Annotated in this window: 53 protein-coding genes and 1 pseudogene (1 of these 54 running past the window's edge); 12 read left to right on the forward strand and 42 right to left on the reverse strand. The window is 60.7% G+C overall.

Translation table 11 applies throughout. The annotated features are described in order from the left end of the window. Positions 1 to 172 precede the first annotated feature (172 nt). The 25 genes and pseudogenes from rplX to AAAX35_RS07715 all read right to left on the reverse strand — a co-directional run bounded on the left by rplX (position 173) and on the right by AAAX35_RS07715 (position 18,810). Entirely contained in the window at positions 173 to 478 is a 306-nt protein-coding gene (gene rplX / locus AAAX35_RS07595) for a 50S ribosomal protein L24 (RefSeq protein ID WP_349117242.1), read from the reverse strand. A gap of 13 nt (positions 479 to 491) precedes the next feature. Further along, positions 492 to 860 carry a 50S ribosomal protein L14 gene (gene rplN / locus AAAX35_RS07600; protein ID WP_006235041.1) on the reverse strand — a complete coding sequence of 123 codons (369 nt, stop codon included), beginning with the start codon at positions 858 to 860 and terminating at the stop codon, positions 492 to 494. Positions 861 to 978: 118 nt separating this feature from the next. Continuing rightward, a complete protein-coding gene (gene rpsQ, locus AAAX35_RS07605) occupies positions 979 to 1,239 on the reverse strand; it encodes a 30S ribosomal protein S17 (RefSeq protein WP_006235040.1) in 261 nt (86 codons plus the stop codon). Between the two features lie 16 nt (positions 1,240 to 1,255). Continuing rightward, positions 1,256 to 1,471, reverse strand: a complete 216-nt coding sequence (gene rpmC / locus AAAX35_RS07610; RefSeq protein WP_006235039.1) for a 50S ribosomal protein L29 — start codon at positions 1,469 to 1,471, stop codon at positions 1,256 to 1,258. A 107-nt stretch (positions 1,472 to 1,578) separates the two neighbouring features. Further along, positions 1,579 to 1,974, reverse strand: a pseudogene (rplP, locus tag AAAX35_RS07615) (50S ribosomal protein L16); the annotation flags it as partial. Next, on the reverse strand, positions 1,974 to 2,684 hold the full coding sequence (rpsC, locus tag AAAX35_RS07620) for a 30S ribosomal protein S3 (RefSeq protein WP_006235037.1): 711 nt from the start codon (positions 2,682 to 2,684) through the stop codon (positions 1,974 to 1,976). The gene rpsC and the pseudogene rplP, both read right to left, overlap by 1 nt. A 6-nt stretch (positions 2,685 to 2,690) precedes the next feature. After that, entirely contained in the window at positions 2,691 to 3,062 is a 372-nt protein-coding gene (gene rplV / locus AAAX35_RS07625; RefSeq protein ID WP_006235036.1) for a 50S ribosomal protein L22, read from the reverse strand. A gap of 14 nt (positions 3,063 to 3,076) precedes the next feature. Then, entirely contained in the window at positions 3,077 to 3,337 is a 261-nt protein-coding gene (rpsS, locus tag AAAX35_RS07630; RefSeq protein WP_006235035.1) for a 30S ribosomal protein S19, read from the reverse strand. A 32-nt stretch (positions 3,338 to 3,369) separates the two neighbouring features. Next, the gene (rplB, locus tag AAAX35_RS07635; protein WP_022094198.1) at positions 3,370 to 4,200 is read right to left on the reverse strand and encodes a 50S ribosomal protein L2; all 831 of its coding nucleotides are present in this window, start codon (positions 4,198 to 4,200) and stop codon (positions 3,370 to 3,372) included. Positions 4,201 to 4,379: 179 nt separating this feature from the next. Beyond that, positions 4,380 to 4,667, reverse strand: a complete 288-nt coding sequence (rplW, locus tag AAAX35_RS07640; RefSeq protein ID WP_022094197.1) for a 50S ribosomal protein L23 — start codon at positions 4,665 to 4,667, stop codon at positions 4,380 to 4,382. Beyond that, positions 4,668 to 5,294, reverse strand: coding sequence for a 50S ribosomal protein L4 (gene rplD, locus AAAX35_RS07645; RefSeq protein ID WP_006235032.1), 627 nt, complete (start codon positions 5,292 to 5,294; stop codon positions 4,668 to 4,670). A gap of 46 nt (positions 5,295 to 5,340) precedes the next feature. Beyond that, positions 5,341 to 5,961, reverse strand: a complete 621-nt coding sequence (rplC, locus tag AAAX35_RS07650) for a 50S ribosomal protein L3 (protein WP_035137484.1) — start codon at positions 5,959 to 5,961, stop codon at positions 5,341 to 5,343. Between the two features lie 448 nt (positions 5,962 to 6,409). After that, positions 6,410 to 7,036, reverse strand: a complete 627-nt coding sequence (locus AAAX35_RS07655; protein WP_349117243.1) for a histidine phosphatase family protein — start codon at positions 7,034 to 7,036, stop codon at positions 6,410 to 6,412. Positions 7,037 to 7,075: 39 nt separating this feature from the next. After that, a complete protein-coding gene (locus tag AAAX35_RS07660; RefSeq protein ID WP_349117244.1) occupies positions 7,076 to 8,230 on the reverse strand; it encodes a cation diffusion facilitator family transporter in 1,155 nt (384 codons plus the stop codon). Between the two features lie 151 nt (positions 8,231 to 8,381). Further along, complete coding sequence (locus AAAX35_RS07665; protein WP_349117245.1) at positions 8,382 to 9,596, reverse strand: hypothetical protein; 1,215 nt, start codon at positions 9,594 to 9,596, stop codon at positions 8,382 to 8,384. Positions 9,597 to 9,636: 40 nt separating this feature from the next. Continuing rightward, on the reverse strand, positions 9,637 to 11,361 hold the full coding sequence (gene accD, locus AAAX35_RS07670; RefSeq protein WP_349117246.1) for an acetyl-CoA carboxylase, carboxyltransferase subunit beta: 1,725 nt from the start codon (positions 11,359 to 11,361) through the stop codon (positions 9,637 to 9,639). Continuing rightward, positions 11,348 to 12,691 (reverse strand): acetyl-CoA carboxylase biotin carboxylase subunit, encoded by a 1,344-nt coding sequence (locus tag AAAX35_RS07675; protein WP_271761067.1) that lies wholly within the window; start codon positions 12,689 to 12,691, stop codon positions 11,348 to 11,350. Before AAAX35_RS07675 ends, accD begins: the two co-directional genes overlap by 14 nt. A 10-nt stretch (positions 12,692 to 12,701) precedes the next feature. After that, positions 12,702 to 13,124 (reverse strand): 3-hydroxyacyl-ACP dehydratase FabZ, encoded by a 423-nt coding sequence (fabZ, locus tag AAAX35_RS07680; RefSeq protein ID WP_117563763.1) that lies wholly within the window; start codon positions 13,122 to 13,124, stop codon positions 12,702 to 12,704. Positions 13,125 to 13,133: 9 nt separating this feature from the next. Continuing rightward, positions 13,134 to 13,607 carry an acetyl-CoA carboxylase biotin carboxyl carrier protein gene (gene accB / locus AAAX35_RS07685; protein ID WP_022094191.1) on the reverse strand — a complete coding sequence of 158 codons (474 nt, stop codon included), beginning with the start codon at positions 13,605 to 13,607 and terminating at the stop codon, positions 13,134 to 13,136. Between the two features lie 3 nt (positions 13,608 to 13,610). Beyond that, entirely contained in the window at positions 13,611 to 14,858 is a 1,248-nt protein-coding gene (fabF, locus tag AAAX35_RS07690; RefSeq protein WP_195239348.1) for a beta-ketoacyl-ACP synthase II, read from the reverse strand. 39 nt (positions 14,859 to 14,897) lie between these two features. After that, positions 14,898 to 15,671: a 3-oxoacyl-[acyl-carrier-protein] reductase gene (gene fabG, locus AAAX35_RS07695; RefSeq protein ID WP_138374774.1), complete on the reverse strand. Its 774-nt coding sequence runs from the start codon at positions 15,669 to 15,671 to the stop codon at positions 14,898 to 14,900. A 30-nt stretch (positions 15,672 to 15,701) separates the two neighbouring features. Beyond that, complete coding sequence (locus AAAX35_RS07700) at positions 15,702 to 16,628, reverse strand: ACP S-malonyltransferase (RefSeq protein WP_138113093.1); 927 nt, start codon at positions 16,626 to 16,628, stop codon at positions 15,702 to 15,704. Continuing rightward, positions 16,616 to 17,560 carry an enoyl-[acyl-carrier-protein] reductase FabK gene (gene fabK, locus AAAX35_RS07705; protein ID WP_349117247.1) on the reverse strand — a complete coding sequence of 315 codons (945 nt, stop codon included), beginning with the start codon at positions 17,558 to 17,560 and terminating at the stop codon, positions 16,616 to 16,618. Before fabK ends, AAAX35_RS07700 begins: the two co-directional genes overlap by 13 nt. Positions 17,561 to 17,562: 2 nt before the next feature. Further along, a complete protein-coding gene (locus AAAX35_RS07710; RefSeq protein WP_006235019.1) occupies positions 17,563 to 17,799 on the reverse strand; it encodes an acyl carrier protein in 237 nt (78 codons plus the stop codon). Positions 17,800 to 17,850: 51 nt separating this feature from the next. Beyond that, positions 17,851 to 18,810, reverse strand: coding sequence for a beta-ketoacyl-ACP synthase III (locus AAAX35_RS07715; protein ID WP_349117248.1), 960 nt, complete (start codon positions 18,808 to 18,810; stop codon positions 17,851 to 17,853). Between the two features lie 176 nt (positions 18,811 to 18,986). Between AAAX35_RS07715 and AAAX35_RS07720 the strand changes: the two genes are divergently transcribed. After that, positions 18,987 to 19,763: a biotin--[acetyl-CoA-carboxylase] ligase gene (locus tag AAAX35_RS07720; protein ID WP_349117249.1), complete on the forward strand. Its 777-nt coding sequence runs from the start codon at positions 18,987 to 18,989 to the stop codon at positions 19,761 to 19,763. A 116-nt stretch (positions 19,764 to 19,879) separates the two neighbouring features. On the opposite strand, the gene rpsJ is transcribed toward AAAX35_RS07720, so the two are convergent. The 12 genes from rpsJ to AAAX35_RS07780 all read right to left on the reverse strand — a co-directional run bounded on the left by rpsJ (position 19,880) and on the right by AAAX35_RS07780 (position 37,689). Continuing rightward, a complete protein-coding gene (gene rpsJ / locus AAAX35_RS07725; RefSeq protein ID WP_022094184.1) occupies positions 19,880 to 20,188 on the reverse strand; it encodes a 30S ribosomal protein S10 in 309 nt (102 codons plus the stop codon). A 61-nt stretch (positions 20,189 to 20,249) separates the two neighbouring features. Further along, positions 20,250 to 22,349, reverse strand: a complete 2,100-nt coding sequence (gene fusA, locus AAAX35_RS07730) for an elongation factor G (protein ID WP_022094183.1) — start codon at positions 22,347 to 22,349, stop codon at positions 20,250 to 20,252. Between the two features lie 19 nt (positions 22,350 to 22,368). Then, complete coding sequence (gene rpsG / locus AAAX35_RS07735) at positions 22,369 to 22,842, reverse strand: 30S ribosomal protein S7 (RefSeq protein ID WP_006235013.1); 474 nt, start codon at positions 22,840 to 22,842, stop codon at positions 22,369 to 22,371. Positions 22,843 to 22,915: 73 nt separating this feature from the next. Continuing rightward, positions 22,916 to 23,293 carry a 30S ribosomal protein S12 gene (gene rpsL, locus AAAX35_RS07740; RefSeq protein WP_006235012.1) on the reverse strand — a complete coding sequence of 126 codons (378 nt, stop codon included), beginning with the start codon at positions 23,291 to 23,293 and terminating at the stop codon, positions 22,916 to 22,918. 523 nt (positions 23,294 to 23,816) lie between these two features. Next, on the reverse strand, positions 23,817 to 24,893 hold the full coding sequence (locus tag AAAX35_RS07745) for a DUF4179 domain-containing protein (protein ID WP_346979529.1): 1,077 nt from the start codon (positions 24,891 to 24,893) through the stop codon (positions 23,817 to 23,819). Continuing rightward, positions 24,844 to 25,362, reverse strand: coding sequence for an RNA polymerase sigma factor (locus AAAX35_RS07750; RefSeq protein ID WP_346979530.1), 519 nt, complete (start codon positions 25,360 to 25,362; stop codon positions 24,844 to 24,846). The genes AAAX35_RS07745 and AAAX35_RS07750 overlap by 50 nt, the downstream gene beginning before the upstream one ends. Before the next feature lie 199 nt (positions 25,363 to 25,561). Continuing rightward, positions 25,562 to 30,037 carry a DNA-directed RNA polymerase subunit beta' gene (locus AAAX35_RS07755; protein ID WP_349117250.1) on the reverse strand — a complete coding sequence of 1,492 codons (4,476 nt, stop codon included), beginning with the start codon at positions 30,035 to 30,037 and terminating at the stop codon, positions 25,562 to 25,564. Positions 30,038 to 30,043: 6 nt separating this feature from the next. Continuing rightward, positions 30,044 to 33,535 carry a DNA-directed RNA polymerase subunit beta gene (locus AAAX35_RS07760; RefSeq protein ID WP_199410622.1) on the reverse strand — a complete coding sequence of 1,164 codons (3,492 nt, stop codon included), beginning with the start codon at positions 33,533 to 33,535 and terminating at the stop codon, positions 30,044 to 30,046. A gap of 287 nt (positions 33,536 to 33,822) precedes the next feature. Further along, on the reverse strand, positions 33,823 to 34,731 hold the full coding sequence (locus AAAX35_RS07765) for a UTP--glucose-1-phosphate uridylyltransferase (protein ID WP_055250255.1): 909 nt from the start codon (positions 34,729 to 34,731) through the stop codon (positions 33,823 to 33,825). Between the two features lie 314 nt (positions 34,732 to 35,045). Continuing rightward, positions 35,046 to 35,423, reverse strand: a complete 378-nt coding sequence (gene rplL, locus AAAX35_RS07770) for a 50S ribosomal protein L7/L12 (protein WP_006235005.1) — start codon at positions 35,421 to 35,423, stop codon at positions 35,046 to 35,048. Between the two features lie 102 nt (positions 35,424 to 35,525). Further along, a complete protein-coding gene (gene rplJ / locus AAAX35_RS07775) occupies positions 35,526 to 36,047 on the reverse strand; it encodes a 50S ribosomal protein L10 (RefSeq protein ID WP_099432079.1) in 522 nt (173 codons plus the stop codon). Positions 36,048 to 36,552: 505 nt separating this feature from the next. After that, positions 36,553 to 37,689, reverse strand: a complete 1,137-nt coding sequence (locus tag AAAX35_RS07780) for an aminotransferase class I/II-fold pyridoxal phosphate-dependent enzyme (RefSeq protein ID WP_349117251.1) — start codon at positions 37,687 to 37,689, stop codon at positions 36,553 to 36,555. A 93-nt stretch (positions 37,690 to 37,782) separates the two neighbouring features. Here AAAX35_RS07780 and AAAX35_RS07785 point away from each other — a divergent pair, with 93 nt between their 5' ends. After that, a complete protein-coding gene (locus AAAX35_RS07785; protein WP_099432081.1) occupies positions 37,783 to 38,445 on the forward strand; it encodes a hypothetical protein in 663 nt (220 codons plus the stop codon). A gap of 1 nt (position 38,446) precedes the next feature. Here AAAX35_RS07785 and AAAX35_RS07790 read toward each other — a convergent pair whose 3' ends face one another. The 5 genes from AAAX35_RS07790 to AAAX35_RS07810 form a co-directional block, all read right to left on the reverse strand. Beyond that, entirely contained in the window at positions 38,447 to 39,010 is a 564-nt protein-coding gene (locus tag AAAX35_RS07790) for a uracil-DNA glycosylase family protein (protein ID WP_349117252.1), read from the reverse strand. Between the two features lie 3 nt (positions 39,011 to 39,013). Then, positions 39,014 to 40,390, reverse strand: a complete 1,377-nt coding sequence (locus AAAX35_RS07795; RefSeq protein ID WP_349117253.1) for an alpha-amylase family glycosyl hydrolase — start codon at positions 40,388 to 40,390, stop codon at positions 39,014 to 39,016. Positions 40,391 to 40,543: 153 nt separating this feature from the next. Next, positions 40,544 to 41,740 carry an MFS transporter gene (locus AAAX35_RS07800; RefSeq protein ID WP_099432084.1) on the reverse strand — a complete coding sequence of 399 codons (1,197 nt, stop codon included), beginning with the start codon at positions 41,738 to 41,740 and terminating at the stop codon, positions 40,544 to 40,546. Positions 41,741 to 41,860: 120 nt separating this feature from the next. After that, positions 41,861 to 44,221: a ferrous iron transport protein B gene (gene feoB / locus AAAX35_RS07805; RefSeq protein ID WP_349117254.1), complete on the reverse strand. Its 2,361-nt coding sequence runs from the start codon at positions 44,219 to 44,221 to the stop codon at positions 41,861 to 41,863. 472 nt (positions 44,222 to 44,693) lie between these two features. Continuing rightward, positions 44,694 to 45,593: an alpha/beta hydrolase gene (locus AAAX35_RS07810; protein ID WP_349117255.1), complete on the reverse strand. Its 900-nt coding sequence runs from the start codon at positions 45,591 to 45,593 to the stop codon at positions 44,694 to 44,696. Between the two features lie 243 nt (positions 45,594 to 45,836). Between AAAX35_RS07810 and AAAX35_RS07815 the strand changes: the two genes are divergently transcribed. From AAAX35_RS07815 to AAAX35_RS07860, 10 genes are all read left to right on the forward strand, one after another. Further along, a complete protein-coding gene (locus tag AAAX35_RS07815) occupies positions 45,837 to 46,400 on the forward strand; it encodes a PTS glucose transporter subunit IIA (RefSeq protein WP_022093882.1) in 564 nt (187 codons plus the stop codon). A gap of 181 nt (positions 46,401 to 46,581) precedes the next feature. Beyond that, positions 46,582 to 47,985 carry an asparagine--tRNA ligase gene (gene asnS / locus AAAX35_RS07820; protein WP_349117256.1) on the forward strand — a complete coding sequence of 468 codons (1,404 nt, stop codon included), beginning with the start codon at positions 46,582 to 46,584 and terminating at the stop codon, positions 47,983 to 47,985. A 258-nt stretch (positions 47,986 to 48,243) separates the two neighbouring features. After that, positions 48,244 to 49,029 (forward strand): hypothetical protein, encoded by a 786-nt coding sequence (locus AAAX35_RS07825; RefSeq protein WP_349117257.1) that lies wholly within the window; start codon positions 48,244 to 48,246, stop codon positions 49,027 to 49,029. A 160-nt stretch (positions 49,030 to 49,189) separates the two neighbouring features. After that, the gene (locus AAAX35_RS07830; protein ID WP_349117258.1) at positions 49,190 to 50,170 is read left to right on the forward strand and encodes an ABC transporter substrate-binding protein; all 981 of its coding nucleotides are present in this window, start codon (positions 49,190 to 49,192) and stop codon (positions 50,168 to 50,170) included. Between the two features lie 204 nt (positions 50,171 to 50,374). Next, the gene (locus tag AAAX35_RS07835) at positions 50,375 to 51,298 is read left to right on the forward strand and encodes an ABC transporter permease (protein ID WP_349117259.1); all 924 of its coding nucleotides are present in this window, start codon (positions 50,375 to 50,377) and stop codon (positions 51,296 to 51,298) included. Beyond that, complete coding sequence (locus AAAX35_RS07840; protein ID WP_215694685.1) at positions 51,291 to 52,085, forward strand: ATP-binding cassette domain-containing protein; 795 nt, start codon at positions 51,291 to 51,293, stop codon at positions 52,083 to 52,085. The genes AAAX35_RS07835 and AAAX35_RS07840 overlap by 8 nt, the downstream gene beginning before the upstream one ends. Positions 52,086 to 52,242: 157 nt before the next feature. Further along, positions 52,243 to 54,267: a 5'-nucleotidase C-terminal domain-containing protein gene (locus AAAX35_RS07845; protein WP_349117260.1), complete on the forward strand. Its 2,025-nt coding sequence runs from the start codon at positions 52,243 to 52,245 to the stop codon at positions 54,265 to 54,267. Between the two features lie 129 nt (positions 54,268 to 54,396). After that, the gene (locus AAAX35_RS07850) at positions 54,397 to 55,164 is read left to right on the forward strand and encodes a mechanosensitive ion channel domain-containing protein (protein WP_195239368.1); all 768 of its coding nucleotides are present in this window, start codon (positions 54,397 to 54,399) and stop codon (positions 55,162 to 55,164) included. Between the two features lie 93 nt (positions 55,165 to 55,257). After that, positions 55,258 to 57,174, forward strand: coding sequence for a BMP family ABC transporter substrate-binding protein (locus AAAX35_RS07855; protein ID WP_349117261.1), 1,917 nt, complete (start codon positions 55,258 to 55,260; stop codon positions 57,172 to 57,174). Continuing rightward, positions 57,171 to 57,671: the 5' portion of a metallophosphoesterase gene (locus tag AAAX35_RS07860; protein ID WP_117799696.1), read on the forward strand. 210 nt of this gene lie beyond the right edge of the window; the window shows 501 of its 711 coding nt (coding positions 1-501); the start codon lies at positions 57,171 to 57,173; the stop codon falls past the right edge of the window. Before AAAX35_RS07855 ends, AAAX35_RS07860 begins: the two co-directional genes overlap by 4 nt.

Below are 57,671 nucleotides of genomic sequence, written 5' to 3' on the forward strand. Positions count from 1 at the left end.
ACCCGTGCCCGAGCTCGAAGAGCCCTATGGCCGCCTTCCTGGCCTCGGCATCATGCTTCACCCTCAAATCAACGCGCATAAAGAAAGCCTCCCATTTCTCATGTCCAAGAAATGGGAGGCAGTTCACTTGGGGCATCCGGGCCTTTGCTAGCAACTTGATGTTGCGGGCAGCTTAGAACTTGTGGCCGCACTTCTTGCAGACGCGCAGCTTGTTCTTGCCGTCCTTCTCGTGACCGACGCGGGTAACCTTACCGCACTCGGGGCAAACGAGATTGACGTTGGAGGCGTCGATGGGAGCCTCCTGCGAAACGATGCCGCCCTGCTGGTTGGCAGCGTTGGGCTTGACGGCCTTCTTGACGACCGAAACGCCCTCGACAACGACCTTGTTCTCGGCGGGGAGAGCACGCAGGACAACGCCCTGCTTGCCGCGATCCTTACCAGAGAGAATCTGGACCTTATCGCCCTTCTTGATATACATATATCTCCCCTAACTACAGGGTCTCGGGAGCGAGCGAGACGATCTTCATATACTTCTTGTCACGAAGCTCGCGAGCGACGGGCCCGAAGATACGGGTGCCGACGGGCGAACCATCGTTGTTGATGACAACGCAGGCGTTCTCATCAAAGCGAATGTAGGAGCCATCCTTGCGGCGGATCTCCTTAACGGTGCGAACGACGACGCAACGGACAACGTCCTTCTTCTTGACGTTGGCGCCAGGGGTAGCCTCCTGGACAGCACCGATGAACACATCGCCGATGCCTGCATAACGACGCTTGGAACCGCCAAGCACCTTGATGCAGCGAATCTTGCGAGCGCCGGAGTTGTCGGCGACGTTCAGCATGGTTTGCATCTGAATCATGGTAGATGTTCCTCCGAACTAAGAACCGAAGAGAGGTGCGCAGCCTTTATACGGCCCGTGGTATGCAAGCCAGGCATACGCACATCTTCGGAAACGTACAAGTCGTAAGAGCGACTGCTTATTTAGCGCGCTCGACGACCTCGATGAGGCGCCAACGCTTCATCTTGGACATAGGACGGGTCTCCATAACGCGGACGGTATCGCCCACGCCAGCCGTGCACTCCTCGTCGTGAGCGTGCAGCTTCTTGGAGCTGGTCATCATCTTGCCGTACTTGGGGTGACGCTTGCGCTCGGTGATGGTGACAACAATGGTCTTGGCACCGGAGACGGAGGTAACGACACCCGTACGGACCTTACGCGAGTTACGCGAATCAGTCATGTTCTCTCCTTAGGTCCTACTCGGCGACAGCGGACTTCTCCGCTGCGATCTCGCGGGCGCGCTGCTCCGTGAGGACGCGAGCGATGTCCTTCTTCACGGTGTTGACGCGAGCGGTGTTGTCCAGCTGGCTGGTGGCCATCTGGAAACGAAGGTTAAAGAGCTCGGCGCGCATTTCCTTCAGCTTCTCAACGAGCTGAGCGTCCGAGAGCTCACGAATCTCTGCGGGCTTCATTAGTTCTCCTCCTTGGCGGCGGCGGCGTCCTCAGCAGCCCACTTGGCCTCGAGAGCGGCCTCCTCAGCCATCTCCTTCTCGATGCGCTGCTCAGCGTTCTTGGCAGCAACAATCTTGGTCTTGATGGGGAGCTTGTGCTGCGCAAGACGCAGAGCCTCGCGAGCGACCTCCTCGGGAACACCCTTGACCTCGAACATGATGCGGCCGGGCTTGACGACGGCCACCCACTCCTCGGGGTTACCCTTACCAGAACCCATGCGAGTCTCGGCAGGCTTCTTGGTGATGGGCTTATCGGGGAAGATCGTGATGTAGACACGACCGCCACGCTTCATGTAGCGGGTCATGGCAATACGAGCGGCCTCGATCTGACGGTTGGTGATCCAATGGGCCTCGAGAGCCTGGATACCAAACTCGCCGAAATGCAGCTCGGTATTACCCTTGGCCTGGCCCTTCATGGAGCCACGCTGCACCTTGCGGTGAAGAATACGCTTAGGGGCAAGCACTACTGACCCCTCCTCTCGGAGTTACGACGACGAGGACGGGAAGAGCCCTCGAGTGCAGGGTTGGGAACAGGCTGGCCCGGGAGCTTCTCGCCCAGGTAAATCCAGACCTTCACGCCGCAAGCGCCCATGGTGGTGCTGGCGACAGCCGTGCCGTAGTCGATCTTGGCACGGAGGGTGTGCAGAGGCACGCGACCCTCGCGGTACCACTCACGACGGCCCATCTCGGCACCGCCGAGACGACCGGAGCACTGGATACGGATGCCCTTAGCGCCGGCCTTGCGGGCGGACTGGACAGCCTTGCGCATAGCGCGACGGAAGGCAACGCGGCCCTCGAGCTGCTCGGCGATAGACTGAGCAACGAGGTTGGCGTCGAGCTCGGGGCGCTTGATCTCGACAACGTCGACGGAGAGCTGGCCCTTGGAGACGCCAGCGACCTTCTCGAGCTCGGTGCGGAGAGTATCGATCTCGGCACCCTTCTTACCGATGACAACGCCGGGGCGAGCGGTGAGGATGATGACCTTCACCTTGTCGCCAGCGCGCTCGATCTCGACGCGGGAGACAGCTGCGCGGGAAAGACGCTTCTCGAGGTACTTGCGGATCTCGAGATCGTTACCGAGGGTCTTAGCGTAATCCTTCTCTGCGAACCAGCGGGAGCGCCAGTTCTCGGTGATGCCAAGACGGAAGCCGGTGGGGTAGACTTTCTGACCCATACAGCTTTACGCCTCCTTTCGAGGAGCAACGACGACGGTGATGTGGGAAGTACGCTTCAGAATGCGAGAAGCGGAACCCTTGGCGCGGGGACGGATGCGCTTAAGCGTCGGACCCTCGTCAACATAGGCAGCGGCGACAACCAGGTTGTCGGCACGCAGACCGTTGTTGTTCTCGGCGTTCGCAACGGCGGAACGGAGAACCTTCTCGACATCCACGGCGACGGCGCGGTCGCAGAAGTGGAGGATGTCGAAGGCCTGAGCGACAGGCTTGCGGCGGATCAGATCGACCACCAGGCGGGCCTTGCTGGGGGAAACACGCACGTACTTAGCGACAGCGCGAACCTCGGTGGCCTCAGTTTCAATAGACTTAGTTGCCATTTACGGTTAACCCCCTATTTGGCCTTGTGGCCACGGAACGTACGAGTCGGCGCGAACTCGCCGAGCTTGTGACCAACCATGGACTCGGTAACATACACGGGCACATGCTTGCGGCCGTCGTGGACGGCGATGGTGTGACCAACCATCTCGGGGAAGATGGTGGACGCGCGGGACCAGGTCTTCACGACGTCCTTCTTGCCAGCCTCGTTCATCGCGGTGATACGCGAGAGAAGGCGAGTCTCCACGAACGGGCCCTTTTTGAGACTTCTGCTCATAAGTGCTTTCTCCTAAAACTCGGTATCCGAAATTACTTCTTACGGCGACGAATGATGTGCTGGTTCGAGACCTTCTTCTTCTTGCGCGTACGAAGGCCCTTCGTCGGCTTACCCCAGGGGGTAACAGAGGGACGACCAGAGGTGTGGTTCTTGCCCTCGCCACCGCCGTGCGGGTGGTCGACAGGGTTCATGACGGTACCGCGGACGGTCGGGCGCACGTTCATGTGACGCTTACGGCCGGCCTTGCCGATGACGATGTTGGAGTGATCGGCGTTGCCGACCTCACCGACGGTGGCGCGGCAGGTAACGAGGATGCGGCGCATCTCGGAGGAAGGCATACGGACGATAGCGTACTTGCCCTCCTTACCCATCAGCTGGCAGGAGTTACCGGCGGAACGGGCGATAGCAGCGCCCTTGCCCGGCTGGAACTCGACGGCGTGGATGAGCGTACCGACGGGGATGTCGGCGAGGGGCAGAGCGTTGCCCGGCTTGATGTCGGCGTCAGAGCCGGACATGATGGTCTGACCGACCTCGAGGCCCTTGGGGGCCAGGATGTAGCGCTTCTCACCGTCAGCGTAGTGCAGCAGAGCGATGCGAGCGGAACGGTTCGGATCGTACTCGATCGTGGCAACCTTGGCGGGCACGCCGTCCTTGTTGCGCTTGAAGTCGATCACGCGGTAACGACGCTTCACGCCGCCGCCCTGGTGGCGGGTGGTGATGCGGCCGTTGTTGTTACGACCGGCCTTCTTGGGCAGGGGCTCGAGAAGAGACTTCTCGGGCTTGGTGCAGGTGATCTCGGAGAAGTCGGAGATCGTCTGCCAACGCCTACCAGCGGAGGTCGGCTTAAGGTGCTTTACAGCCATTACAATCCCTTTCAATAGGAATCCGTTAGCCATCGCAGACAGGGATTCGAGGTTCTGCCTCGGGTGCGATGACACCGGACGTATACACGGTTCCGGGCGTGTCCATTTTATACGCCCAAAACCTTGAGCCCCCGCCTCCCCTATTTGGGAGGCATGAGCTCACTCAACAGCAGCGAGTCTTAGGCCTGGTTGCCAAAGACCTCGATGGTGTCGCCCTCGGCCAGCGTGACGATGGCCTTCTTCCAAGAACGGGTCTTGCCGGCGACATAGCGCACGCGCTTGGTCTTGGGCTTGACCGTCAGGGTGTTCACGCGAACGACCTTGACGCCGAAGATCTCCTCGACAGCGTCCTTGATCTGATACTTGTTAGCATCCTTGGCGACCTCGAACGTGTACTTGTTCAGCTCCATGCCGGAGAAGGAACGCTCGGACACGATCGGACGGATGATGATCTCGTGGGCGGTCATTTATGCAAGCACCTCCCCGAAGTGAGCGGCGATGTCGGCGGGCATCAGCACAGCGTTGTTGTTGACGAGATCGTAGGTGTTGGCCTCATCAGCGGTGATGATGAACGTCTTGGGAATGTTGCGGAACGACAGGTAGGCGTTGACGTCCTCATCGCGAACGATGATGGTCAGACGCTTGCCCTCAAGGCCGAGAGCCTTGAGCATGGCGACAGCAGCCTTGGTGGAAGGCTTCTCGAAGCCGTAGTCGTCGACGAGCACGAGCTCGCCATCGGCCAGCTTGGCGGACAGCGCGGAGCGCATAGCCAGCTTGACCTCCTTGTTGTTCATACGCTTAGCGTAGGAACGGGGCTTGGGGGCGAAGACAACGCCACCGTGACGCCACTGGGCAGCACGGATGGAACCCTGGCGGGCACGGCCGGTGCCCTTCTGACGCCAAGGCTTCTTGCCGCCACCGGAAACCTCAGAGCGACCCTTAGCAGACTGGGTGCCCTGACGCCAAGAGGCCATCTGGCACTTGACGATGTGGTGCATAACGTGGATGTTCGGCTCGATGCCGTACACCTCAGCGGCGAGCTCGGCCTCGGCGACCTTCTTGCCCTCGCTGTTCTTTACTTCAAACTTTGCCATTTAAGTGTTCTCCTTGGTATGACGCTGGGCTAAATGGGCTGGGCCCTTAGGCCATACGGATGGCGACGAGACCATTCTTGGCACCCGGGACAGCGCCCTTGACCAAGATGAGGTTCTGCTCGGCATCGATGCGGACAACGGAAAGGTTCTTGACGGTAACGCGCTCGTTACCCATGTGACCGGCCATCTTGACGCCCTTGAGGACGCGCGCAGGATAGGCGCACTGACCGATAGAACCGGGGTGACGCTGGAAGTGAGAACCATGCGTCATAGGACCGCGGCGCTGACCCCAGCGCTTGATGCGACCCTGGAAGCCCTTACCCTTGGAGGTACCGATGACGTCGACCTTCTCGACATCAGCGAAATCAGCGACGGTAACGACCTCGCCGACCTTGTGCTCCTCGCCGTTCTCGACGCGGACCTCACGAAGGAAGCGGACAGGCTCGACGCCAGCCTTAGCGAAGTGACCAGCCATGGGCTTGTTCACGTTCTTGGCCTTGATGTCGCCGAAACCGATCTGGACGGCGTCATAGCCGTCGGTTGCCTGAGTTTTAACCTGCGAGACAGCGCAGGGGCCAGCCTGGATGACCGTGACGGGAACGACGTTATCGTCCTCGTCCCAAACCTGGGTCATGCCAATCTTGCGGCCGAGAATCATGCTGATCAAGATATGATCCCAACTCTCGCGTGGTCTTGGGACAATGCGTACACCACCGAGCGTACGCCCCTAGAGGACCACTACTTACACGACGCGCTCCCCAGCCTTGTATTTCGCCCGGACTACCTGACAACCCTATTAAGCAGGCATTTTGTCCAGCCAGAATACTCCCCTGGTTACACACAGCTGTTTAGTATACACGGCTGCGGGCGTATCCATCGAGATTCATATTTCACTCACATTGTTTACGCAGGTAAAGTGCGTGGAGTCGCCTGGGCTTGGCAGAGGGGCGGCGAAATATATTAAGTTTGCTGCTCTACAGTCCTGCGCAAGACGGAAAGCACATTAAGTGCTTTCCTTTGCGTGCGGAACTCGCGACAAACTTAATATATTTCGCCGCCCCTCTGCCAAGCTCGGGAGACGACACGTTGATGTCTGCTTAACTCTGCTCGCTCAGCTAATTACTTTGTTGGGGGTCCACTATTTGCTGGAGGGTGAACTTGCATTGCATTGGCTCGCCTTCTACTTGTGACTTTGCCTCATCGAAATCGAAGATCATGATGGCGCAGTTGGGGAGTTTTGTTGGGAGCTCGAAGCCCTCTGGGGCTGCGGCCTTGATAAATTGGCGGCTGGCGCTGCCGTGGCTTACTGCTAGAAGGGTTTCGATGCCCTCGGAGCCCATGATATTGGTAAGCGCATCCACCATACGTTCTTGCAGCGCCTGGCTTCCTTCTCCTCCGAAGGGGACCAGGTCCTCGCCCGGATCCCAGACGTCGGTGGGCAGCGCGCCGTGCGGGCCTTCTTCGAAGGAGCCGTAGCAGCGCTCGATAATGCCTTCGCAGGGCTCGGCTGCTGCGTCCGGGCCGAGGAGCTCGCATGCGACGAGACTTGCCGTGTCCATGGCTCGGCCTAAGGGTGATGAGACCACTTTGTCGGGGACGACGCCGTGGGCTTTGAGCCATGCGGCTGCCATCCCGGCTTGCTGACGGCCTAAGTCGGTGAGCGGTGAATCGCAGCGGCCCTGGACCAGCTTTTTGACGTTGAACTCCGTCTGACCGTGGCGGAGTAGATACAGCTTCTTCATGCTCTCCCCTTCTGCATAACCTGCTTTGCCGGCATAGCCTTACTCGTGGGTATGCCCTACGTAGTCTTCGTCGATCGTAATCTTGGCAATCGACTTGGGATATTCCGATTCGACCCGTTGTGTCAGCGCGTGCTTTACGTCTTCGGCACTCATCTGCAGATCCGAGGGACGCACGCAGTCAAAGATCACGTTGGTGTGCGTAGGACCCGGCACGCAGCGCAGGTCATGAATCGAGAGGCGGCTATCGATCTCCTGGGCCATGGCGTGAATGCGCAAGCGCATGCTCGCCAGCTTGGGGTCATCGGTCACGATGGGATCGTAGTGAAGCGTAACGATCATGCCGTCTTCGTCCCTAAACGACTGCTCGATGTTATCGAGCGTGTCGTGACTTTCCAACGGGCTGTCCTCGGCCGCCATCTCGGCATGCGCACTTGCAAACTTCCTGCCCGGGCCGTAGTCGTGAACCATCAAATCGTGAACGCCCAAAACGCCGGGATAGCTCATGATCTTGTCTCGAATGTGCTTGACCAGCTTAGGATCGGGCGACTGGCCCAAAAGCGGGCTCACCGTATCCTGGATGAGCTCAAAACCGCTCCAGCCAATATAGGCGCCAACGGCAAGGCCGACCCATGCGTCAAGATTGATGTGCGTCACCTGCGAAACAATTGCGCACGCCAACACGGCGCCTGTGGCAAGGACATCGTTCTTGGAATCATGCGCGGTCGCATGCAGCGTCTCGGACTCAATGCGATCGCCGAGCTTTTGGTTGAGGGCCGCCATCCACAGCTTTACAACCATCGAAAGTGCCAGGACTGCCACCAGGGCAAGCGAGAACTCGACAGGCTCCGGGTTGACAATACGCTCCACCGAGGACTTCACCAGTTCGATGCCAATAAGCAGCACGAGCGCCGCCACGACCAAACCCGAGAGATACTCGTAGCGACCGTGGCCGTAAGGATGCTCGGGGTCGGCCGGCTTGCTCGCCAGCTTAAAGCCCAGCACGCTCACGATATTCGAGCTTGCATCGGACAGGTTGTTCATGGCATCCGCCACAATCGAAACCGATCCCGACAGCACGCCAATTACGCCCTTCGCAGCGCATAGTGCCACATTGGCGAGAATACACACCACGCCCGTCAACGTGCCCACGCGCGCACGGTCGCCCTGCGCACGCTTAACAATCCACTCGACCATCTACATCCGCCCCCACGGTACTACCTATATATCTATTGCTCAAACGGATTGTAGTGTAGTCACTTTGTCCCCCAGATACAAAAAAGGCCGCAACCCACACGGGCCACGGCCTTGGAATATGGCAAAGGAATCGTCCTTGTGTCGCACAGGTTTACGCGCTTACTTCGGCCACGCTCTTCGAGGTTTCGGGTGAATCGGCTCCGTCCCCCGTCGTCTGTCCCTTCGCCGGCACCACGCCAAAGCAGTAGCTCAGCGCCGCAGACACCGCAAATGCCACACCGCCGGCAGCGCAGCACCACAGCAGGTTCGAGATGCCGCCCGTGGCAAAGCCAATGACCATAAGGACATTCGTCATGCCGATGGTATAGGCCGTAACGTGGCCCACGGCCGCAACAAGGCCTCCGACGGCGCCGCCAATGGCCATGCACGTCAGGCACCTGCCATATTTAAAGCCGCAACCGTACAGCGCCGGCTCGCTTACGCCGCCAAGAACACCCGAGATTGAGTAGCCCAGCATGAGCGCCTTCTCGTCCTTATCCGCAACGCGGAGCGACGCGCCAAAAGGCATGCCCCAAACGGCGAACGTCGCCATCGTCGCGGCAATCAGGATGCACGAATCCGTTCCCACACTCATAAACTGCGCGTACGCAAGCGATAGAACGACGTTGCTGACGCCCGCTATCTTTAGGAACTCCCAGCCCGCGGCAAGCCCCATGAGCGTGAGCAGCGACACGATGCCACCGGAATTGCCAAGCATAAACATAAGCTGGCCCAACAGCATGCCCAGATAGCTGCCCGCCGGTGCCGTAATACACAGCGAAACCGGAACCATGACGAGCATGGTCGCAAACGGAACAAACGAAAACGCCACGGCCTTAGGGATAACGCGCTTAAAGAAACACTCCACTCGCCATAGCACGGGCATCGAAATGAGAACCGGAATAACAGTCGTCGTGTAATCGTTGACCGGCGCAGGAAGCAGACCATACACGGAAGTCATCGATGCCCCCGTCGTCGATGCGGCATCGACGAGCTTAAGCAGATCGGGCGCAATCAATACGCCGCCCAGCATCATGCCTAGCTGCTCCGAGCAACCGAGCTGGCGGGCGGCCGCCCAACCAAGATAAATGGGCAAAAAGTAGTAGCCGGCGTTATAGAGCCAACTGTAGAACAGGCGATAGATTTCGGAATCGGCAGACCACAGGCCCAGCATACCTTCGCCCATAATGACGGCAACGGTGCGGAACAACGCCGCGCAGACAATAAACGGCAGCGCCGACATCATGCTTTTGGACAGATAGTCCACCACGGCCATGGCGTTTGATGAAACCGTCGTTGTAAACGAGGTGTTAGAAACTTGTAGCATGGAACGCCTTTCCCAATATGACATGCGGGCTGTCCCTTTGTCACATCGTGCGGTACTGACCGATTGCGCGGTACTTTTCGTAGCGGAGGTTTGTGAGGGTCGCGTCGTCGAGCTGCCCAAGCGTATCGAAGGCATCAAATGCCGAGGACATGACGGCACCGGCGATCTCCTCATGCGACAGGCCCCTATCGTCAACAATGCCGTCGATGATGCCGAGCGCCAACAGATCGGGGGCCGTGAGCTTAAGCGCCTCGGCGGCCTCATTCGCGCGCTCGGTATCCTTCCACAGGATCGACGCACAGGCCTCGGGGCTCACGACCGAATAGGCCGAGCTCGAGAGCATCAGGATGCGGTCGGCCACGGACAGCGCCAGCGCGCCACCAGAGCCGCCCTCGCCTGTCACCACCGAGACAATCGGCGTCTTGAGGCCGCTCATCTCCATGAGATTCTGGGCAATCGCCTCGCCCTGGCCGCGCTCCTCGGCACCGATGCCGCAAAACGCGCCCGAAGTATCGACCAGACACAGAACCGGTCGACCAAACTTTTCGGCCTGGCGCATAAGGCGACGCGCTTTGCGGTAGCCCTCGGGATGTGCCATGCCAAAGTTGCGACGCATGCGCTCTTTGGTCGTGGTGCCGCGCTCGATGGCGATGACCGTTACGGGGCGCCCGTCTTTCCAGCCAATGCCAGCCACCACAGCGGCGTCGTCGCCAAAGTAGCGGTCGCCGTGCAGCTCCACAAATCCATCCAGGCCCAGCGAGATCATCTCGCCTGCCGTGGCGCGATCTGCCGAGCGGGTCTGCTTGACAATCTCGAGCGCGGTTTTTGGTGCGGCCGAGCGCTTGAACAAATGTCCCAGCTTTTTGCCGCGGCGGCCCGTATGCACAATCTCGTGCGGTGCCCCCAGGCCGGGCGCGTGCCCTTCGTGCAGCGCCAGCAGCTCGCCTACCGTGAGCGCAACCTCGCCACGCGGTACAACGGCATCGCAAAAGCCGTGCTCCAGCAAAAACTCGGAGCGCTGGAATCCCTTGGGCAGGCGCTTGTGCATGTTCTGCTCGATCACGCGCGGGCCGGCAAATGCCGTCAGGGCATCGGGCTCGGCCAGGATAATATCGCCCTCCATGGCAAAGCTCGCGGTTACGCCTCCGGTCGTGGGGTCAGTGAGCACCGTGATATACAGGCCGCCCGCCTCGCTATGGCGCCTAACCGCCGCAGAGATTTTGGCCATCTGCATGAGCGAGGTCACGCCCTCCTGCATGCGGGCGCCACCCGATACGGTAAAGCCAACGACCGGCAGTCCCAGCTCGGTCGCACGCTCAAATGTGCGGCAGATCTTCTCGCCCACCACGGAACCCATCGAGCCCATCATAAAGTTGGCGTCCATAAAGAAGAGCGCCGTATCGCAACCGCAGATTTTGCCCTTGCCGCACACAACGGCATCGCGCTCGCCCGAACGTTCGCTCACGCTCTTGAGCTTGTCGGCATAGCCGGGAAACGAAAGGAAGTCCTCCGGCGCCAGACTGGCATCCCATTCCTCAAACGTGCCCTCGTCAATCGTCATGCGCATGCGGTCGCGCCCGCTCACGCGAAAGTGTTTGCCGCAACGAGGGCAGACCTCGAGGTTGTCGTGCAGGCGCGCCTCATCGATCACACGGCGGCACTCCGGGCACTTGATAAACACGTGGCGCGCGGGAAACTCGGCGCACGACTCGGTCATCGGTCCCTCGAGGACGTTGACCGTCTTCGCTTTTCTATTCATCAGCATAGAGATGCCCCATCAGATCGGTGTGATACATGCCCGACAAGAACTCGTCGTTTGCCAGCACGTCGAGCTGAAGCTCGCTGTTTTCGCTCACGCCCTCAATCACGAGCTCGCCCAGGGCCGAGCGCATCTTGCGAATGGCGCCGTCACGCGTGGGCGCACACACGATGAGCTTGCCGAGCATGGAGTCGTAGTACGGCGGAACTTTCGCACCGGCAAACATGGCGGAATCCCAGCGCACGCGCGGACCACCCGGCACACGCAACGCGGTGACCGTTCCGCATGACGGCAGAAAGTCCGGCGTTTCGGCATTGATGCGGCACTCCATGGCGTGGTTGCGGACCGGCATGTCCTCCTGCTCAAAGGGCAGAGGCTGGCCGGCTGCCACGCGCAGCTGCCACTTGACCAAGTCGGTATCGGTCACAAACTCCGTAACCGGATGTTCCACCTGCAAGCGCGTGTTCATTTCCATAAAGTAGAAATTACCGTCGTCCGAATACAGGAACTCGATGGTACCGGCTCCTTCGTAGCCGACGGCACGAGCCAGGTCACGCGCTGCCTTGTGCATGCGAGCACGAATGTCGTCGTGTCCGTCGAGGCACGGCGCGGGGCTCTCCTCGATTAGCTTTTGGTTGCGCCGCTGCACCGAGCACTCGCGCTCGCCGAGCGAAAACACATGGCCCTGCTTATCGGCCATAATCTGTACCTCAACGTGATGCGCCGGCGCGACGAACTTCTCCATGTAGCACTCGCCGTCGCCAAAAACGGCCTCGCCCTCGGCGCGTGCTTCAATAAAGGCCTTTGCCGCATCTTCCGCGCGCTCGACCTTACGAATACCGCGACCGCCGCCGCCCGCACGCGCCTTAATAAGCACGGGGCAGCCAATGCGCTCAGCCTCGGCCGTTGCCTCCTCGGGACTTTTGAGCAAATCGCAGCCCGGCACGATGGGCACGCCCGCCGCGGCAGCCGTTCGACGTGCGGCGTCCTTGTCGCCCATGCTGTCGATCACCTTGGCCGAAGGACCAACAAACGCCAGGCCATACTTGTCGCAGTCGCGCACGAAGCTCGCCTTCTCGGAGAAAAAGCCATAGCCGGGATGAATTGCCTTAGCTCCCGACTTTACGGCACAGGTGAGCACAGCATCGTCGTTGAGGTAGCTCTCGGCAAGACGCGGACCGCCGATGCAATACGCCTCGTCGGCAAGCTGCACGTGCAGCGCGTCCGCATCGGCCGTGGAATAAACGGCGACGGTCTTGATGCCCATATCGCGGCACGCGCGGATAACACGGACCGCGACTTCGCCGCGGTTGGCGATGAGCACTTTGTCGAACATGAAGCCTTCCTTAACTTTCGTGCATGAGTGCAAAAGACATATCGGCGCGGCAGCAAACCTCACCGTTGACGCTCGCAGTACCCGTCGCAAAGCGGAACGGCCCGCGCGCACGCGTGATGGTGCACACCAGATCCACCGTGTCGCCCGGGCGCACCGGACGCTTAAAGCGCACCTTGTCCAGACTCGTGTAGAACGGCGTCGCGCCGCGCGCTTCCTCATCGCCCATCAGCAGCACGCAACAGTTTTGGGCGAGCATCTCGCACTGAATCACGCCGGGGACCACCGGGTTTCCCGGAAAATGCCCCTGCAAAAAGTACTCGTCGCCCGTAATCGTGATCTTGCCGTGGGCCTCGTCGCCCACCAGCTCGGCCTCGTCGAGCAAAAGCATCGGTTCGCGATGCGGCAACAGTTCCTTAAGCTCTTCTTTGTTCATGGATATCACCTATCCGATCCTCATGAGGCAGCTGCCAAACTCCACGAGGTCGCCGTCGGCCACGCAGATCTCGAGCACCTCGCCGTCTGCCTCTGCCGTTACCTCGTTGAGAACCTTCATGGCCTCGATGATGCAGAGCGTCTCGCCGGCCTTGACCTTAGAGCCCACGTGCACAAACGGCTCGTCGCCCGGCGCCGGGGCAGCATAGAAAACGCCGACCATGGGAGCGGTCACCTCGGTGCCCTTGGGCTCCGGTGCGGCGGCAGGTGTCTGCGCGGCGGGCTCCGGTGCGGCAGGCGCGACTGTGGGAGCTGCAACTGGAGCGGCCATAGCGCTCGGCATGGGCATGGGCACGGCAACCGGCTGTGCGGCGCTCGCGCGCTCGAGTTCGACCGCGGTGCCATCGGGCTCCTCAACGCGTACGCGCGTGAGGCCGCGGTCCTCCATAACATCGGCTATCTCGGCAAGTCTTTTGGAATCCATGCTCTAGCTCCTCGTATATCTACGCAGCGCGATGGCGGCGTTGTGTCCGCCAAAGCCCAGGTTGGTCGAAAGCGCCCAGGTAAGGTCAGCGCGAACCGCGCGATTGGGCGTGTAGTCAAGATCGCAGGCGGGATCGGGCGTGTGGTAGTTAATGGTCGGCGGCACCACGCCCTGCTCGAGCGCCATGGCGCAGGCCATGACCTCGATGGCGCCCGTGGCACCGATCATGTGGCCGGTCATCGACTTAGTCGACGAGACGTGCGCGGCGCGCGCCGCGTCCTCGCCGAGCGCACGCTTAATGCCCGCCGTCTCGGACGAATCGTTGAGCTTGGTCGATGTGCCGTGGGCATTGATGTAGAGGCCCTCGGAAGGCCTGACGTCGCCCTCGGTCACCGCCAGCGATATCGCGCGGGCAATACCGGCAGCCTCGGGATCAGGGCTCGTGATGTGATAGGCATCATCGGTGTTGCCGTAGCCCACGACCTCGGCATAAATGTGCGCACCGCGCGCCTGCGCATGTTCCATGCTCTCGAGCACGAGCACGCAGGCGCCCTCGCCCATCACAAAGCCATCGCGGTCTGCATCGAACGGGCGGCAAGCCGTCGCGGGATCAGGGTTGGTGGTCAATGCGCGGCAGGACGTAAAGCCCGCAACGGCATCGGGGATAATTGCGGCCTCGGCGCCGCCCGCGAGGATCGCGTCGGCATAGCCGTGCTTTATGGCGCGGAACGCCTCGCCCACCGCATGGGCCGAGGTTGCGCACGCGGTCACCACGGGCAGGGTCGGGCCCTTTGCCTTGTGGCGGATTGCGATATTGCCCGATGCCATGTTGGGGATCATCATCGCGATCATATAGGGCGATGCGCGGCGGGGCCCACGTTCGGCAATCGTATGGACGTTGTCGACGAGCGTCGTCATGCCGCCCACGCCCGAGCCCACGTAGACGCCCAGGCGCTCGCGATCGATGGCGCCTTCGACATCAAAGCCCGCATCGTGCATGGCTTCGTCCGAAGCCGCCATCGCAAACTGAACGCAGGGGTCGAGATGCTTGGCGTCACGCTTGCCAAAGTACTCGTTGCCGTCAAAGCCCTTGACCTCGGCTGCCACCTTGACGGCAAACGCATCGGTATCGAAGTGCGTGATCGGGCCGATGCCGCACGTGCCAGCACACATTGCCGCCCAGGTGGCAAGCGCGGTGTTGCCGAGCGGCGACACGGCACCGATACCGGTGATTGCAACTCTCTGTTCCATCATGGTCTCCTCATCCAAGCCGTTCTTCGGCCCTGGTTTCTACATCGCCATTCCGCCGTCGACGCGCACGACCTCACCCGTAATGTAGGCAGCCGCATCACTCGCCAGAAAGCGCACTACGCCGGCCACCTCCTCGGGGCGCGCCATACGCTTAAGGGGAATCTGCTCCTCGGTTACCGTACGCACCTTCTCCGAGAGCTTTGCCGTCATATCCGTCTCGACAAACCCGGGGGCAACCGCGTTCACTCGTACGCCGCGGGGCGCAAGCTCGCGCGCCACCGCCTTGGTCAGGCCGATCACGCCCGCCTTGGAGGCAGCGTAGTTGGCTTGCCCGGCATTGCCCATCAGGCCCACGACCGAGCTCATGTTGACGACGCAGCCGCCGCGCTGGCGCATAAAGGTCTTGGTGAGCGCGCGCGTCGTGTTAAACGTTCCTTTAAGATTGACATCGAGCACGCGATCGAAGGCGTCATCGCCCATGCGCATGAGCAGGCCATCGCGGGTGATGCCAGCGTTGTTGACGAGCGCCCAAATGGAGCCAAAGTCGTTGAGGACCGCTTCCACGCACGCGTTGACGGCAGCGGGGTCGGCCACGTCGCATTGATATGAGCGCGCCGTGGCGCCAGCCGCCTCGCAGGCGTCGCACGTCTCGCGCGCCGCATCGACGCTGCCGGCATAGACGACGGCGATATCGTAGCCATCCTCCGCCAGACCGATAGCGCAGGCGCGGCCGATACCCCGCGAGCCGCCCGTGACCAGTGCCACGCGACGTGAGTCGTTGCGCTCGAGCGCGCCATTGTTCAAGTTGCCCATGTCATTCCTTTCGGGTTACAGCCCTGTGGACTATGCGAGCTCGTCGGCAATAGCTGCGACCTGCTCGGCCGTCTCGCACGAATACACACGAACGTCGCTCAGCGTACGCTTGACCAGGCCGGACAGCGTTTTGCCGGGGCCGACCTCAATAAATGTGTCGATGCCTTGATCCTGCAGAGCATGCAGCGTATCGACCCAGCGTACGGCATGGCTCACCTGATTGGCCAAGACATCCGATGCCGTCTGGGGATCCGCCGGATAGGGCGCCGCTGTCATATTTGCCAAAACAGGAATGAGCAACGGGGACGGCGCGTGACCGGCCTCAATATATGCGGCAAGGCCACAGGTCGCCTCGGCCATATAGGGGCTATGAAATGCACCCGACACCGCGACCTTCATGGCGCGGCCGCCAGCCTCTTTTACTAGGACGTCGAGCTCCTGCAGCGCCTCGGGCGCTCCGGCCACAACCGTCTGCTGTGGGCTGTTGTAGTTGACTGGCCAGCAGTCCTCGCCGGCCTGTTTTGCCAGGCCCTCGACTTGCGCCGCATCGAGCTTGATGACGGCGCGCATGCCGCCCGGATGGCGCTCGGCAGCCGCGGCCATCAGCGCCGCGCGCTCGCACACGAGCTCAAAGCCCGCTCGCGTATCGAACGCCCCCGCAAAGGTGAGCGCGGCGACCTCGCCCAGCGAGAATCCCGCACAGGCGGCAGGTACCACGCCGCGCTCACGCAGGGCGGCAGCCGCTGCTAGGTCGTGAACGAACACGCACGGCTGCGTGTTCTCGGTCTGCGAGAGCTCCTCCTTGGAGGCACTCCGGCATTGCTCGCTGGTCCCCGGGCGCACCTCGTCGGCAATGGCGAACACCTCGGCGGCCGCCGGCGATGTCTCGATCAAGTCGACGCCCATCGCGGGGTGCTGGGCACCCTGGCCGGCAAACAAAAACGCTACGCCACCCATGTGCACGCACCCTTCAGGACGTGCTCGGCGCCATCGACCAGGTCGTCAACGATTTCGCGTGCGCTCTGGCGCTCGTTGACCATGCCGGCAATCTGTCCACACAAAAACGAACCCTCTTCGTAGTTGCCGTCCTTGGCGGCCTTACGCAGCGCACCGGTTCCCATAGCACCGAGCTCCTCGGCACTCGCGCCGGAACCCTCGCTCTTGGCATAGGCGTTGGTGAAGGGGCTCTTGAGGGCGCGCACTGGATGTCCCGTCGAGCGACCGGTCGCACGCGTCGAAGTGTCGTTGGCCTTCAGGACCATCTCTTTGTACTGCTCCGAGACGGTGCACTCGTCTGCGACCAGAAAGCGCGTACCCACTTGCACGCCTTCGGCGCCCAGCATAAAGGCGGCCGCCACGCCGCGGCCGTCGGCAATACCGCCGGCGGCCACGACGGGAATGTCAACCGCATCGACGACCTGCGGCACCAGCGCCATCGTCGAGGTCTCGCCAATATGGCCGCCCGATTCGGTACCCTCGGCAACAACCGCCGTGGCTCCACGACGTGCCACGAGGCGCGCCAGCGCCACCGAGGCAACGACCGGGATGACCTTGATGCCCGCCTCGTTCCACGCCTTCATGTACTTGGCGGGATTGCCGGCGCCCGTCACGACGACCGGCACTCGCTCGTCAATCACGACCTGCGCGACCTCGTCGGCAAACGGGCTCATGAGCATGACGTTGACGCCAAAGGGCTTATCCGTCTTGGCGCGCAGCTCATGAATCTGGTCGCGAAGCCAGTTGGCGTCGGCGTTCATGGCCGCGATGATGCCTAAGCCACCCGCCTCGGACACTGCGGACGCCAGCGAGGCATCGGCAATCCAGGCCATACCGCCCTGGAACACGGGCTTTTCGATGCCGAGCAGATCGCAGAGAGGAGTCTTGAGCATCTCTACTTCTCCAATGCCGCCTCGACCGTATCGGCGAACTCGCCGACCGTCTTGGGGTTCTCCTCGGTATCGAGCTGGATGCCAAACTCGTCCTCGACGGCGACGAGGATCTCGACGGTGCCCAGGCTGTCGAGACCAATCTCCTCGAGCGTGGACTCGGGCTTCATCTCGACATCGTCAAGACCGGCGGTCTCACGGATAACGTCGCAAACGCGCTCGAAGGTCTTCTGATCTGCCATGGTAGTTCTCCTTTGGTTGTGCCCTAGGGCGTTTTTATTTCCTATGTGCGACTACTTCCAACGAAGCAGATAGCCACCTATATCCAGACCGGCGCCAAATCCAACCAAGGCGATGGTGTCGCCTGTGTGAAGTGCACCGGCGTTTGCCAGCCGGTCGAGGGCAAGCGGAATGCATGCGCTCGAAATGTTGCCGGTCTCGCGCAACGTGCGAACCACGCGCTCGTCCGGCACGCCCAGGCGCTTGACCGCCTGGCTCAGGATTCGTTCGTTAGCCTGATGGAATACAAAATGATCGATGTCTTCGACCGAAATGCCCGCATCGATCGCAAGCTTATGGACCGTGTCGCAGATGGCGTTGACGCCGAACTTGAACACGCGGCGGCCATTCATGGACAGCACGCTCGCGCTATCTGCGGAAGCCTTAAACGGCGAGGTACCGACCAGACCGGGAACGCGCAACGTCTCGACGTCGGGCGCCGTCGAAAGCTCAACGGCAAGGGGGTTGTCTCCCCCAGCTTCAATCACTGCGGCGCTTGCCCCATCGCCAAAAAGCACGCAGGTGGCACGGTCGGTCCAGTCGAGCGCGCGCGTCATCTGCTCGGCAGCAACAACAAGCACGCGCTCGGCACGGCTGCGGGCGATATAGCCCTCGGCGACATCGAGCGCAAATACGAAGCCGGCACAAGCCGCCGAGACATCGAAGGCAGGGCACGTCGCGCCAAGTCGCTCAGCAACGGCACACGCCTCGGCAGGAACAAGGTGGTCACCCGTCGTCGTCGAGCAGACGATCAGATCCAGCTGGCTCGCGTCGATTCCGGACACCTGGAGTGCCCGCTCACTCGCCGCTACGGCAAGGTCGTCAAGTGACTCGGTGGTGCAGACGTGGCGGCTCTTGATACCCGTGCGGGTAAAAATCCACTCATCCGAGGTATCGAGGAACTCAGACAGCTCGTCATTGGAAACACTGCGTTCAGGAAGCGCCGAGCCTGTTCCAAGAATCGTGAAACCCATCACTAACCTCCTTTGAGTTGTTGACGTGTTTACATCGACCAAGAGAGGATAACGCATTTCAGTCTTTGTTGACGTGTTAACATTAAATTGTCCAAATGCGACAAAGGCTTCACATTGTGTCTATCTCTCGACACCATTGCGTCATTCACTTATTCAATAAGGAGGTAGCAGCCGCTATGGATGCCCAATTAACGATTGTCGACGTAACCGGATCGACCAACGATGACCTGCTCGAGGCAGGAAAACAGGGTGCGCCGCACGGCACAGGACTTGCCGCCCGCGCGCAAACGGCAGGACGCGGCCGGCGCGGCCACAAGTGGGATTCAACCGCCGGCAACCTATTGCTTTCGATTGTCCTGCGTCCATGCGTTAATCCCGCAAAGTACTCTGGTCTTGCCGCCGTCAGCGGCCTAGCGGTGCTCGAAGCACTCGAAAAGCAGGGTCTTGCAAACGAGATTGGCCTCAAATGGCCCAACGACCTGGTCGCGCGAGGACGCAAGCTCGGCGGCATTCTGGTCGAGGCCGCACGCGATAACGAAGGCAAACCTTTCGCCGTCTGCGGCATTGGTGTCAACGTAAACTACACGCCCCAAGAGGTGCCCGATGGCGGCCTGGCGGCAATTGGCCTCTCGGACCTCAACGAGAGCGTTCCCACCGTCGACATGCTCCTCGATGAGGTCTATCACGCAGTTATAGACGCTGTAGATACCTGGGCAGAGCGCCTCAACGCCAAGGAAGAAGACGCCGGTCCGCTCGCGCCCGTCCACGACGAATATATCGCTCACCTCAATTGGATCGGGAAGCACGTTATCGCCCGCTCCCCCGCTGGAGACGAGCTGGCACGAGGCATATTTAGAACGGTCGACGATTGCGGCCGCGCATGCATTGAGACCGAGAGCGGCTTGTGCGTCTTCCACTTCGAAGAAGCATCCTTGCGCCCCCTGAGCGAATAGGGCGCCGCAGCCGCCGGCTCGGCAGACGAATTCGCTATCCCAAAATCTAAACTCAAAACAAAAGGGCCCCGCTACCGTAACGGCAGCGGGGCCCTTTAAGCTATGAGCGATATCGCTTAGAGCTTGATGTCGATGTCGACGCCAGCGGGGAGGTCGAGACGCATGAGCGAATCAACGGTGCCCGAGGTGGGGTCGAGGATGTCGATGAGGCGCTTGTGGGTGCGCATCTCGAACTGCTCACGGGAGTCCTTGTTCACGTGCGGCGAGCGGATAACCGTGTACAGGTTGCGCTCGGTGGGCAGGGGGACAGGACCGGAAACGCGAGCGCCGGTCTTCTGAGCGGTCTCGACGATGAGCTTCGCGGACTGATCGACGACCTCGTGATCATAGCCCTTGAGGCGAATGCGGATCTTCTGGGTAGCCAACTTAAACCTCCAAAGAGTGCGAGAGATGTTCTCGCAGGATTACGTAACAGGGAGCTCGAACTTAGGCGTTCTTGCTCATGACCTCGTCCACGATGGACTTGGGCGCAGGCTCATAAGAGTCGAACTGCATCGTGTAGGATGCACGGCCCTGGGTCTGGGAGCGAAGGTCGGTAGCGTAACCGAACATCTCGCCCAGCGGCACCTTGGCACGGATGAGCTTGCTGTTCTTGCGATCCTCCATGCCCTCAATCTTGCCGCGGCGACCGGAGAGGTTGCCCATAACGTCGCCCATGTACTGCTCGGGGGTCTCGACCTCGACAGCCATGATCGGCTCGAGCAGCTGCGGATCGGACTTCTTGAGGGCGTCCTTGATAGCCATGGAACCGGCGATCTTGAAGGCGGCCTCGGAGGAGTCGACCTCGTGGTAAGAACCGTCGAACAGGGTGACCTTGACGTCGAGGACCGGGAAGCCGGCGATAACACCGGTGTTCAGGGCCTCCTGGATGCCCTTGTCGATGGACGGGATGTACTCCTTGGGCACGACGCCGCCGACGATAGCGTTGACGAACTCGTAGCCGAAGCCCTCCTCCATCTTCTCGAGCTTGATGACGGCGTGGCCGTACTGACCGCGACCGCCGGACTGACGGACGAACTTGCCCTCAGCCTTCTCGACGTCGTGACCAGCGGTCTCGCGGTAGGCAACCTGGGGCTTACCAACGTTAGCGTCAACCTTGAACTCACGGAGCAGACGGTCGACGATGATCTCGAGGTGCAGCTCGCCCATGCCGGCGATGATGGTCTGGCCGGTCTCGTGGTTGGTGGACACCTGGAAGGTCGGGTCCTCCTCGGCGAGCTTGGTCAGAGCCAGGGACATCTTGTCCTGCTCGGCCTTGGTCTTGGGCTCGATGGCAACGTCGATAACGGGCTTAGCGAACTCGATCTTCTCGAGGACGATCTCCTTGCCCTCGGCGCACAGGGTGTCGCCGGTGGTGGAGTTCTTGAAGCCGACGCAAGCGACGATGTCGCCGGCGGCAGCGTCGTCACGGTCGATACGCTCGGCGGCGTTCATCTCGAGGATGCGGCCGAGGCGCTCGCGCTGACCGTTGGAAGCGTTGACAACGTAGGAGCCGGACTCGGCGCGGCCGGAGTAAACGCGGACGTAGGTGAGCTTACCGACGAACGGGTCGGTCATGATCTTGAAGACCAGGCCGGAGAAGGGCTCGTCGAAGGAAGGATGACGCTGGATCTCCTCGCCGGTGTCCGGATCGGTACCGGTGACGGCCTCGACGTCGAGCGGGCTGGGCAGGTAGTCGACGACAGCGTCGAGCAGCTCCTGGACGCCCTTGTTCTTGTAGGCGGAGCCCACGAAGACGAGGTTGAGCTCGTTGGCCAGAACGCCCTTGCGCAGAGCAGCCTTGAGCTCCTCGACGGTGAAGTCCTCCTCCATGAGGATCTTCTCCATGAGCTCGTCGTCAAAGCTGGCAGCAGCGTCGAGGAGCTCCTCGCGCTTGGTGGCAGCGATGTCGGCAAACTCAGCCGGGATCTCGTCCATCGGCTCGGGGTAGGTCATACCCTTCTCGTCGGCCTTGAAGTCCCATGCAGTCATGGTAACGAGGTCGATGACGCCCCAGAAGTTGTCCTCGGCGCCCATCGGGACCTGAGCGGCCACGGCGTTAGCGTCGAGACGATCCTTCATGGTCTCGATAGCGTTGAAGAAGTCAGCGCCCACGCGGTCATACTTGTTGATGAAGGCGATACGGGGGACGTTGAAGGTAGAAGCCTGACGCCAAACGGTCTCAGACTGGGGCTGAACGCCGGCAACGGCGTCGAAGACGGCGACAGCGCCATCGAGGACGCGCAGGCAGCGCTCGACCTCGGCGGTGAAGTCAACGTGGCCCGGGGTGTCGATGATCTGGATGCGGTAGTCCTTACCGTCCTTGTTCCAGAAGCAGGTGGTAGCAGCGGAGGTAATGGTTACGCCGCGCTCCTGCTCCTGAACCATCCAGTCCATGGTGGCAGCGCCCTCATGGACCTCACCGATCTTGTGGGTCTTACCGGTGTAGTAAAGAATACGCTCGGTCGTGGTGGTCTTACCGGCATCGATGTGGGCCATGATGCCGATGTTACGGGTATCGGAAAGCTTGTACTTAGGCTTAGCCATGTTAGTTCCTTACCTTAACTTACCAACGATAGTGAGAGAACGCGCGGTTGGCCTCGGCCATCTTGAAGACGTCCTCACGCTTCTTGACGGAAGCGCCCAGGCCGTTGGAGGCGTCGAGAATCTCGTTGGCGAGACGCTCGGCCATGGTCTTCTCCTTGCGAGCGCGGGAGAAGTTGACGATCCAGCGGATACCCAGAGCGGTGGAACGACGGGAGTTGACCTCCATCGGGACCTGATAGGTAGCGCCACCGACACGCTTGGGCTTAACCTCGAGCGTGGGCTTGACGTTGTCCATAGCCTTCTTGAAGGTAGCGAGAGCGTCGCCACCCTCAGACTTCTCGGCAACGATCTCGAAAGCGGTGTAAACGATGCGCTCAGCGGTGGCCTTCTTGCCGTCAAGAAGGACCTTGTTGATGAGCTGAGTCACCAGGCGGTTGTTGTAAACGGCGTCAGGCTGAACCTCACGACGATTAGCTGCTGCACGACGCGGCATGTGAAATCTCCTTAAGTGTCTACCGTGCGGCGCTTAGGCGGCACACGGCGAAAGTATCAAAACGTTATCTGGCTTATTTAGCCTTGGGGCGCTTAGCACCGTACTTGGAACGGGCCTGCATACGGTTCTGGACCGGAGCAGCGTCGTAGGCGCCACGGATGACGTGATAACGGACACCAGGGAGGTCACGGACACGACCGCCGCGGACGAGCACGATGGAGTGCTCCTGCAGGTTGTGGCCCTCACCCGGGATGTAAGCAGTAACTTCGATGCCGTTGACGAGGCGAACACGGGCAACCTTACGAAGAGCCGAGTTCGGCTTCTTGGGGCTCGTGGTGAAGACGCGGGTGCACACGCCGCGCTTCTGGGAGTTGTGCTGCAGAGCAGCGTTCTTGGACTTCTTGGGCACGGAACGACGGCCCTGGCGAACCAGCTGGTTAATAGTAGGCAAAGCGTACTCCTTCTCGAATGATTCCAGCTTTCTGTAAAGTGCAACGGCTTGAATCGAGGGGTCAGCATCCCCCTACGAAACACGCAGTTCGATAGGATACGTGGCGTTAGCTGTGCCGTCAACAGACCACGCCGCCGGGCGTATCCCAAAATTGGCATATTTCCGCAAAGCCTACACAAAAGGAATCCCTTTCTGTGCGCGGGGGCGGATTCCCGGCCCGGGCGGCCCGCTGTTTAAGTTTGCTGCTCTACAGTCCTGGCTCGCACGGAGGCCACATTAAGTGGCCTCCGGCTCGTGCGAAACTCGCGACAAACTTAAACAGCGGGCGGCCCGGTCCGGGAATCCGACGTGCTCGTTGGGGCAACGTTCCCTGCCAAAAAGGGACAGGTTTATTTTGGTCGGTTTTATCTGGGGAAACGTCGCGCTCCAGCGGTAATCTGCTCTCATCTGTCATAGGGAAATCGGCGGCGTTTCCATTTAACGCAAAAGAGGCCGCTTCCCCTAGTAGGAAGCGGCCCAAATCTTACGAATAGACGATGGTAAAGGGTACTTCTGTTTCGGTCTCTCCTGTTGATGTGTACCTCGTGCCCTCAAGGGTTACCGAGACCACTTGATCGACATTGATCAGTTTTGTCGGCACCGAGATGTTCTCTCCGCTATTGCGCGTCAGCGAGACATAGAAATTGTACGCGCCCGCAGCATCATCTTCGATAATCTGCTCCAATCCATCCTTGTAGGTAACGGTCAACTTTTTCGTGACTGCGTCAATGCCCAAATCATCGATGTGTGTCTGGATAGAAAACGGGCTAATCTCAAGAGGCGAGTCATCGGAGCGGAGTTCCTTTTTATCGACGTACGCTCCAACGCTAAACTCGGGCGTCGATGCCTCGAACGGCTTCGCGTCCTCGCCTTCGCCCTCAGTCCAGCAGATATTCCAGGTAACCGCATGTTGCAAATCTCGCTCGCGATCCCACGAGGCAAAGTACATCGTGCCATTAATGACCGTGTCGCTTGATGTGTCCTTATCAATTGTGCAGCGTGTGTCAGCCCATTCCTCGCCGAAGTTCATGCTGGGCGTGCCGATGCCTTGTTCTTCTTCACCATAGAGAACAAGTTCGCCTGTCTCTGCTGCCGGCTTGTAGTAGTTAACGCCATTTGGATTGGACAACGTAAACGTCACGGCACCGCAACCGTTTTTATCGATAGCCATATCATGAATGTCGAGTGTATAGCCGTTGCCCTCGACGGACAGATTGACCTTCTGTACTGAACCCTCCAAGCTTTGGGGCGCGATACCATCACCAAACTCTCTGGTGTAGGTATATTTAGTCCCCGACGAGCCACCTTGAGTCCAGGTAATGGACTCTCCGTTGCCATGGTTTCCCCAGGCAGAGGCAAAATAACTGGAATTGACGACGGCGTAGGCGACCCCTCCGGTCGCCAGCACTCCGGCAAGGCATCCGATCACGGCAACATACAGAGGCTTCGCGTGACCCTTTCGGCGAAGCGGCTCACCAGCAGCGGCATAAAGAACACGGTCAGCAAGATCGCTATCGGCTTGGACGGACTCGAAGGCCTGCTTGATTTGGTTGGATTTCACGGTCGCCCTCCTCTAGGATGAACTTGAGTTTCGATCTGCCGCGAGCTAAACGCGTTCGAACGGTCGCGGCTGGTACGTGCAGCAACTCGGCAATCTCTGAAGTCGAGAAGCCCAGATAGTAATAGAGCACGATGGGGATACGGAATCGTTCCGGAAGCCGCATGACATCTGACAGGACGGCCTTGGTCTCATCCTGCGCTGTCGAAAGCGACTCGGCCAGGTTCTCAATATCCTCCACACGCCTCCATGGCTTTCGAAAGAGCGATTTGCATTCATTGATCGTGACCCGGATAAGCCATCGACGAAGATGTTCCCAACTTTCAAAGTTTCCATCGCTTTTAAGCAACTTAAGAAAGACGTCTTGAGCAACATCGTCGGCGTCGGCGCGATCACGCAGGTACGTCAACGCGATTCGAAACACGACATCCCGGTGATCTTCAACCGCCTGTCTAAATGCTTGTTCTTCCATAATCACCTCCCGGTGACGTTAATAATTCTTGGTGAGGCCCTCACCTTAGATACGCTCTTGTCGGGCGAAATGTTTCAAATTCAAGCAGGAAAAACCTACCAAAATAAACCTGTCCCTTTTTGGCAGGTTCTCTTCAAAAAAAGACCCGCTTCCCTGTTGGGAAACGGGTCTTTGGAAGGACGGTTAACGTGCTAGGAAATTACTCCTCGTCGTTGTCCTTGGCCTCTTCGGCGTCGTCGGTGTCCACGAGCTGGTTGAGCAGCTCGTCGAGGGAAGCCATGTCCTCGTTGATCGCGCCGTTGGCGGGAGCCTTCTTGTCGTCGATCGGGGCGCCCAGGAGCTCCTCGTCGGCGTCGGCGTGATGCGTCGGAGCGGAGGTACCCAGCAGGATATCGTCCGGACCGTCGGGGCTAAAGACCATCTGCAGCAGCTGCGAGAGGTCTTCCTCGTCGGCAACGTCGTCGTTGTTCTCGAGGATGTAGAGCAGATCGTGGGCCTCGAGGCCGTCACGGAGCTCCTCGATCGCCTTGGCACCGATGCCATCGATGCGCAGCAGATCCTCCTCGGACTTGCCAACCAGGTCGCCGACCGTCTCGATGCCAACCTCGCTGAACTTGTTGGTCCAGCGCTGCGACACGCCCAGGTCGTCGAACAGGTACAGACGAGCCTTCTCGGCGGAGATGGTGTGGCCGTTGCGGGTGAACGAACCGTCAGCACCACCGAACTCGTCGTAGCCGGCCCAGTCGAGCTGCTGCGGGAGCTGCTCGTCCAGGTCCTTGAGCTCAACCGGAGCCCACTCGGGCAGCGACTTGGCGTTGGGCGAAGCCGGACCGTCGATGTCCACGTAGCCGTCGGCCGTACGATACGTCAGCTTGGCGTTGGCGTACGGCTTGAGGCCGGTACCGGCCGGGATCTTCTTGCCGACGATGACGTTGGACTTAAGGTCGAGCAGGTGGTCGACCTTGCCCTCGATGGCAGCCTCGGTAAGGACGCCGGCAGTACGGATGAACGAAGCGCTCGACAGCCAGGAGTCGATGTTGGACGCGACCTTGAGCGTACCCAGGATGACGGGCTCGGCCACAGGAGCCTGACCGCCCAGACGGGCAACGCGCTCGACCTCGTCGGCAAACTCGTAGCGGTCGACGTACTGACCAAGCAGGTACTTGGAGTCACCGGGGTTGGTGATCTGAACGCGACGCAGCATCTGACGTGCGAGCACCTCGATGTGCTTGTCGTTCAGGTCGACGCCCTGGCTGGTGTAGACGTCCTTGACGCTCTCGACGAAGGTGTGCATCGTCGACTCGATGTCGGTCAGCTTGCGCAGGTTGCGGAAGTTGACGAAGCCCTTGGTGATCTGATCGCCGGCGCGAACCTCGCAGCCGTCCTCGATCTCGGGCATGAAGCGCACCGAAGCGGGAACGCGACGCTCGTCGAGGACACGGGTGTGATCCTCGGAGTCGGTGAGCGTCAGCACGTACTCGGACTTCTCGGGCTTAATCGAGAGGTGACCGGAGTACGGAGCCAGCTCGGCCTCGCGACCCAGAATCTTCTCGTTGACGTTGCCGACGATATCGAACATACGGCTGACCGTAGGCAGACCCTGCGTAATATCGTCGACGCCAGCGACGCCGCCGGAGTGAATGGTACGCATCGTAAGCTGCGTACCGGGCTCGCCGATGGACTGGGCGGCAATAATGCCGACCGCGGTACCGATGGCGACCGGACGACGGGTGGAAAGATCCCAGCCGTAGCACTTCTGGCACACGCCGTACTTGGAGCGGCAGGTGAGCAGCGCGCGAAGCTTGACCTTCTTAAGGCCCGCATCGACCATCTTCTGGATGTCGGCGACCTTCTCGATGTAGCCGTCCTGCTCAAAGAGCACGGTGCCATCGGGAGCCACGACATCCTCAATGAAGCAACGGCCGACGAGGTCGGTGTTAAGGTCGGTGGTGCCGGGGATGATGAGGTTGTAGGTGACGCCCTCGTGCGTACCGCAGTCCTCCTCGCGGACGATGACGTCCTGGGCCACGTCGACCAGACGGCGGGTCAGGTAACCAGAGTCCGAGGTGTGGGATGCGGTATCGACCAGGCCCTTACGGGCGCCGTAGGTCGAAATGAAGTACTCGAGCGGCAGCAGGCCCTCGCGGAAGTTCGCCTTAATGGGAAGGTCGATCGTCTCGCCGGACATGTCTGCCATCAGTCCACGCATGCCGCCGAGCTGACGCAGCTGGGTCTTAGAACCACGGGCGCCGGAGTCGGCCATCATGTACAGCGGGTTCTCCTCGTCGAACATGTCGAGCATGAGCGCTGCGACCTTGTCGGTACAAGCGGTCCACTCGTTAACGACTTCGATGTGGCGCTCCGTCTCGTTGATGAAGCCCTCCTCGAAGTACTCGTTGATCTGGTCGACGTTGGCCTGGGCGCGATCGAGCAGCTCCTGCTTCTCGGCAGGGATGAGAGCGTCCCACACCGAGATGGTGAGGCCGGCGCGGGTGGCGTAGTGGAAGCCGGAGTACTTGATAGCGTCGAGGATCGGACCGACCTTGGCCTCGGGGTAACGATCGCAGCAGTCGGCAACCAGCTTGGCCACGTCGCCCTTGACCATCTTGTAGTTCATGAACTCATAGTCTTCGGGCAGGCACTGGCGGTTGAAGATGATGCGGCCGATAGAGGTCTCGAAGCGCGCGGTCTTGTTGCCGGTGACGTCGTAGTCGACAAACTCGTTCTTGCCGTTCTTGACGCGGAAGATACGGGTGCCGTCCTCGTTGATGACGTTGGCGTCGGCAGCGGACACGCGGACCTGGATCTTGGCCTGCATGTCGACCTCGGAGCGGCAGTCATAGGCGTGCAGCGCGTCGTCGAAGCTGGCGAACACGTGGTTCTCGCCCGGCAGACCGTCGCGGACCTGGGTGAGGTAGTACACACCGATGATCATGTCCTGCGAGGGGATGTTGACCGGCTTGCCGGATGCCGGCGAGCGCAGGTTGTTCGCAGAGAGCATGAGCACGCGGGCCTCGGCCTGAGCCTGGCTGGACAGCGGCACGTGGACAGACATCTGGTCGCCGTCGAAGTCGGCGTTGAAGGGCGAGCAGACCAGCGGGTGCAGGTGGATAGCCTTGCCCTCGACCAGCACCGGCTCAAAGGCCTGGATAGACAGACGGTGCAGGGTCGGTGCACGGTTGAGCAGCACGACGCGGCCGTCGATGACCTCTTCGAGGATGTCCCACACAAAGGTGGCACCACGGTCGATAGAGCGCTTGGCGCCCTTGATGTTCTCGACCTTGCCGAGCTCGACCAGACGCTTCATGACGAAGGGCTTGAAGAGCTCCAGCGCCATGGTCTTGGGCAGACCGCACTGGTGCAGCAGCAGCTTGGGGTCGGTAACGATAACCGAACGGCCGGAGTAGTCGACACGCTTACCCAGCAGGTTCTGACGGAAGCGACCCTGCTTGCCCTTGAGGGCCTCGGCGAGCGACTTGAGCGGGCGACCGCCACGGCCAGAGACCGGGCGACCACGACGGCCGTTGTCGAACAGGGCGTCCACGGACTCCTGGAGCATGCGCTTCTCGTTGTTCACGATGATCGCGGGGGCGTCCAGGTCGAGCAGGCGCTTGAGTCGGTTGTTACGGTTGATCACGCGGCGATACAGGTCGTTGAGGTCGGACGCGGCGAAGCGGCCGCCGTCGAGCTGAACCATCGGGCGCAGATCGGGCGGAATGACCGGGATGACGTCCAGGATCATGTTCGCGGGGCTGTTGCCGCCCTTCAGGAAGGCGTCAACGACCTCAAGGCGCTTGACGGCCTTCTCGCGCTTCTGCTTCTGGGAATCCTCATCGGCGATGATGGCCTTGAGCTTCTCGGCCTCGGAGGGGAGGTCGATGGCAGCGAGCAGGTCGCGGACAGCCTCGGCACCCATACCACCCTTGAAGTACATGGAGTAGTAACGGGTCATCTCGCGGAACAGCGGCTCATCAGAGATGAGGTCGCGCTCGGTGAGCTTCATGAAGGCGTTGAAGGCGTCCGTGCGGAGCTGCTTCTCGTCCTTGCACTCTTCCTCGATGTCGACGATGCCAGAGGCGATCTCCTCGGGGGTCAGCGGCTCCTCGTCGGAGAACTCGTCAAAGTTCTCGGGGTCGCCCTGCTCCTTGAGGGACTCGATCTGACGGGCGCACTCGGCATCGATCTCTTCCAGATCGGCGGCGAGCTCCTCGCGCAGGTCGTCGGCGTCGGCCTCGCGAGCCTCGTAGTCAACCTCGGTGATGATGTAGCTGGCAAAGTACAGAACCTTCTCGAGGTCCTTGGACTTGATGTCGAGCATACGGCTCATCGGGAAGCTCGTGGGGCTCTTGAAGTACCAGATGTGGGACACGGGAGCGGCGAGCTCGATGTGACCCATGCGGTCGCGACGCACCTTGGCCGAGGTGACCTCGACGCCGCAGCGCTCGCAGACGATGCCCTTAAAGCGGATGCCCTTGTACTTGCCGCAAGAGCACTCCCAGTCCTTGGCGGGACCGAAGATCTTCTCGCAGAACAGGCCGTCCTTCTCGGGCTTGAGGGTACGGTAATTGATGGTCTCCGGCTTCTTGACCTCACCGTGCGACCAGGAACGGATCTGGTCGGCGGAGGCAAGGGAGATCTTTACCGAGTCAAAATCAGTAGCTTCGAAATCTGCCACAGTCAACTACTCCTTATCAGTGGTCGTGGCGGCGACAGCCTCGGGTGCCTCGGCGGTCTCGGCATCCTCGGCTTCGACGTCGGCGTCAACGCCGGCGAGCGCAGCCAGGTCGTCGAGAGCAGAGGTCTCCTCGGCGGTCACAGGGGCGGAGGCGTCCTCGTCGGCATCGTGCATGGGCTCGATGTCCAGCGCGAGGGAACGGATCTCCTTGACGAGAACCTTGAAGGACTCGGGGATACCCGGGACAGGAACGTTCTCGCCCTTGACGATGGACTCGTAGGTCTTGACGCGGCCCACAGTATCGTCGGACTTGACGGTCAGGATCTCCTGCAGGACGTTGGAAGCACCGTATGCGTACAGTGCCCAAACTTCCATCTCGCCGAAGCGCTGGCCGCCGAACTGGGCCTTGCCGCCCAGAGGCTGCTGGGTAACCAGGCTGTAAGGGCCGGTCGAGCGGGCGTGGATCTTGTCGTCGACCATGTGGCCGAGCTTGAGGATGTAGGACGTACCCACGGTAATGGGCTCGCGGAACTCCTCGCCGGTGCGGCCGTCAAACAGACGGGTCTTGCCGCGCTCGTCAAGCTGGGTGACAAACTCGGGACGCATGTGATCGCCAAAGGCAGCGGTGGCCTTGTTGAGCATGTTCTTGTTGGCACGACGGATGACCTCGGCGATCTCGTCCTCCTTGGCGCCGTCGAAGACGGGCGTCGCGGTGAAGAACGGACCGGGGACGTATTTGTCGGAGTCGGCCTGCTCGGTATCCCAACCGCAGGCAGCAGCCCAGCCAAGGTGGCACTCGAGCAGCTGGCCGACGTTCATACGCGAAGGAACGCCCAGCGGGTTGAGGATAACGTCGATCGGGGTACCGTCAGCCATGTAAGGCATGTCCTCGACCGGCAGAACGTTACAGATAACACCCTTGTTGCCGTGGCGGCCGGCGATCTTATCGCCCTGCTGGATCTTACGACGCTGGGCGACGTAGACGCGCACCTGCTCGTTGACGCCGGGGGCCAGATCGTCGCCGTTCTCGCGGCTAAAGCGGACGACATCGATGACGCGGCCGTAAGCGCCGTGAGGCATCTTAAGGGAGGTGTCGCGGACGTCGTGGGCCTTGGCACCGAAGATGGCACGCAGCAGGCGCTCCTCGGCGGTCAGAGCGCTCTCACCCTTAGGCGTGACCTTGCCGACCAGGATGTCGCCAGGGCCGACCTCAGCGCCGATGCGGATAATGCCGTCCTCGTCGAGGTTAGCAAGCATATCCTCGGAGAGGTTCGGGATCTCGCGGGTGATCTCCTCAGGGCCGAGCTTGGTGTCGCGGGCATCGATCTCGTGACGGGTGATGTTGATGGTCGTCAGCAGGTCCTCGGCCACCAGGCGCTCGGACACGACGATACCGTCCTCGTAGTTAAAGCCTTCCCACGGCATGTATGCCACGGTGAGGTTCTGACCCAGTGCGAGCTCGCCATGATCGGTCGAAGGACCGTCAGCCAGGGGCTCGCCCTGCTCAACGGTGTCACCGACGCGCACGAGCGGACGGTGGTTGATGCAGGTGGACTGGTTGGAGCGCTGGTACTTGGCCAGGTGATACTCGTCCATGCCGCCGGCATGCTTGACGATAATCTTGGCGGCGTCGGCAAAGATGACCTCGCCGGCGTTCTTGGCCAGGGTGACCTCGCCGGAGTCCAGGGCGGCGCGACGCTCCATGCCGGTACCGACATAGGGAGCGGCAGGGTGAACCAGCGGCACGGCCTGACGCTGCATGTTAGCGCCCATCAGCGTACGCTTGGCGTCGTCGTGCTCCAGGAACGGAATCAGCGTGGCTGCGACGGAGAGCATCTGACGCGGCGAAACGTCCATGTAGTCGACGTCCTCGACAGGCACGTCGGCGGGAGCGCCGAAGGAGCCGTCGAAGTCGCGGGTACGGGCGATTACGGTGTGCGGGCGGACAAGCTTGCCCTCGGCATCGGTCGTGATGAACTCGTTGGTCTTGGGATCGAGCGGCGTGTTGGCCGGCGCGATGACGTGCTTCTCTTCCTCGTCAGCGGTCATCCAGTCGATCTGGTCGGTGGCAACGCCGTTCTCGACGCGACGGAACGGAGCCTCGATGAAGCCGTACTCGTTGACGCGGGCGTAGAGGGCGAGCGAGCCGATCAGGCCGATGTTGGGGCCTTCGGGGGTCTCGATCGGGCACATGCGGCTGTAGTGCGAGTTGTGGACGTCGCGGACGGCCGTCGGCACGTTGGTGCGGCGGCTGGAGCCGGACTTGTGGCCGGCAAGACCGCCAGGGCCGAGTGCGGACAGACGGCGCTTGTGGGTCAGACCGGTCAGGGGGTTCGCCTGGTCCATGAACTGCGAGAGCTGCGAGGAACCGAAGAACTCCTTGATGGAGGCCACGATCGGGCGGATGTTGATGAGCGACTGCGGGGTGATCTCGTCGATGTCCTGGGAGCTCATGCGCTCACGGACGACGCGCTCCATACGGCTCATGCCGATACGGAACTGGTTGGCGACGAGCTCGCCGACGGTGCGGATGCGGCGGTTGCCGAAGTGGTCGATGTCGTCGACCTTGAAGCCCTGCTCGCCGGCAGCGAGGGACAGCAGGTAGCGCAGCGTCGCGACGATATCCTCGTCGGTGAGCACCGTGACCTCTTCCTCGGTGGTGAGGTTGAGCTTCTTGTTAACCTTGTAACGACCGACGCGGGCCAGATCGTAGCGCTGCGGGTTGAAGAGCAGGCCCTCGAGCAGGCTGCGGGAAGCGTCCACGGTGGGAGGCTCGCCCGGGCGCAGGCGACGGTAGATCTCGATAAGGGCATCCTCGCGGGTGAGGGCGGTGTCGCGCTCCAGGGTGCGCTTGATCACATCGGAGTTGCCGAGCAGCTCGATGATGTCGTCGTTGGTGACGGCAATGCCAAGGGCGCGCAGGAACATCGTGGCGCTCTGCTTGCGCTTACGGTCGATGGAGACCATGAGCTGGTCGCGCTTGTCGACCTCAAACTCAAGCCAGGCACCGCGGGACGGGATGATCTGGGCCTTGTAAATCTGCTTGCCCGAATCCATCTCGGAGCTGTAGTACACGCCCGGGGAGCGGACGAGCTGCGAGACGACGATACGCTCGGTACCGTTGATGATGAAGGTGCCCTGATCGGTCATCATGGGGAAGTCGCCCATGAAGACGAGCTGCTCCTTGATCTCGCCGGTCTCCTTGTTGGTGAGACGGACGTCGGTCAGAAGCGGGGCCTGATAGGTCATGTCCTTCTCGCGGCACTCCTCGACGGTGTGCGCGGGGTCGCCGAACTGATGCTCGCCGAAGGTAACCTCGAGAACATGGTTCTGGCTCTGGATGGGGCTGGATTCCTTGAACGCCTCACGAAGGCCCTCGTCCTTAAAACGCTCAAAGGATTCCCTTTGAACAGAGATAAGGTTGGGGAGCTCCATGGCCTCCGGGATTTTCCCGAAGCTGACGCGCTTGCGCTCAGTGGCAGTGTATGCGTAGGTCACCAGGTTTTTCCTCCTTCACGGAAATGCTCGGTGGGTTGGCGAGGCATAGCTTCGCCAGTTATCGCAACCTAATAGTTTATCAGGTACCGACCGTTGGGCAAGAAAAGCCTTGACGCGATTGAGTTTTTGGAGTAGCAAAGTTTTTCGACAGAAAACACGCAGGTAGATGGGTGTGTATCGAACATCTGTTCATATATTTTCTGTGAACAGAGAGCCGGCAATCGCAGCTCTTATAAAAAACGGGCGCGAACCGAGGTCCGCGCCCGTAAATGTCGATGTCCGAAGGCTTACTTGCGCATCAATCCGCCGCGCTCGTCGATGGCGTCCCAGAAGGCATCGGCAAAGCGGGGATCGCTTGCAGCCATGAGGGCGTTGGTGGCCATCCAGCCAGAGGGAGTGCCGGTGTCGTAGCCCGACAGCGGGTCGATGACGACGGCATACATGGCCTCACGGTCGAGCGAACGGGCCATGGCGTCGGTGAGCTGGATCTCGCCGCCCTTGCCGGCCTGCTGATCTGCCAGCAGGTCCATGACCAGCGGGCTCAGCAGATAACGGCCGACAATGTACAGGTTGGACGGAGCCGCCTCGGGAGCGGGCTTCTCGACCAGACCGCCGATGCGCCAGACAGCGCCCGGCTCTGCATCGGCAACGTCCTCGGCGCCCTCGAGCGAACCGACGCGCTCGCCGGCGATAACGCCGTAGCGGCTGACTTCCTCGGGCGAGCAAGCAGCGACGGCGATAACCGAAGCTCCACCGTGCTCCTTGGAAACGGCGAGCATCTTGTCGCAGATGTCGCGATTAGGCACAACGTAGTCGCCCAGAAGAACCAGGAAGTTCTCCCCTGCCACGGCGTCGGCAGCAGAACGGATAGCATGGCCGAGGCCCTTGGGCTCGTACTGATAACGGAAGTCGACCGGCATACCGCCAGCGTGGGCGACGGCATCGGCATAGGCGTTCTTGCCGCGCTCGCGCAGCAGGTTCTCGAGCGAGCGATCGGGCTGGAAGTAGTTCAGTAGCTCGGGCTTACCGGGAGATGTAACGATGATGGCGTCGTCGACTTCCTCGGGGTCGAGCGCCTCCTCGACGACGTACTGAATGACGGGCTTGTCGAGCACCGGCAGCATCTCTTTGGGCGTGCACTTGGTGCCAGGCAGAAAACGCGTGCCAAGACCGGCGGCGGGGATGATTGCCTTCATGTTATTCAAAGATCCTTTCGCAGGCGCAAAAGCGCCCCATGCGTGCGGCACACAGCCGCAGACCAAATTGCGATACCCAAGCATCTTACCGCTGGAACTATATGTCGCTACAAGGCAGAGACAATTCTTCAGCAGGTCAACGCAAATTATTGCTCGAATGGTGCAATTTTATTGCCCAACGGCAGGGCACCCGATACGACGCAAATCACAGAATATGGCAGTTTAAGCAACCGATGCCGAGGGACCGAAAAACAAAAAAGACGGGGCTCGCAATGCGAACCCCGTCTGCAAAGAAATCTGGCGAGAAAGCCTGATTACTTGAGGGTGACAGCAGCGCCAGCAGCCTCGAGCTTCTCCTTGGCAGCCTCGGCGTCCTCCTTCTTGGCACCCTCGAGAACAGCCTTGGGAGCGCCCTCGACGACCTCCTTGGCCTCCTTCAGGCCAAGGTTGGTGAGCTCACGGACGGCCTTGATGACCTGGATCTTGTTGTCGCCGAAGCCCTCGAGCACGACGTCAAACTCGGTCTTCTCCTCGGCCTCAGCAGCGCCAGCAGCGGGAGCGGCGACAACAGCGGCAGGAGCAGCGGCGGAAACGCCGAAGGTGTCCTCGATAGCCTTGACGAGTTCAGAAGCCTCGAGAAGGGTCATTTCCTTAAGAGCATCGATGATCTCATCGGTGGTAAGCTTAGCCATTTCTAAGTCCTTTCGGTTTCCGTGCGAATGCACGGAGATCAGTTAAAACACGGCGCGAATGCGCCAGGGGTGCGGCGTTGCCGCCGCGGGTGAAAACAGCGACTAGGCTGCCTTCTGCTCGGAGACCTGCTGGATCGAACGAGCGAGACCAGAGGAAACGCCGTTGACGCAGACAGCGATGTCGCGAGCGAAACCGGAGATGAGACCGGCGATCTGGCCGAGAAGCTGATCCTTGGTGGGCAGCTCGGCGATAGCCTTAACATCATCAGCGGAAACGGCCTTGCCGTCGGAGATACCGCCCTTGATCTCAAGGACGCCCTTGGACTGAGCGGAGAAGTCCTTAAGGGCCTTAGCGGCCTCGACCGGCTCGGACTCGTAGAACACATAAGCGACGGGGCCGGCGAGGATCTCGTCGAGCTCGGGCTGCTCCTGGTTCTTGAGAGCGATCTTGACCAGGTTGTTCTTGTAGACCTTCATCTCGGCGCCGCACTCGCGAAGCTGATGACGCAGCTCCTGAGCCTGCTTAACCGTCAGACCGTTGTAGTTGACGACGAACAGACCGGCGTTCTCGGCGATACGGGACTCGATCTCTGCAACCTTGTCGATTTTGTACTGCTGGGGCATGAATTACACCTCCTCGAATTCTTTCCGGGCACGGTCCGCCACAAGGACGTGACGGGGGCATGTCCAAAAAGAAAGCCCCCGCGCTGCATGAGCGACGGGGGCGAGAAGACATATCTACTCGACCACCTCGGCTGGCGGGATATCCCATTAAGCTCGCGGGCGATGCCCGTTTGCACCGGCTGTCTCTGGCAGCGGATTCGTGCGTGAACCGAAAGTATTATGGCGGGGACCCCGGCGTCGGTCAACGGAAAACCGGGCTGCACACAATTCCACCATCCGGCACGCGCCGCCGAAGGCCAGGCGCAAGGTTTTCGCTCGGTCAAGTCCTGGCTCGCACGAAGAGCACATTAAGTGCTCTTCGGCTCGTGCGGAATCTACGAAACCCTTGCGCCTGGCCTTCGGCGGCGCGTGCCTGCGTTGACTTTGGGCAGCCCGGGTTTTCGTTGGCTGACGCCCTCACTCATAATGCTTGGGTCGGTAGGCTGATGTGTTGCGTCCCTGATGGCTACAGGGTTGAAATGAAGGTGGACAGGCGATTTAGGCCTTCGTCCAAATCTTGGTCGGAAACACAATAGCTGAGGCGGATGTGGCCTTCGGTTCCGAAACAGTCGCCCGGGACTAGGGCTACGTTTGCCTCTTTGATGGCTTTGATGCAGAAGTCTTCGCTGGTTAGGCCGAACTTTTTGATGCTCGGGAAAGTGTAGAAGGCTCCTGCGGGCTCTACTACGTCGAGGCCCATGGCGTCTAAGGCTGCGAGTACGCGTTCGCGACGGGCTCGATAGACTTCGAGCATGGGGGTTGGGTCGACGGTGAGGGCTCGGGCTGCGGCGTCCATCTCGAAGGAGACGGCGCTCGATACTAGGTATTGGTGAGCCTTGGCGATCTCGGCGATGACGGGTGCCGCTGCTGCGAGCCAGCCCAGGCGCCAGCCGGTCATGGCCCAGGGCTTGGAGAAGCTCTCGATGACTACCGTCTGATCGCGAAGCTCCGGGTGACGCTGGGCAAAGCGCTCGTAGCCATCCACATAAACCAGGCGGTTGTATACGTCGTCGCAGACCACGTAGATGCCCGTCTGCTCCGCCACGTGCGCCACGGCGTCGAGCGAAGCCGCGTTGAGGATACAGCCCGTAGGATTGTTGGGCGAGCAGATGACGATGGCCTTGGTCGCCGGCGTCACGCAAGCACGAAGCGCCTCCTCATCGATCTGGAATTGCGCGGGCTCCGTATCCAAAAAGACTGCTTTGGCGTGGTTGGCCACGACGATGCTCTCGTACAGGCCAAAGGCCGGCGTGGGGATAATGACCTCGTCGCCGGGGTTGAGCATAGCCATGAATGTTGCCGACAGTGCCTCGGTCGCACCGTCGGTCAGGATGACCTCATCGGCGGAAAACGCCAGGCCCGCGTCATCCATATATTTGGACAGTGCATCACGCAGGGCGGGGCGACCGTTGTTGGGCGGATAGTGCGTGTCACCGCGGTCCAGTGCGGCGGTCACCTCGGCGCTAATCACATCGGGCGTGGGAAAATCGGGCTCGCCGAGCGCGAGCGCGATGCACCCCGGATGCTGGGCGGCGAGCGCGTTAATCCGGCGGATACCGGAGGGCTTGAGCGTGGCAAGCGAGGTATTCATGGACAGACGCATGGCGTTCCTTTCGTAAGGGTTGCACTAGGATAGCGCGGCGGGGCGCCACCAGACGGTGTAACCTAAACGGAAACGAGCCGGAAAGGAGATGGCATGGAGACGACCGCGCGCGGCGATGTACCAAAAACGCTGCAAACCATTGCGTATATCAGCATTCCCAATAGCGCCGATCTTGAGTTTTTGCTCTGGGACCTGCAGGATGCCATCGCCGCCTATGCTCAACTTTCCGGCACCGCACTCCCCCGCCCGGTCGACTTGAAGGCAAATGACGCCGGCAGCGTTGCCGATGGCATCGTGCTGGCCATTGAAGATGTGGCTGACGATGAGACGTTGACAGCCATCGAGCAGGCGCTTGAGCGCTTTGGCGGTACGGGAACGCGCGTCTATGTCGCGATTCGAGCCGCACAAGAGGGCACTGAGCAGGCGCGTGGGACCGCCGTTCGCCTGCACAAGGCATGTGAGCGCCATGGCCAATTGTGGTGTGGCGGCGTTGCCATCTGCGCCGGCAGCGGCATTGCGGCGCTTCGTCGCTCTCCGCGCATGGGACTCTTGCGGCGACCGTTTTCTGAGGCCATGGACAAGCTCGTGGGCGCCGTGCGCATGGGCTGCTCCGTCAAGCATGCACAGCGACTTGGCGGCGGCAATGCCGCCAACGTCGACGCCGACGGCATGGTTTGCGCCGAGCCAGCCGTGCCCGCGCCGATCTGGCGAGGCGTTCTGAAACGTCTGGGCGCCCACGCTCAAACAAAAATCTAAATTAAATTACAGCCCAGTCAACGGCCTCGCGCCAGCGCTCGACAAGGCGTTCCAGGCGCCATGCCGCATTGGCGGGACTTGTCGACGGCAGAACGATGGCCGGCAGCCCGGTGCGCTCTTGTAGATAGCGCTTGTAGAGCCGCCCTGCCGTGCCGCCGTTACAGACAACGACCTCGATAGGAGCTGCGCCGGTAATGCGCTCGACATGCGCCGGAACGACGTTTTTGATGCTGGCGTCACTCGAACCCTTAATGTCGCAGCTCTCGATCACATCCCACAGGGCCACGCCGCCGTTCAGCAGCATGGACCGCTTGGCGGCAATGGAGGCATCAAGCGTCGCGGGCCCACCGCTTGCCAAAGGGTCGCCCTCGTTGGGCGGCACAGGCACACCGAGGCACGCGGCCATCACGCGCCAAAAGCGATTCTGAGGGTTGCCGTAATAAAAGGAATTGGCGCGCGAAAGCACCGAGGGAAACGACCCGAGCACCAAAACGCGCGAGTGCTCGTCAAACACGGGCTCAAACCCATGCTCAATATGTTGATAGCCCTCGTCAGATACGGCCATGGGCTAGGCTCTCAACAGATAGCGCACCTCGTAGGGTGCAAGCTCAAGGGTACCCGTCAGCTCGACCGTGGGCGCATCGTCGGCAAGCAGGTCGACGAAGGACCCGTTGAGCTCGCCGGCGCCAAAGGTGTAAGGCTCACCCACAGCATTCACCGCCACGAGTACCGTCGCGCCGTCACAGGCGCGCTCGAACAGCAGCTGCTTGTTCTGGATCACCACGTTGCGATAGGCACCGTAGTTGAGAGCACGGGCAGCCGCGTCGTCGGCCGAGCGAAGGTGCGCAAGCTGCGTGATGAACGCCGTCAGCTCGTTGGGCGCAGGCTCATTGAGCGCAGGTCGCAGCGCCCAGTCGCCATCGGGGCCACCCTTTTCGCCGGCAATTCCCCACTCGCTGCCATAGTAGACGCACGGGATGCCCGGCATGCCAAAGAGCATGCCGTAGGCGGGACGCAGACACGACTTGTCGGTGAGGATACTTGCCAGGCGCGGCACATCGTGGTTGTCGACAAACGACAGCAGATGTTTGCCGCGGTAGATGCACCACGGATCGCCGCCAAACTGGCGGTGCAGCGAATGGGCGATCTCGAACATGTTGACCGAGTTAAAGCTGGAGTACAGGCCCTTGTAGCACTCGTAGTTGGTGCAGGAGTCGAGCATCTCGTCGTTGACGATTTGGTTGTAGTCGCCGTGGAGCGTCTCGCCGATCAGCACAAAGTCGGGCTTGAGCTCACGGGTAAAGGCGTGCAGGCGGCGCATAAAGTCGCGGTCGAGCATATAGGCAACGTCCAGGCGCAGGTCGTCGACGCCAAAGACCTCGGCCCAGCGGCGCACGGACTCGAGCAGGTAATCGACCACAGCGGGATTTTGCAGGTTGAGCTTCACAAGCTCAAAATGGCCTTCCCAGCCCTCGTACCAAAAGCCATCGCCATAGCAGGAATCGCCGTCAAAGCTAATGTGGAACCAGTCCTTGTACGGCGAGTCCCACTTGCGCTCCTGCACATCGCGGAAGGCCCAAAAACCGCGGCCGACGTGGTTGAAGACGGCATCGAGCACCACGCGGATGCCATGGGCATGCAGCGTGTCGCATACGGCGGCAAAGTCGGCGTCCCCACCCAGGCGACGGTCGATATGGCGCAGGCTGCGTGTATCGTAGCCGTGGCTATCAGATTCGAGCGGTGGGTTGATGAGCACAGCGCCAACGCCGAGTTCCTGCATGTAGTCGGCCCATTGGGCGACCTTCATGATAGGAGCATCGGGGTTGGGCGCGGCGTTGGCAGCCTGGGCGAGCTCACCCTCGGCAACGGGCGCGGCGTTTTCGCGCGGAGCCCCGCAAAAGCCCAGCGGATAGATCTGATAGAACGTCGTCTCGTATGCCCACATAACAGCCTCCCGGTAAGCTCAACACAACGACATCCATTGTATGCCCAGCTTGTATCCTCTCCCCCAAAATAAGTTGCGGTGGAATAGTTCCTGTCTGGGCCTTCAGAAGCCTTAAACAGGAACTATTCCACCGCAACTGATGAGGGGACGTGATTAGGCGACGGGCTTGGCGCGGCGGATGGCCGGAAACAGCACGGTGATGGCGAGGATGACGCCCACGACGGCAATCGCCCCGCCCACAAAGCCGATCCAGGCGATACCGGGACCCGAAACCACGGCTCCGCCGATCGCGGTACCCGTGCCGATACCGAGGTTGAACAGGCCCGAGAAGATCGACATGGCGACGGCCGACGAATCTGCCGGCGTGTGCTTGATGAGCTCGGCCTGAAACGCCACGTTAAAGGCCGTGGCGCAGCAACCCCACAGTGCGCAGACGGCAAGCACTGTCACGAGCGACGATGCGGCCGGCCCCATGAGCAGCAGGGCCACCGGCACGCCGGAGAGCGTGATAGCAAGGAACGGAAAACGGTGCCCGTCGAACAGGCGGCTGAACAGCCAGCTGCCCACCAAGCCGGAACAGCCAAACGCCGTCAGCGTCATGGTGATGGCGCCCGCATCGACGTGCGCGACCTGCGCCAGGAAGGGCTCGATATAGCTGTAGCTTGCGTAATAGCCGGTCGCCATGAAGACCGTGACTGCGTAGAGCGCGATGAGGAGCGGGTTCTTGAGCAGCTCGGGCAGCTGTTTGACGGTAAAGCGCTCACCCGCCGGCATGGCCGGGAACACCGCTGCCTGGTAGACGACCGCGATGGCTGAGAGGCCCCCGACCACGGCAAACGTCATGCGCCAGCCCACGGCCAAGCCAATGGCGCGACCGAGAGGCAGGCCAAAGATCTGCGCGATGGACGAGCCCGTGGCGATCATGCTGATGGCGAGCGCGCCGTGGCGAGTGTCGACCAGGCGCGAGGCCATAATCGAGGCGACTGACCAGAACACGGCATGTGCGCAAGCGACCACCAGGCGCGCGCAGACCAGGATGGGATAGGTCGGCGCCACAGCGGACAGGAACTGACCGAGCGAGAACACGGCAAGCACGCCCAGCAGCATCCGCTTAAACTCGAAACGCGAAGCGAACACCATGAGCGGCAACGACAGCAGCATGACGCCCCAGGCATAGACCGAGATCATGATGCCCGCCTGGGCCTCGGTGAGCGAGAACGACGCGGCGATATCAGTCAAAAGGCCGATGGGCATAAACTCCGACGTGTTGAACACGAACGCACAGCAGGTGAGCCCGACGAGTGGGAGCCACTGCCTGAGCGTGATGCCGTCTTGCCTTGCCTGAGTCATATATAACGTCTCCAATCGTTTTGAGCGGAGGCGATTATATAGCAACGGCCCCGCATCCGTCAGTACAGAAGCGGGGCCGAAAACAATTCGATACACAGAGGTTGCGTCGTCAATTCATAACTAAGCCAACCCCAGCAATATGCCCGCCGAATGCACGACAAACGCCACGATCCAGGCAACGGCGACCTGAAACGCGAATACGGCCACGGCATAGCGCGCGCCCAACTCGCTCCTGACGGCGCCGATGGCCGCCACGCAGGGCGGGTACAGCAACGTAAAGACCAGGAACACGTAAGCGGTAAACGGCGAAAACATGGTCGACAGTGCCGCGGGTGAGGTCGCGCCCAAAAGCACGGTGAGGGTCGAGATGACACTCTCCTTGGCGATAAGTCCGGTGACGAGCGCCGTGGATGCGCGCCAATCGCCAAAGCCAAGCGGCGCCAGCGCCGGCGCGATGATGCTGCCGAGGCCCGCAAGCAGGCTTTGCGACTGATCGGCGACCACATTAAAGCGGATATCGAACGTCTGAAGGAACCAGATGACCACCGTAGCGGCAAAGATAATGGTAAAGGCCTTGGTAATAAAATCCTTGGCCTTATCCCATGCCAGCATCACCGTCGTCTTGACGCTCGGCAGGCGGTAGTTGGGGAGCTCCATGATAAACGGCACTGGGTCGCCCTTAAATGCCGTGCGGTTGAGCACCAAAGCCGCGATACAGCCAACCGCAATGCCAATCAGATAGAGCGAGACCATGGCGGGAACCGTTGCCTGTGGGAAAAACGCCCCGCACAGCAGACCGTAGACCGGCAACTTGGCCGAGCAGCTCATGAACGGCGTGAGCATGACCGTCATCTTGCGGTCGTGCTCGGATGGGAGTGTACGGGTCGACATGATAGCCGGCACGGTGCAGCCAAAACCGACGAGCATGGGCACAAAGCTGCGGCCCGACAGGCCAAAGCGACGCAACACCTTATCCATGACAAAGGCGACGCGCGCCATGTAGCCCGAGTCCTCCAGAATGGAGAGGAACAAGAAGAGCACGACAATAATCGGCAGGAAGGTCAGCACGCTGCCCACACCCGTAAGCACGCCGTCGACAGCCAGTGAACGCACCACGTCGTTGGTGCCGAACGCCTTGAGACCCGCATCGGCCGAGGCGATGATGGCAGCGATGCCGTCCTCCATGAGTCCCTGCAACGCCGCGCCGATCACGCCAAATGTCAGCCAAAAGACGAGGCCCATGATCACCAAGAACGCCGGAATGGCCGTGTAGCGACCCGTCAGGATGCGGTCAATCTTGACGGAGCGCACGTGCTCGCGGCTCTCGTGCGGCTTGACGACGCAGCGCCCGCACACGTCGCCGATAAAGCTAAAGCGCATATCGGCCAGCGCGGAAAGGCGGTCGGTGCCGGCCTCGCCCTCCATCTGGGTAATGATGTGCTCGATGGCATCAAGCTCGTTACGGTCCAGGTGAAGCGTCTCGGTTACCAGCTCGTCGCCCTCAACTAGCTTGGTCGCCGCAAAACGCACGGGAATGTGCGCCGTCGCGGCATGGTCCTCGATAAGGTTGGCAATGCCGTGGATGCAGCGATGCAGTGCACCGCCGTCTGGGCCATCGGGTGCGCAGAAGTCCAGGCGGCCGGGGCGCTCGCGGAAACGCGCCACATGCAGGGCATGGTCCACCAGCTCGCCGATGCCCTCGTTGCGCGCGGCGCTAATGGGAACGACTGGCACGCCCAGCAGACTCTCGAGCAGGTTGACGTCAATGGCACCGCCGTTGGTCGTCACCTCGTCCATCATGTTGAGCGCGATAACCATGGGGCGATCGAGCTCCATAAGCTGCAGCGTTAGGTACAGATTGCGCTCGATGTTGGTGGCGTCGATGATGTCGATGATGGCGTCGGGGTTTTCGTCAAGGATGAATTGACGGCTCACGATCTCCTCGCCCGTGTACGGCGACAGCGAATAGATGCCAGGCAGGTCGGTAACGCTCGCCTCGGGGTGGTTACGAATAGTGCCATCCTTGCGGTCGACCGTCACGCCGGGAAAGTTACCGACATGCTGATTGGAGCCTGTCAGCTGGTTAAACAGCGTGGTCTTACCGCAGTTTTGGTTGCCGGCGAGGGCAAAATGAAGCGGTGCGCCCTCGGGCACGGCCGTTTTTGCCGCACGGGGCGAATACGTCCCCTCGCCGAGTGCCGGGTGCTCCGTCGTGCCGATTGCGGCGTTAGCGCGCGGACCCGTATCTGTGTCGTGAACACCCACGAGCTCAATCCGTGCGGCATCGTCCTTGCGCAGCGTCAACTCGTAGCCACGCAGGCGAATCTCGAGCGGGTCGCCCATGGGGGCGTACTTCATCATGGTGACTTCGGTGCCCGGTGTTAGGCCCATGTCCAAAATATGTTGTCGGAGTGCCTGGTCGTCCGATGTCACCGATGCGACAACGGCGTCCTTTCCAATCTCGAGCGTATCGAGCTTCACGTCCGTGTTCCTCCCCCGGCGCCCACAGGGCGTTGCATTTTGTTTACCATGGCTAACCGTTTGCCATGGCTAACCAATTTTAACCATGCATGATAGCGCGAACATGCAACGATGTTCAATCAGCAAATTGGCGCAATGGGGACAGGCAGGAGAGTTCAGGGCCATAGTTTCCCGATGAGGCCTCTCGGGGAAACTACATCCCAGAATTCCGGCTCGAAACGGGATATGGTTTCCCAAACAGGCCTCTTACGGAAAATGCATCCCGGAATCCCCGCTCGAAACGGGACGCGCTTTCCCAGTCGAGGCCCTATGGGAAACTGCGTCCCACCTTGAAAGGCAAAACTGGGACGCAGTTTCCGGACGGGGCATCAAAAACGAAGTTGCGGTGGAATAGTTCCTGGATGGGCTGGTTGATGCCCCAGATAGGAACTATTTCACCGCAAGTTATTGAAGGGCTTGGATGCCGGGACTCTTACAGATGGCGCTCGAGGAAGCGGAAGGCCAGGCGGATCCAGGGACGGACGGAAACCTGCTTGTCCTCGTTGTCGACCGCGGTGTTGGCGTTGCCGAGCGAAAGGCCGTGACCACCCTGGTCGAAGACGTGCATCTCGCATGCAACGCCCTCCTCGGCCATGCGCTGCGCAAACGGGTAGACCTGCGCGATCGGCGCCGTCTTGTCGTCGGACACGCCCCACACAAAGGTCGGCGGCATCTGACGCGAAACATGCGTGGTGGGGCAGATATCGGCCAAATGCTCGTCAGTTGCCTCGCCACCCGTCACCATCGACAGGTAGTCGTTGAGCAAATCGCGCCCCGTCTTGCCGCCCGTCTTGGGCACGCGCAAGTCAATGCGCGGATCGCGCGTCTGCATGTCGCGCACATAGGCAAAGTCGAGCAGCGGATAGCCCAGCACCACGGCATCGGGACGAATGTCGTCCGGACGTGCCCCGGCAAGTGCCGCGAAGGGGCCGGTCTTCCACTGCGTTGCCAGCGAGGCACAGATCATGCCGCCCGCCGAGAATCCCACGACGCACACGCGCTTAGGATCGACATGCCACTCGTCGGCGTTGGCGCGCACCGTGGCGACCATCTTGGCAAGATCTGCCTGGGGGTGCGGAAAGCTCACGTCACCCGTAGAGCTCGTGACATAGTTGAGCACAAAGGCCTGGTAACCGTGATCCAAAAATGCAAACGCCACCGGGTCCTGCTCGTGCGGAGCGATATGTGTAAACCCGCCTCCGCCACAGATAATCACCGCGGGGCGGCGGCCATTCGGTTTATCGGGCAACGGCTCGGCACCCAAATACGTAAACGTCGCCGGATAATCCTCGGTCGGCTCCTCGCCCCACAGCGCATGGTTCTCGACAATCATATGTGCTCCCTTCGCGCAAATTATGCGCCCTTGTTTTTCGCCTTCAAGCGTACCCCACTTGAACCCGTGGCGTAGAAACACTCCGGCAATAAGTTTCCCTTCAACTGATATATCACATAATCCCAGTTCAGAGGTATCGTTGAGCAGCGTAGAATAGGGGCGTTGACCAAGCCGCGAAACACATGTGAAACGTTTCCGGCAAACCAAACGCGCGATATGCGCCTATTTAAGTTGGAGGCAACTATGGGTCTGCTCGATTCGCTTAAGTCCACCTTCACCTCGACCGGCGAGGCGTCCGTTCCGCCCGCAGCAAGCTTCGCCACCCGCGAAGGCGTCATCTATGCCCCCGTCAACGGCGTGCTCGTCAACCTGGACGAGGTTCCCGACGAGACGATCGCCTCGGGCATGCTTGGCCAGGGCTATGGCATCGAGCCCATTACCGGCACCATCTATGCGCCCGCCAACGGCCGCATCGGCGCCACCACTGTCACCAACCACTCCATTGGCATGATCACCGAGGACGGTCTTCGCGTGTTCATCCATGTTGGCCTGGGCACCGTGGAAATGAACGGCAAGGGTTTTGCCCGCTTTGTCGAGATGGGCGATGTGGTCAAGGCAGGCCAGCCGCTCATCAGCTTCGACCGCGAGGCCATTAAGGCCGCTGGTCACGAGGACATCGTGACCGTCATCGTCTCCGAGCTCGATCGTCTTAAGAGCATCGACCATGTCGGCGAGTCTGGAACGCTTATCGGCGGCAACCCGCTCGTCAAGCTGGGCGACCCGCTGCTGGTTGCCAAGACCAAGTAGCCAGGCCCCACGCCACACAGCCAAAAGGCACCTCGTCGAGCGCTCGCGACCATTTGGCCGCGGGCGCTTTTCGTTTGAAAAACCATCCCGCCAATGCCTTATCTGTATAGCCCAAATGAGCCGAGCTGCTAGAATATCGAACTGTATGGATAACTATCATTCAACCGTTATGGGAGGATACGTGAACCGCACCAAAATCGCGCAGCTCTATGCCGATGCCGAGTCGCTCGGCGGCCAGACTGTCACCGTCGCCGGCTGGGTTAAGTCCGTCCGCGACATGAAGAACTTTGGCTTTGTTACGCTCAACGACGGCAGCTGCTTCCGCGACCTGCAGGTCGTCATGAACCGCGAGGCACTCGACAACTACGACGAGATCGCCCATCAAAACGTCTCGGCCGCACTCATTTGCACCGGCACCGTCAAGCTGACCCCCGATGCGCCCCAGCCTTTCGAGCTTTCTGCCACCTCCATCGAGGTCGAGGGCGTCAGCGCCCCGGATTACCCGCTGCAGAAGAAGCGCGCAACCGTCGAGTTTCTGCGCACCCAGCAGCATCTGCGCCCGCGCACCAACCTGTTCCGCGCCGTGTTCCGCATCCGCTCTGTCGCGGCTGCCGCCATCCACCGCTTCTTCCAGGAGCAGGGCTTTGTCTACGTCAACACCCCCATCATCACCACGAGTGACTGCGAGGGCGCCGGCGAGATGTTCCGCGTGACCACGCTCGACCCCAAAAATCCGCCCCTCACCGAGTCCGGCGAGGTCGACTGGAGCCAGGACTTCTTTGGCAAGCACGCAAGCCTCACCGTGTCCGGCCAGCTCAATGCCGAGAACTTTGCCATGGCCTTTGGCGACGTGTACACCTTTGGCCCCACCTTCCGCGCCGAAAACTCCAACACCACGCGCCACGCCGCCGAGTTTTGGATGATCGAGCCCGAGATGGCCTTTGCCGACCTTAACGACTATATGGATAACGCCGAGGCCATGCTCAAGTATGTCCTCAAGGACGTCATGGCAACCTGCCCCGACGAGCTCAATATGCTCAACAAGTTTGTGGACAAGGGTCTGCTCGAGCGCCTGGACCACGTGGCCAACTCCGACTTCGCCCGCATCACCTATACCGAGGCCGTCGAAATCCTGGAGCAGGCAGTCGCTGCTGGCCACCAGTTTGATTACCCCGTCAGCTGGGGCATCGACCTGCAAACCGAGCACGAGCGCTTCCTGACTGAAGAGCACTTTAAGCGACCGACTTTTGTGACCGACTACCCGGCCGAGATCAAGGCGTTCTACATGCGCATGAACGAGGACGGCAAGACCGTCGCCGCCGCCGACTGCCTGGTTCCCGGTATCGGCGAGATTATCGGCGGCTCCCAGCGCGAGGAGCGCCTGGATCTGCTCGAGGCCCGCATCAAGGACCTGGGCATGAATCCCGAGCAGTACAAGTACTACCTTGACCTGCGCCGCTACGGTTCCTGCAAGCACGCCGGCTACGGTCTGGGCTTCGAGCGCTTGGTCATGTATCTGACCGGCGTGGGTAACATCCGCGACGTCCTGCCGCACCCGCGCACCGTGGGCAACGCCGACTTCTAATTGTCGGACGCTAGCTCGCGTCGCCACACACCAACGCTCATCGCATAAGCGTCTCTCGACATCGGTCGAGAGACGCTTTTTTCGACAGCATCCGTCAAGCTTTTGGCAAGTTTTTGGTCAGTTGAGCAGGACTGTTGAAAACTCGACCCGCCGTTTGCCGACGACTACCGACCGCCCAGAGCGCCCTGCGCCCCTGGGAAAGCCCCACGTCCTAGGCTCCATACCGTCGCCACCCAAAACGGAAAGGACGTGGGCACCATGACCGAAGCCGCTGTTGAAACCTACGACACCACGACTAGAGGCGCCGCCTCGATGGCAGCCTATCGCGCCGTTCGCATCTTGCAACTATTAAGCGAAAACACCGGCGAGGACAAGGCCATGCTTTCCGATGAGTTGATCCGGCGCCTCGCCCATCCCGACGACCCCGCCCGCATGCCCATCTCGGCGGCGCGGCGCAGCATCTACACCGCCATCTCCGCGCTTCGCCATGCCGGATACGAAATTGAGTACAAACGCGGCGTGGGCTACAAACTTCTTACCCGCCCGCTCACCGATGAAGAGATCATCCGGCTCCACGGTATGGTCATGCGCAACCGCTCCACGCCTATCGCTATCCGCAAGAGCATAGCGCAGCACTTAGTTGCCATGGCGAGCGCCGACGTTCGCGGCTACCTCGATACACCCGAACCCGCTCCAAGCGCAGGCAGCAAGGCTACCAAGGCAACGCGCACGCCCATCAAGCGCATCGACACGTGCGAGCTCGTCGAGCAGGCCATCGACCACGGAACCACGGTGAGTTTTGATATTTCGAGCGTTACGACACGTGGCGAAACCGAAGCAGCACGGATGACACTCCGTCCCTTTGCCATCAAGCAACGAGACGGCATCTCGTATTTGCTGGGAACGGTCTACGACGCCCGAGGCGCCGATGACACGTTGCGTACTGTAGAGATTGGCCGAATGAGAAACGTCACCACACGTCTCCTCGACGGCAAGAAGCTCTTCGCCGCCCTAGACGAGGACGACGCCTCCTCCGCCGCATAAGGCTCTCCGCCGCCCATTCGACTACCCGTACCGCCCATCCGATTCTGTATTAAAAAACCCGCCAGGCTGTTGTAAAAATGGACATCAGCGCTACTATAGTTCCACTTGCACTTTGTCCCAGTGCAGTGTTTCCAGCCATTTTTATACTGGGGGTAATGATATGAAGGACATCACCATCAGCCGCAGGAGCCTTCTGGTCTCCGCCGGCCTGCTCGCGCTCGCCCCGCTCGCCGGATGCGGCGGCAACTCCGGTTCCGGCTCTGCTGCCGCCGGTTCCGACTACACCATCGGCGTTCTGCAGCTCACCGAGCACTCCGCACTCGATGCCGCCAACGACGGCTTTGTCAAGGCCATCAAGGAGAGCGGCCTTAAGGTCAAGATCGACCAGAAGAACGCCCAGAACGACCAGTCCACGTGTAAGTCCATTGCCGACAAATTTGTGGGCGATGGCGTCGACCTGATCTACGCCATCGCCACGCCCGCCGCACAGGCTGCTGCCGGTGCCACGGCGGATATCCCCATCGTGGGCTGCGCCATCACCGACTACGCCGCCTCCGGCCTGGTCCAGGACAACGACAAGCCGGGTACCAACGTCACGGGCGCTTCCGACCTCACCCCGGTCGCCGAGCAACTCGAGATGATGCAGAAGGTCCTGCCCGACGTAAAGAAGGTCGGCCTGCTCTACTGCACCGCCGAGTCCAACTCCGACGTCCAGATCAAGGCCGCCAAGAAGGAGCTCGACAAGCTGGGCCTCCAGTACACTGACTTCACCGTCTCGAGCTCCAACGAGATTCAGTCCGTCGTCGAGTCTGCCGTGGGCAAGGTCGATGCGCTGTACTCCCCCACCGACAACACCATCGCCGCGGGTGCCTCGCAGGTCGGCCAGATCTGCAAGGAGAACAAGCTCCCCTTCGTGACTGGCGAGGAGGGTATGTGTAAGGCCGGCGGCCTGTTCACCCTCTCCATCAACTATGAGGACCTGGGCTACGCCGCGGGCGAGATGGCCGTTAAGATCCTGAAGGGCGAGGCCAAGCCCGAGGATATGCCAATCAAGCATCTCTCGAGCAAGGACCTGGTCGTCGTCAAGAACGACGAGATGGCCGAGGCTCTGGGCATCGACCTTTCCGCTCTGGACGAGTAGCGCCATGCGCGGTAACGCGTCTAGGGCCCGCACGCGCGCCACAGCCGCGTTATTCAATATCTGAGCCACAGGGGCGGGCGCTGTAGACCGGCGTCCGCCCTGCTTGTTTCAGGTAAAACAAAACGTCTGTCCGCAGCTCTTTTATACATTGTTACCGCTATTATGGAAAATCACGTGTCCACCCTATTCTAGGAGGTATGAAGCATGCTCATTGCATTGCAGGGCGCCGTTTCGCAGGGCGTCCTCTGGGGCATTATGGTGCTTGGCGTGTTTATCACGTTCCGCCTGCTCGACATTCCCGATATGACCTGCGACGGCAGCTTTGCCCTCGGCGGCTGCGTCTGCGCTGTGCTCATCGTCAATAACAACGTCGACCCGCTGTTCGCCGTGCTGGCCGGTATGTGCGCCGGCGCCATCGCGGGCGCCGTCACGGGCATTTTGACCACCGTCTTTGAGATTCCTGCGATCCTCGCCGGAATCCTCACCCAGATCAGCCTGTGGTCCATCAACCTGCGCATCATGGGCAAGTCCAATACGCCCATTCTTGCCAAAGGCACCGTGTTCTCGGCCGTCAGCAATATGACCGGTCTGCCGCAGTCCACCGTTGCCATCATCTTGGGCATCCTGCTCGCCGTGGCTATCGTTGCCATCCTGTATTGGTTCTTTGGCACCGAGATCGGCTCGGCGCTGCGCGCCACCGGCAATAACGAGTACATGATCCGCGCTCTGGGCGTCAACACCAACTCCACCAAGATGATCGCCCTCGTGCTCTCCAACGCCCTCATCGGCCTTTCGGGCGCGCTCATCTGCCAGAGCCAGAAGTATGCCGACATTGGTATGGGCACCGGTGCCATCGTTATCGGTCTTGCCGCCATTGTTATCGGTGAGGTGCTCGGCCGTCTGCTGCCCGGCGGCCTCACGCAGTTTAGCGTCCGTCTTGCCTCCGCCGTCTTTGGCTCCGTGGTCTACTTCCTTATCCGCGCCATCGTGCTGCAAATGGGCATGGACGCCAACGACATGAAACTGCTCTCCGCCGTGATCGTCGCCGTGGCCCTGTGCGTGCCCGTGGTTTGGGAGCGCTATAAGCTCCGCAGCTCCTACACGAAGGGGGATGAGGCAGATGCTTAAGCTCTCGCACGTCAAAAAGACCTTTAACAAGGGCACCGTCACCGAGAAGCGCGCGCTCACCGGCGTCGACCTCACCCTGAATGACGGCGACTTTGTAACCGTGATTGGCGGCAACGGCGCCGGCAAGTCCACGCTGCTCAACATGATCGCCGGCGTATATCCGCTCGATTCGGGCGTTATCGAGCTCGACGGCAACGATATCTCGCGTCTGAGCGAGTCGCAGCGTGCCAAGTACCTGGGCCGCGTGTTCCAGGACCCCATGCGCGGCACCGCAGCCGACATGCAGATTGCCGAGAACCTGGCCCTCGCCAAGCGTCGCGGCCAGCGTCGCGGCCTTTCGTGGGGCGTCACCAAGGCCGAGAAAGATGAGTACGTTGAGCTGCTCAAGCGCCTGGACCTTGGTCTGGACACGCGTCTCAACGCCAAGGTCGGCCTGCTCTCGGGCGGACAGCGCCAGGCACTCACCCTGTTGATGGCCACGCTCACCAGGCCGCGCCTGCTGCTGCTCGACGAGCACACCGCGGCCCTCGACCCCAAGACGGCCTCTAAGGTGCTCAACCTGACCGAGGAGATCGTCGACGAGAACCACCTGACCACGCTCATGGTCACGCACAACATGAACGACGCCATCCGTCTGGGCAACCGTCTGATCATGATGCACGAAGGCCACGTGATCTACGACGTGGCGGGCGATGAGAAGAAGTCGCTCACCGTAGCCGACCTGCTGCAGAAATTCGAGGAGGTCTCGGGCGGCGAGCTCGCCAACGACCGCATGCTGCTAAGCTAAACCTACCAAAAAGGGACAGGTTTATTTTGGCAGGTTTTATCTGCGTAAACGTCAAAACCGCCGCTAAGGGACAGGCGCCCTTGCGGCGGTTTTCGCATATTATGTCGATAATCCGATATTCAACCAGACATTCTGGCTAAGGACTAAGGAAACTGCCATGAAAAGACTCCCCCGCCTTGCGTTAGCCACCGCGTTGTTTGCCGGCGCGCTCGCAGGCATCCCAAGTCTCGCTTTCGCGGGGAACCTGCCCGCCGCTATTGACGGCTCCGTGGCCGTCATGCACACCAACGACATCCACGGCAGCTACAAGTACAGCTACAACGCAAGCAAGGGCACCGGCACTGTGGGCTTCGACGGACTGGCGGTTCTCTATAGCGCCCAAAACAGCGCCCCCGATCTTTTGCTCGATGCGGGCGACACCTTCCACGGGCAGTCCTTCGCCACCATGAGCGAGGGCAAGAGCATCGCCGAGCTCATGGACACCTTCTACGCCGACGGCTACGACGCGACCACGCCAGGCAACCACGACTGGAGCTACGGCGCGGACAAACTCCGCACCATGACCGGCTACAGCACCACCGGCACGCCCTTCGCCATGCTCTACGCGAACGCAAAGTCTACGAGCGGCGTATGGAGCTCGAGCATCACGAAGACGCTCGATCGCACCTGGGAGGATAGCGAGGATCACTCCACATTCGACTACAAAATCAAGGTCGGCGTCGTGGGTGCCATGGATGAGTCGCTGGAATCCTCGCTGCGCGCGGACCTGGTCGCGGGTACGTCGTTCTCGAGTGCCGCGAACGCCATCAATGCCGAGGCAGAGCAGCTGCGCAAGGAGGGCTGCGATGTTGTTGTGTGTATCGCGCACACGCTCGACGCCAAGACCTTTGCCACGCGACTCCGTGGCGTCGATGCCCTTATCGCAGGCCACGAGCACATCAACCTTAACGAGAAGGTGACGGGAGCCGACGGCAAGACAATCCACGTTGTCGAGGCGGGCAGTGCCTTTGCCGAGGTGGGACTGCTTTCCATTCCGTACAAATACGACACGAATGGCACCGAGACGACCGACGATGACACGGTCACGGTCCCTGCAGACGGCAGCGACGAGAAGCTCTACACCGCCAAGAACGTCAACGACCTTTTGGCAGACCCCGACAAGGGCTCCGACTACCAAAGCCGCCTTGAAGCCGTCCGCAACAAGATCAAGCCGCTCGACGAGGACTTTGAAAACGAATCGAACAAGGTGCTCGGCACATCCACCACCAACTATTTCTACGGCGAGGACGCCGCAGGCACGCATGGCTGGGAAATGGTGCGCACCACCGATTTCCGTCCCAGCAAGGAGGGCGACACCACCAAGGCCCAGACCATCGGCCACGTGATTTGCGGCTCCTATCTTGCCCTGACGGGCGCGGACTTCGCTATCGAAAACGCTGGCGGCATCCGCGGCGGCATCGCGGCGGGCAACGTGACCGCCGGCAACGTCATCGCCATCTCGCCCTACGGCAACACCGTGGAGACCTGGACCATGACCGGCGCGGACTTCCTCGCAGCGCTCGAGCACTCGCTACAAATCAGCGACGATTGCAACGACAGCTACGAGCTTCAGCAGGCTTATGTGGCGGCCGGTCACACCGAGCAGGAGGCGCAAGACAAGTACAAGTGGCGCGATGACTCTGGCAGCGTTCTCTCCTTTGGCGGCATCAACGTGACGATTGATTGGACGCAGCCCGAAGGCAAGCGCATTGTGAGTGCCACACTCACCAAAGACGGCAGCACGCTCGACCCCGCCAAGACCTATACCGTCGCCACCAACAACTACATCATCACCAACACGACCGACTTTCCCACCTTTGCACACGCCACCAAGTACACCGAGTGGGGCACGTGCGAGGCGGCGCTGAGGGCGCTGATTGGGCAGAACGGCTGGGAGAGCAAGATGGCCGGGCTCGCCGGCACCATCGGCTTCGGCTCCGCAGCCGTGGACCCCACGCCCACACCGGCCCCGACGCCTAAGCCCTCGCCTAAGACGGACACGACGACCACGAAGGTCATCACCAAGAAGATGACCGGTAAGCTCGCCGCAACGGGAGACCGCACGCTGGCAGTAGTTGGCGCGTGCCTTATCGGCGGCATCATCGTCATCATGCTCGGCATTATCTGGAAGCGTCGACGCTAAGCTACACCGCCGGGTCTTACAGCCCCGCCGCGTAAACCTTATATCGAGCACAGAAGCCCGTCCGAATTTGATCGGACGGGCTTCTTGGTGGGTATCATGGTTGAACGATCATTAGGAGGTTTTCCCTACATGGAATTGTTTGAGCCGATTCTTCATTTCTTTGAGCAACGGTGGGTCCACAACATTATCTGGGCCGTCATCTTGGCGATAGGCACCGCCGTCGCCGCCAAGGTCGTATCCAAGACCCTGAACCATCTGCTTAACCGAGACGATAACCCGCTTCCGGCATCGAGCATCTTCATCAACATCGCGCGCGCCGTCATCTGGATGATTGGCGGCAGCTTTATCCTCGACAACTGTTTTGGCATTAACGCAAACGCGCTCGTCGCCGCTCTTGGCGTCGGCGGCATCGCCATCTCGCTCGGCTTTCAGGACACGTTATCAAACCTTATCGGCGGCATGCAGGTGACCTTTATGGGCATCATCAAACCCGGCGACAATATCGAGGTCGGCGGCGTATCCGGCGTGGTCCAAGACATCACTTGGCGCCATACAACGATTGAGGATGCCTGCGGACAGACCATCATTGTGCCCAATTCCAACATCTCCAAGAACACGCTCGTGCATTTGATGCCCTTTGGGCGCGTGGCCGTGCCCGTTGCCGTAAAGGACACGTCTAAGTGGGCTTCCCTTGACGTGCTGGCAGATGAGCTCACGAGCGCAACCAAAACGGCCGTCTCGCCCATCTCGGGCTTTGACAAGGAGCCCTACGTACTCTTTAGCGAAATCGGCGACTTTGGCATCAAAGGAAAGATCATCTTTATCGTCAGCGACGACAGCACTACTTTCACGGCAGCCGACGCCTGCATCCGCGCCATCGCCCCCATCATCGCCTAAACCACCGCAAAGGGGACAGGCATCTTTGTAGTGGTTTTCATTCGTGGTACCATGGTTCATATCGTTGTTTAAACGACTAAGGGAGTAGACACCATGGAAGAGGCCTATCGTCAAGCACGCAAGCGCGGCGAGCAGGGACGCCGTCGCGCCATCAGCCAAAGCGAGCATCCATACCTTACGGACCTCGATAGCTTGGTTGCTCAGCTCCCCTTAGGTCAGCGAGAGAATGTCGGCCTGCGGGATATTCCGCTCGAAATGGTCGTCGGCACGGTCACCAAAGGCCGTCAGTCCGCCTTTTCGTGTAACTTTATGCCCCTGCTTCCGTTTAGCACCGAGTTCGCCCGCAAGTGGTCCAACCTCTACGACATCCAGGTAACCGAGGGCTATCGCGACCCCATCATCGTCACCGAGTTCATGCATCGGTTCTATGTCCAGGAAGGCAACAAACGCGTCAGTGTCCTCAAATTCCTGGACGCTCCAACGGTTTCGGCCAGGGTCACCCGTCTCTACCCCAGCACATGTGATTCCGTCGAAAGCCGCCTGTACGGCGAATTCTGCGCGTTTTGGCGCGTCTGCCCCCTATACGAGATCGACTTCTCGCGTGAGGGAAGCTACGAAACGCTCGCCAAGATGCTCGGTCAGAACGTTATCGAAAAATGGCCGCAGAAAAAGGTCGACTACCTGCGCCACACCTTCCTGCTCTTTAAGCGCGCCTACCTTCGCGCAGGCGGCGACCACCTGGACATTACGCCTGCCGACGCCATGCTCGTGTACCTCAATGTGTACAACCAGGACCGCCTGCTGGATACGCCGACGGATATCGTCGTAAACCGCCTGTGCAAGATTTGGCGCGAGCTGGTCATTGCCGGCAAAAATGACGAGGACAAGGTCGATCTTGTCGAAGCACCGAGCGTCGACGAGGAGGAGACGCCCGCCAAGTCCACCGCTGGCGTGCTCAACTTCTTTATGGGCAAGACCGTCTACTCGACGGCCAACCCCCTGCGCATCGCCTTTATCCATGAGTTCCCCTGTGCGACGTCGAGCTGGGACAGCCTGCACGACCAAGGGCGTCAGTATCTCGATGAGCACTTTGACGGTATCGTGCGCACCGAGGCGTTCGAGGACTGTCACGATCCGGATGTGTTCTACGCCGCCGTGGAAACAGCTGTCAAACATGGAGCAAACGTCATCTTCTCGACCTCGCACCGCCTGATGGAATACACGCTCAGGGCTGCCGTTGAGTATCCCCAGGTTCGGTTCCTCAACTGCTCTATCGGCCTTCCCCATCAAAGCGTCCGTTCGTACTTTGGCAAGATGTACGAGGCCAAGTTTCTGCTGGGCGCCCTTGCCGCCAGCATGGCGGACAACCACCGCATCGGTTACCACGCATCGGTATTCGCCTCGGGCGCACTCAGCGAGATCAACGCCTTTGCGATTGGCGCCTCGCTGCTCGACCCCCGTGCGCAAATCATCCTGACCTGGGGCGATGTGCCCGCCGGAGGCCTTGCCGAGACCATGTGCCGCGAAGGTGTGAGCGTCATGACCGGCGCTGACATGTCAAAGTCGCTCGAAGACCCAACGGCCTACGGGCTTCACCGCTTGGTCGACGGCAAAGTCACCGGCATCGCCATGCCCGTATGGAACTGGGGCCGTTACTACGAGCTCATCGTTCGCAGCCTTCTTCACGGCACGTGGGACGAGACCAGCGACGACAACCAAGTGCGCGCCGTCAACTACTGGTATGGCATGAGCTCCGGCGTTATCGACATCCGTTACGCTCCGGGCCTACCCTACCAGACGCGCAAACTCGTGCAGTTGCTCCGCAACGGCATTGTCGAGGGATCCATCAACCCCTTTGGCGGCGAGCTCCACAGCCAGAACGGCGTGGTACAGATCGAAGGCTTCCCTCCGCTGCCGAGCACGCAGATTGTCGAGATGAATTGGCTGGCGGATAACGTGGTAGGCACCATTCCGCAGCTCGACGATGAGCCGAAGGTCCGCGCCCTATGAAAATCCTTGCCATAGCCGATACCGAAGAACGATGCCTATGGGAGTGCTTTCGCAAGGAACGCTTTGAGGGCGTCGACCTGATTTTGTCCGCCGGCGATCTGGACCCGGACTATCTTGAGTTTTTGGTTACGGTCATCAACAAACCGCTCATCTACGTGCGCGGCAATCACGATGACCGCTACGCACGTCATGCACCGGGTGGATGTATCTGCGTAGAGGACAGCGTGTACACGTACCGAGGGATTCGCATTGCGGGCCTTGGCGGGTCCATGCGTTATCGCGACGGCGCCAACATGTACACCGAACGCGAGATGTCCAAGCGCATGCGTAAGCTGTCGCGTAAGGTTAGGATGGTCGGCGGGTGCGACATTCTGCTTACCCATGCACCCGCCGCCGGTATGGGTGATCTGGACGATCTGCCTCATCGAGGATTCGAGTGTTTTAACACAGCACTCGAATCCTGGAATCCCGACTACATGGTGCACGGGCATGTGCAC

This window comes from Collinsella sp. CLA-ER-H11 (assembly GCF_040092445.1).
Classification (GTDB): Bacteria; Actinomycetota; Coriobacteriia; order Coriobacteriales; family Coriobacteriaceae; genus Collinsella.

Excerpts from the sequence above, each read along its gene's own strand:
- rplX (WP_349117242.1), bottom strand. The coding sequence starts at position 478 with ATGTATATCAAGAAGGGCGATAAGGTCCAGATTCTCTCTGGTAAGGAT.
- rplN (WP_006235041.1), bottom strand. The coding sequence starts at position 860 with ATGATTCAGATGCAAACCATGCTGAACGTCGCCGACAACTCCGGCGCT.
- rpsQ (WP_006235040.1), bottom strand. The coding sequence starts at position 1,239 with ATGACTGATTCGCGTAACTCGCGTAAGGTCCGTACGGGTGTCGTTACC.
- rpmC (WP_006235039.1), bottom strand. The coding sequence starts at position 1,471 with ATGAAGCCCGCAGAGATTCGTGAGCTCTCGGACGCTCAGCTCGTTGAG.
- rpsC (WP_006235037.1), bottom strand. The coding sequence starts at position 2,684 with ATGGGTCAGAAAGTCTACCCCACCGGCTTCCGTCTTGGCATCACCGAG.
- rplV (WP_006235036.1), bottom strand. The coding sequence starts at position 3,062 with ATGGCAACTAAGTCTATTGAAACTGAGGCCACCGAGGTTCGCGCTGTC.
- rpsS (WP_006235035.1), bottom strand. The coding sequence starts at position 3,337 with ATGAGCAGAAGTCTCAAAAAGGGCCCGTTCGTGGAGACTCGCCTTCTC.
- rplB (WP_022094198.1), bottom strand. The coding sequence starts at position 4,200 with ATGGCTGTAAAGCACCTTAAGCCGACCTCCGCTGGTAGGCGTTGGCAG.
- rplW (WP_022094197.1), bottom strand. The coding sequence starts at position 4,667 with ATGACCGCCCACGAGATCATCATCCGTCCGATCGTGTCCGAGCGTTCC.
- rplD (WP_006235032.1), bottom strand. The coding sequence starts at position 5,294 with ATGGCAAAGTTTGAAGTAAAGAACAGCGAGGGCAAGAAGGTCGCCGAG.
- AAAX35_RS07655 (WP_349117243.1), bottom strand. The coding sequence starts at position 7,036 with ATGAAGAAGCTGTATCTACTCCGCCACGGTCAGACGGAGTTCAACGTC.
- AAAX35_RS07660 (WP_349117244.1), bottom strand. The coding sequence starts at position 8,230 with ATGGTCGAGTGGATTGTTAAGCGTGCGCAGGGCGACCGTGCGCGCGTG.
- AAAX35_RS07665 (WP_349117245.1), bottom strand. The coding sequence starts at position 9,596 with ATGCTACAAGTTTCTAACACCTCGTTTACAACGACGGTTTCATCAAAC.
- accD (WP_349117246.1), bottom strand. The coding sequence starts at position 11,361 with ATGCTGATGAATAGAAAAGCGAAGACGGTCAACGTCCTCGAGGGACCG.
- AAAX35_RS07675 (WP_271761067.1), bottom strand. The coding sequence starts at position 12,691 with ATGTTCGACAAAGTGCTCATCGCCAACCGCGGCGAAGTCGCGGTCCGT.
- fabZ (WP_117563763.1), bottom strand. The coding sequence starts at position 13,124 with ATGAACAAAGAAGAGCTTAAGGAACTGTTGCCGCATCGCGAACCGATG.
- accB (WP_022094191.1), bottom strand. The coding sequence starts at position 13,607 with ATGGATTCCAAAAGACTTGCCGAGATAGCCGATGTTATGGAGGACCGC.
- fabF (WP_195239348.1), bottom strand. The coding sequence starts at position 14,858 with ATGGAACAGAGAGTTGCAATCACCGGTATCGGTGCCGTGTCGCCGCTC.
- fabG (WP_138374774.1), bottom strand. The coding sequence starts at position 15,671 with ATGGGCAACTTGAACAATGGCGCGCTCGAGCGCAACGACTCACGTCGC.
- AAAX35_RS07700 (WP_138113093.1), bottom strand. The coding sequence starts at position 16,628 with ATGGGTGGCGTAGCGTTTTTGTTTGCCGGCCAGGGTGCCCAGCACCCC.
- fabK (WP_349117247.1), bottom strand. The coding sequence starts at position 17,560 with ATGCTCAAGACTCCTCTCTGCGATCTGCTCGGCATCGAAAAGCCCGTG.
- AAAX35_RS07710 (WP_006235019.1), bottom strand. The coding sequence starts at position 17,799 with ATGGCAGATCAGAAGACCTTCGAGCGCGTTTGCGACGTTATCCGTGAG.
- AAAX35_RS07715 (WP_349117248.1), bottom strand. The coding sequence starts at position 18,810 with ATGGGTTTCACGATTCTTGGAACAGGCTCGGCGCTTCCTGAACGCAGT.
- AAAX35_RS07720 (WP_349117249.1), top strand. The coding sequence starts at position 18,987 with ATGGATGCCCAATTAACGATTGTCGACGTAACCGGATCGACCAACGAT.
- fusA (WP_022094183.1), bottom strand. The coding sequence starts at position 22,349 with ATGGCTAAGCCTAAGTACAAGCTTTCCGATACCCGTAACATCGGCATC.
- rpsG (WP_006235013.1), bottom strand. The coding sequence starts at position 22,842 with ATGCCGCGTCGTGCAGCAGCTAATCGTCGTGAGGTTCAGCCTGACGCC.
- AAAX35_RS07750 (WP_346979530.1), bottom strand. The coding sequence starts at position 25,362 with ATGGAAGAACAAGCATTTAGACAGGCGGTTGAAGATCACCGGGATGTC.
- AAAX35_RS07765 (WP_055250255.1), bottom strand. The coding sequence starts at position 34,731 with ATGAAGGCAATCATCCCCGCCGCCGGTCTTGGCACGCGTTTTCTGCCT.
- rplL (WP_006235005.1), bottom strand. The coding sequence starts at position 35,423 with ATGGCTAAGCTTACCACCGATGAGATCATCGATGCTCTTAAGGAAATG.
- rplJ (WP_099432079.1), bottom strand. The coding sequence starts at position 36,047 with ATGCCCCAGCAGTACAAAATCGACAAGGTTGCAGAGATCGAGTCCCGT.
- AAAX35_RS07780 (WP_349117251.1), bottom strand. The coding sequence starts at position 37,689 with ATGCGTCTGTCCATGAATACCTCGCTTGCCACGCTCAAGCCCTCCGGT.
- AAAX35_RS07785 (WP_099432081.1), top strand. The coding sequence starts at position 37,783 with ATGGAGACGACCGCGCGCGGCGATGTACCAAAAACGCTGCAAACCATT.
- AAAX35_RS07790 (WP_349117252.1), bottom strand. The coding sequence starts at position 39,010 with ATGGCCGTATCTGACGAGGGCTATCAACATATTGAGCATGGGTTTGAG.
- AAAX35_RS07795 (WP_349117253.1), bottom strand. The coding sequence starts at position 40,390 with ATGTGGGCATACGAGACGACGTTCTATCAGATCTATCCGCTGGGCTTT.
- AAAX35_RS07800 (WP_099432084.1), bottom strand. The coding sequence starts at position 41,740 with ATGACTCAGGCAAGGCAAGACGGCATCACGCTCAGGCAGTGGCTCCCA.
- AAAX35_RS07810 (WP_349117255.1), bottom strand. The coding sequence starts at position 45,593 with ATGATTGTCGAGAACCATGCGCTGTGGGGCGAGGAGCCGACCGAGGAT.
- AAAX35_RS07815 (WP_022093882.1), top strand. The coding sequence starts at position 45,837 with ATGGGTCTGCTCGATTCGCTTAAGTCCACCTTCACCTCGACCGGCGAG.
- AAAX35_RS07825 (WP_349117257.1), top strand. The coding sequence starts at position 48,244 with ATGACCGAAGCCGCTGTTGAAACCTACGACACCACGACTAGAGGCGCC.
- AAAX35_RS07830 (WP_349117258.1), top strand. The coding sequence starts at position 49,190 with ATGAAGGACATCACCATCAGCCGCAGGAGCCTTCTGGTCTCCGCCGGC.
- AAAX35_RS07835 (WP_349117259.1), top strand. The coding sequence starts at position 50,375 with ATGCTCATTGCATTGCAGGGCGCCGTTTCGCAGGGCGTCCTCTGGGGC.
- AAAX35_RS07840 (WP_215694685.1), top strand. The coding sequence starts at position 51,291 with ATGCTTAAGCTCTCGCACGTCAAAAAGACCTTTAACAAGGGCACCGTC.
- AAAX35_RS07845 (WP_349117260.1), top strand. The coding sequence starts at position 52,243 with ATGAAAAGACTCCCCCGCCTTGCGTTAGCCACCGCGTTGTTTGCCGGC.
- AAAX35_RS07850 (WP_195239368.1), top strand. The coding sequence starts at position 54,397 with ATGGAATTGTTTGAGCCGATTCTTCATTTCTTTGAGCAACGGTGGGTC.
- AAAX35_RS07855 (WP_349117261.1), top strand. The coding sequence starts at position 55,258 with ATGGAAGAGGCCTATCGTCAAGCACGCAAGCGCGGCGAGCAGGGACGC.